The 57,284-nt window shown below is 68.1% G+C and carries 51 protein-coding genes and 3 rRNA genes (2 of these 54 running past the window's edge); 44 read left to right on the top strand and 10 right to left on the bottom strand.

Features of this window, described 5'->3' with window-relative positions; translation table 11 throughout:
• From HMPREF9058_RS06515 to HMPREF9058_RS06500, 4 genes are all read left to right on the top strand, one after another.
• On the top strand, positions 1–1,211 hold the 3' portion of the coding sequence (locus tag HMPREF9058_RS06515; protein WP_009747546.1) for a sodium:proton antiporter. Its footprint begins 724 nt before the window's first position; only the last 1,211 of its 1,935 coding nucleotides appear in the window; its start codon lies beyond the left edge, outside the window; the stop codon is at positions 1,209–1,211.
• A 101-nt stretch (positions 1,212–1,312) separates the two neighbouring features.
• Positions 1,313–2,455 carry a histidinol-phosphate transaminase gene (locus HMPREF9058_RS06510; RefSeq protein WP_009406242.1) on the top strand — a complete coding sequence of 381 codons (1,143 nt, stop codon included), beginning with the start codon at positions 1,313–1,315 and terminating at the stop codon, positions 2,453–2,455.
• A 111-nt stretch (positions 2,456–2,566) separates the two neighbouring features.
• Positions 2,567–3,166: an imidazoleglycerol-phosphate dehydratase HisB gene (gene hisB, locus HMPREF9058_RS06505; RefSeq protein WP_009747399.1), complete on the top strand. Its 600-nt coding sequence runs from the start codon at positions 2,567–2,569 to the stop codon at positions 3,164–3,166.
• Positions 3,166–4,077, top strand: coding sequence for a hypothetical protein (locus HMPREF9058_RS06500; RefSeq protein WP_175284676.1), 912 nt, complete (start codon positions 3,166–3,168; stop codon positions 4,075–4,077). Before hisB ends, HMPREF9058_RS06500 begins: the two co-directional genes overlap by 1 nt.
• Before the next feature lie 46 nt (positions 4,078–4,123).
• Here the strand turns inward: HMPREF9058_RS06500 and HMPREF9058_RS06495 are convergent, their stop codons facing one another.
• Positions 4,124–5,707, bottom strand: coding sequence for a serine/threonine-protein kinase (locus tag HMPREF9058_RS06495; protein WP_043537677.1), 1,584 nt, complete (start codon positions 5,705–5,707; stop codon positions 4,124–4,126).
• Between the two features lie 425 nt (positions 5,708–6,132).
• Between HMPREF9058_RS06495 and hisH the strand changes: the two genes are divergently transcribed.
• The 3 genes from hisH (at position 6,133) to HMPREF9058_RS06475 (ending at position 8,553) form a co-directional block, all read left to right on the top strand.
• Positions 6,133–6,771 (top strand): imidazole glycerol phosphate synthase subunit HisH, encoded by a 639-nt coding sequence (gene hisH / locus HMPREF9058_RS06485; RefSeq protein WP_009406271.1) that lies wholly within the window; start codon positions 6,133–6,135, stop codon positions 6,769–6,771.
• Between the two features lie 41 nt (positions 6,772–6,812).
• Positions 6,813–7,565, top strand: coding sequence for a bifunctional 1-(5-phosphoribosyl)-5-((5-phosphoribosylamino)methylideneamino)imidazole-4-carboxamide isomerase/phosphoribosylanthranilate isomerase PriA (gene priA, locus HMPREF9058_RS06480; protein WP_009406038.1), 753 nt, complete (start codon positions 6,813–6,815; stop codon positions 7,563–7,565).
• 85 nt (positions 7,566–7,650) lie between these two features.
• Complete coding sequence (locus tag HMPREF9058_RS06475) at positions 7,651–8,553, top strand: SseB family protein (protein ID WP_009747523.1); 903 nt, start codon at positions 7,651–7,653, stop codon at positions 8,551–8,553.
• Between the two features lie 22 nt (positions 8,554–8,575).
• On the opposite strand, the gene HMPREF9058_RS06470 is transcribed toward HMPREF9058_RS06475, so the two are convergent.
• Positions 8,576–8,878, bottom strand: a complete 303-nt coding sequence (locus HMPREF9058_RS06470) for a hypothetical protein (RefSeq protein WP_254654073.1) — start codon at positions 8,876–8,878, stop codon at positions 8,576–8,578.
• Positions 8,879–9,077: 199 nt separating this feature from the next.
• On the opposite strand from HMPREF9058_RS06470, the gene HMPREF9058_RS06465 reads away from it, so the two are divergent.
• From HMPREF9058_RS06465 to HMPREF9058_RS06440, 6 genes are all read left to right on the top strand, one after another.
• Entirely contained in the window at positions 9,078–9,749 is a 672-nt protein-coding gene (locus HMPREF9058_RS06465; protein WP_043537674.1) for an ABC transporter ATP-binding protein, read from the top strand.
• Complete coding sequence (locus tag HMPREF9058_RS06460; protein WP_009406335.1) at positions 9,746–11,356, top strand: DUF6297 family protein; 1,611 nt, start codon at positions 9,746–9,748, stop codon at positions 11,354–11,356. Before HMPREF9058_RS06465 ends, HMPREF9058_RS06460 begins: the two co-directional genes overlap by 4 nt.
• A 322-nt stretch (positions 11,357–11,678) precedes the next feature.
• The gene (gene infC / locus HMPREF9058_RS06455; protein WP_075378297.1) at positions 11,679–12,320 is read left to right on the top strand and encodes a translation initiation factor IF-3; all 642 of its coding nucleotides are present in this window, start codon (positions 11,679–11,681) and stop codon (positions 12,318–12,320) included.
• Positions 12,321–12,443: 123 nt separating this feature from the next.
• Entirely contained in the window at positions 12,444–12,638 is a 195-nt protein-coding gene (gene rpmI, locus HMPREF9058_RS06450; protein WP_003780493.1) for a 50S ribosomal protein L35, read from the top strand.
• A gap of 27 nt (positions 12,639–12,665) precedes the next feature.
• Positions 12,666–13,046, top strand: a complete 381-nt coding sequence (gene rplT, locus HMPREF9058_RS06445) for a 50S ribosomal protein L20 (RefSeq protein ID WP_003786223.1) — start codon at positions 12,666–12,668, stop codon at positions 13,044–13,046.
• A 123-nt stretch (positions 13,047–13,169) separates the two neighbouring features.
• Complete coding sequence (locus HMPREF9058_RS06440) at positions 13,170–14,102, top strand: RNA methyltransferase (RefSeq protein WP_009747342.1); 933 nt, start codon at positions 13,170–13,172, stop codon at positions 14,100–14,102.
• A 1-nt stretch (position 14,103) separates the two neighbouring features.
• Here HMPREF9058_RS06440 and HMPREF9058_RS06435 read toward each other — a convergent pair whose 3' ends face one another.
• Positions 14,104–15,384: a nucleotide disphospho-sugar-binding domain-containing protein gene (locus HMPREF9058_RS06435; protein ID WP_009406076.1), complete on the bottom strand. Its 1,281-nt coding sequence runs from the start codon at positions 15,382–15,384 to the stop codon at positions 14,104–14,106.
• 217 nt (positions 15,385–15,601) lie between these two features.
• Entirely contained in the window at positions 15,602–16,252 is a 651-nt protein-coding gene (locus HMPREF9058_RS06430; protein WP_009747587.1) for a TetR/AcrR family transcriptional regulator, read from the bottom strand.
• A 265-nt stretch (positions 16,253–16,517) separates the two neighbouring features.
• On the opposite strand from HMPREF9058_RS06430, the gene HMPREF9058_RS06425 reads away from it, so the two are divergent.
• From HMPREF9058_RS06425 to HMPREF9058_RS06410, 4 genes are all read left to right on the top strand, one after another.
• Entirely contained in the window at positions 16,518–17,303 is a 786-nt protein-coding gene (locus tag HMPREF9058_RS06425) for an amino acid ABC transporter ATP-binding protein (protein ID WP_009405826.1), read from the top strand.
• A gap of 89 nt (positions 17,304–17,392) precedes the next feature.
• The gene (locus tag HMPREF9058_RS06420) at positions 17,393–18,373 is read left to right on the top strand and encodes a glutamate ABC transporter substrate-binding protein (RefSeq protein ID WP_009747392.1); all 981 of its coding nucleotides are present in this window, start codon (positions 17,393–17,395) and stop codon (positions 18,371–18,373) included.
• A gap of 125 nt (positions 18,374–18,498) precedes the next feature.
• A complete protein-coding gene (locus HMPREF9058_RS06415; protein ID WP_003786217.1) occupies positions 18,499–19,155 on the top strand; it encodes an amino acid ABC transporter permease in 657 nt (218 codons plus the stop codon).
• On the top strand, positions 19,152–20,027 hold the full coding sequence (locus HMPREF9058_RS06410; protein WP_009747473.1) for an amino acid ABC transporter permease: 876 nt from the start codon (positions 19,152–19,154) through the stop codon (positions 20,025–20,027). Before HMPREF9058_RS06415 ends, HMPREF9058_RS06410 begins: the two co-directional genes overlap by 4 nt.
• A 275-nt stretch (positions 20,028–20,302) precedes the next feature.
• Here HMPREF9058_RS06410 and HMPREF9058_RS06405 read toward each other — a convergent pair whose 3' ends face one another.
• A complete protein-coding gene (locus HMPREF9058_RS06405; RefSeq protein ID WP_009747632.1) occupies positions 20,303–20,761 on the bottom strand; it encodes a MarR family winged helix-turn-helix transcriptional regulator in 459 nt (152 codons plus the stop codon).
• A 49-nt stretch (positions 20,762–20,810) separates the two neighbouring features.
• Here HMPREF9058_RS06405 and HMPREF9058_RS06400 point away from each other — a divergent pair, with 49 nt between their 5' ends.
• Positions 20,811–21,170 (top strand): hypothetical protein, encoded by a 360-nt coding sequence (locus HMPREF9058_RS06400; protein ID WP_009405650.1) that lies wholly within the window; start codon positions 20,811–20,813, stop codon positions 21,168–21,170.
• Between the two features lie 42 nt (positions 21,171–21,212).
• Here HMPREF9058_RS06400 and HMPREF9058_RS06395 read toward each other — a convergent pair whose 3' ends face one another.
• The 3 genes from HMPREF9058_RS06395 to HMPREF9058_RS06385 are packed head-to-tail and all read right to left on the bottom strand — an operon-like array spanning position 21,213 to position 24,759.
• The gene (locus HMPREF9058_RS06395; RefSeq protein WP_009406324.1) at positions 21,213–22,883 is read right to left on the bottom strand and encodes an ABC transporter permease; all 1,671 of its coding nucleotides are present in this window, start codon (positions 22,881–22,883) and stop codon (positions 21,213–21,215) included.
• Positions 22,883–23,899 (bottom strand): ABC transporter ATP-binding protein, encoded by a 1,017-nt coding sequence (locus HMPREF9058_RS06390; RefSeq protein ID WP_009406461.1) that lies wholly within the window; start codon positions 23,897–23,899, stop codon positions 22,883–22,885. Before HMPREF9058_RS06390 ends, HMPREF9058_RS06395 begins: the two co-directional genes overlap by 1 nt.
• On the bottom strand, positions 23,896–24,759 hold the full coding sequence (locus HMPREF9058_RS06385) for a MerR family transcriptional regulator (RefSeq protein WP_009405552.1): 864 nt from the start codon (positions 24,757–24,759) through the stop codon (positions 23,896–23,898). Before HMPREF9058_RS06385 ends, HMPREF9058_RS06390 begins: the two co-directional genes overlap by 4 nt.
• Positions 24,760–24,972: 213 nt before the next feature.
• On the opposite strand from HMPREF9058_RS06385, the gene pheS reads away from it, so the two are divergent.
• From pheS to HMPREF9058_RS06340, 9 genes are all read left to right on the top strand, one after another.
• A complete protein-coding gene (pheS, locus tag HMPREF9058_RS06380; RefSeq protein WP_003786208.1) occupies positions 24,973–26,058 on the top strand; it encodes a phenylalanine--tRNA ligase subunit alpha in 1,086 nt (361 codons plus the stop codon).
• A 1-nt stretch (position 26,059) separates the two neighbouring features.
• On the top strand, positions 26,060–28,717 hold the full coding sequence (gene pheT, locus HMPREF9058_RS06375; protein ID WP_009747569.1) for a phenylalanine--tRNA ligase subunit beta: 2,658 nt from the start codon (positions 26,060–26,062) through the stop codon (positions 28,715–28,717).
• A gap of 140 nt (positions 28,718–28,857) precedes the next feature.
• The gene (locus HMPREF9058_RS06370; protein WP_009747432.1) at positions 28,858–29,376 is read left to right on the top strand and encodes a flavodoxin domain-containing protein; all 519 of its coding nucleotides are present in this window, start codon (positions 28,858–28,860) and stop codon (positions 29,374–29,376) included.
• 94 nt (positions 29,377–29,470) lie between these two features.
• Positions 29,471–30,580: an N-acetyl-gamma-glutamyl-phosphate reductase gene (gene argC, locus HMPREF9058_RS06365; protein WP_009405983.1), complete on the top strand. Its 1,110-nt coding sequence runs from the start codon at positions 29,471–29,473 to the stop codon at positions 30,578–30,580.
• Positions 30,577–31,773 (top strand): bifunctional glutamate N-acetyltransferase/amino-acid acetyltransferase ArgJ, encoded by a 1,197-nt coding sequence (gene argJ / locus HMPREF9058_RS06360; protein ID WP_009747229.1) that lies wholly within the window; start codon positions 30,577–30,579, stop codon positions 31,771–31,773. Before argC ends, argJ begins: the two co-directional genes overlap by 4 nt.
• Positions 31,770–32,696, top strand: coding sequence for an acetylglutamate kinase (argB, locus tag HMPREF9058_RS06355; protein WP_009747525.1), 927 nt, complete (start codon positions 31,770–31,772; stop codon positions 32,694–32,696). The genes argJ and argB overlap by 4 nt, the downstream gene beginning before the upstream one ends.
• Complete coding sequence (locus HMPREF9058_RS06350) at positions 32,693–33,967, top strand: acetylornithine transaminase (protein ID WP_009406220.1); 1,275 nt, start codon at positions 32,693–32,695, stop codon at positions 33,965–33,967. The genes argB and HMPREF9058_RS06350 overlap by 4 nt, the downstream gene beginning before the upstream one ends.
• A complete protein-coding gene (locus HMPREF9058_RS06345; protein WP_009405975.1) occupies positions 33,964–34,551 on the top strand; it encodes an arginine repressor in 588 nt (195 codons plus the stop codon). Before HMPREF9058_RS06350 ends, HMPREF9058_RS06345 begins: the two co-directional genes overlap by 4 nt.
• Before the next feature lie 80 nt (positions 34,552–34,631).
• On the top strand, positions 34,632–35,855 hold the full coding sequence (locus tag HMPREF9058_RS06340; RefSeq protein ID WP_009747269.1) for an argininosuccinate synthase: 1,224 nt from the start codon (positions 34,632–34,634) through the stop codon (positions 35,853–35,855).
• 40 nt (positions 35,856–35,895) lie between these two features.
• Here the strand turns inward: HMPREF9058_RS06340 and HMPREF9058_RS06335 are convergent, their stop codons facing one another.
• Positions 35,896–36,768, bottom strand: coding sequence for a formate/nitrite transporter family protein (locus HMPREF9058_RS06335; RefSeq protein ID WP_009405652.1), 873 nt, complete (start codon positions 36,766–36,768; stop codon positions 35,896–35,898).
• Between the two features lie 176 nt (positions 36,769–36,944).
• Between HMPREF9058_RS06335 and argH the strand changes: the two genes are divergently transcribed.
• The 9 genes from argH to rrf all read left to right on the top strand — a co-directional run bounded on the left by argH (position 36,945) and on the right by rrf (position 48,397).
• The gene (gene argH / locus HMPREF9058_RS06330) at positions 36,945–38,531 is read left to right on the top strand and encodes an argininosuccinate lyase (RefSeq protein ID WP_009406408.1); all 1,587 of its coding nucleotides are present in this window, start codon (positions 36,945–36,947) and stop codon (positions 38,529–38,531) included.
• Positions 38,532–38,548: 17 nt separating this feature from the next.
• Positions 38,549–39,220, top strand: coding sequence for a DNA-3-methyladenine glycosylase (locus HMPREF9058_RS06325; RefSeq protein ID WP_009405451.1), 672 nt, complete (start codon positions 38,549–38,551; stop codon positions 39,218–39,220).
• Positions 39,221–39,360: 140 nt separating this feature from the next.
• Positions 39,361–39,786 carry a hypothetical protein gene (locus HMPREF9058_RS06320; RefSeq protein WP_009406199.1) on the top strand — a complete coding sequence of 142 codons (426 nt, stop codon included), beginning with the start codon at positions 39,361–39,363 and terminating at the stop codon, positions 39,784–39,786.
• Positions 39,783–40,343: a MarR family winged helix-turn-helix transcriptional regulator gene (locus tag HMPREF9058_RS06315; RefSeq protein ID WP_009747492.1), complete on the top strand. Its 561-nt coding sequence runs from the start codon at positions 39,783–39,785 to the stop codon at positions 40,341–40,343. Before HMPREF9058_RS06320 ends, HMPREF9058_RS06315 begins: the two co-directional genes overlap by 4 nt.
• The gene (locus HMPREF9058_RS06310; RefSeq protein ID WP_009406009.1) at positions 40,333–40,947 is read left to right on the top strand and encodes a bifunctional 2-polyprenyl-6-hydroxyphenol methylase/3-demethylubiquinol 3-O-methyltransferase UbiG; all 615 of its coding nucleotides are present in this window, start codon (positions 40,333–40,335) and stop codon (positions 40,945–40,947) included. The genes HMPREF9058_RS06315 and HMPREF9058_RS06310 overlap by 11 nt, the downstream gene beginning before the upstream one ends.
• A 164-nt stretch (positions 40,948–41,111) precedes the next feature.
• Complete coding sequence (gene tyrS, locus HMPREF9058_RS06305) at positions 41,112–42,374, top strand: tyrosine--tRNA ligase (RefSeq protein WP_009406377.1); 1,263 nt, start codon at positions 41,112–41,114, stop codon at positions 42,372–42,374.
• Between the two features lie 542 nt (positions 42,375–42,916).
• Positions 42,917–44,460, top strand: a 16S ribosomal RNA gene (locus HMPREF9058_RS06300).
• A 450-nt stretch (positions 44,461–44,910) separates the two neighbouring features.
• Positions 44,911–48,091 (top strand): 23S ribosomal RNA (locus tag HMPREF9058_RS06295).
• Positions 48,092–48,279: 188 nt separating this feature from the next.
• A 5S ribosomal RNA gene (rrf, locus tag HMPREF9058_RS06290) occupies positions 48,280–48,397 on the top strand.
• The 16S, 23S and 5S rRNA genes sit together here, the layout of an rRNA operon.
• A gap of 207 nt (positions 48,398–48,604) precedes the next feature.
• Here the strand turns inward: rrf and HMPREF9058_RS06285 are convergent.
• Positions 48,605–49,198 carry a hypothetical protein gene (locus HMPREF9058_RS06285; protein WP_139018947.1) on the bottom strand — a complete coding sequence of 198 codons (594 nt, stop codon included), beginning with the start codon at positions 49,196–49,198 and terminating at the stop codon, positions 48,605–48,607.
• Between HMPREF9058_RS06285 and HMPREF9058_RS06280 the strand changes: the two genes are divergently transcribed.
• From HMPREF9058_RS06280 to HMPREF9058_RS06245, 8 genes are all read left to right on the top strand, one after another.
• Complete coding sequence (locus tag HMPREF9058_RS06280; protein WP_043537672.1) at positions 49,166–50,014, top strand: hypothetical protein; 849 nt, start codon at positions 49,166–49,168, stop codon at positions 50,012–50,014. The two genes, HMPREF9058_RS06285 and HMPREF9058_RS06280, sit on opposite strands and share 33 nt — an antisense overlap.
• Positions 50,011–51,111: an HAD-IIA family hydrolase gene (locus tag HMPREF9058_RS06275; protein ID WP_009406129.1), complete on the top strand. Its 1,101-nt coding sequence runs from the start codon at positions 50,011–50,013 to the stop codon at positions 51,109–51,111. The genes HMPREF9058_RS06280 and HMPREF9058_RS06275 overlap by 4 nt, the downstream gene beginning before the upstream one ends.
• 85 nt (positions 51,112–51,196) lie before the next feature.
• Entirely contained in the window at positions 51,197–51,451 is a 255-nt protein-coding gene (locus HMPREF9058_RS06270) for a hypothetical protein (RefSeq protein ID WP_009405667.1), read from the top strand.
• A gap of 1 nt (position 51,452) precedes the next feature.
• The gene (locus HMPREF9058_RS06265) at positions 51,453–52,325 is read left to right on the top strand and encodes a TlyA family RNA methyltransferase (protein WP_009406349.1); all 873 of its coding nucleotides are present in this window, start codon (positions 51,453–51,455) and stop codon (positions 52,323–52,325) included.
• Between the two features lie 116 nt (positions 52,326–52,441).
• Positions 52,442–53,401 (top strand): NAD kinase, encoded by a 960-nt coding sequence (locus HMPREF9058_RS06260; RefSeq protein WP_009405984.1) that lies wholly within the window; start codon positions 52,442–52,444, stop codon positions 53,399–53,401.
• The gene (gene recN, locus HMPREF9058_RS06255) at positions 53,398–55,206 is read left to right on the top strand and encodes a DNA repair protein RecN (protein ID WP_009747463.1); all 1,809 of its coding nucleotides are present in this window, start codon (positions 53,398–53,400) and stop codon (positions 55,204–55,206) included. The genes HMPREF9058_RS06260 and recN overlap by 4 nt, the downstream gene beginning before the upstream one ends.
• Positions 55,203–56,408: a putative cytokinetic ring protein SteA gene (gene steA / locus HMPREF9058_RS06250; protein WP_043537671.1), complete on the top strand. Its 1,206-nt coding sequence runs from the start codon at positions 55,203–55,205 to the stop codon at positions 56,406–56,408. The genes recN and steA overlap by 4 nt, the downstream gene beginning before the upstream one ends.
• A 58-nt stretch (positions 56,409–56,466) precedes the next feature.
• Positions 56,467–57,284, top strand: partial view of a copper transporter gene (locus HMPREF9058_RS06245; protein WP_004564682.1) — the 5' portion only. 118 nt of this gene lie beyond the right edge of the window; the window shows 818 of its 936 coding nt (coding positions 1–818); its start codon is at positions 56,467–56,469; the stop codon falls past the right edge of the window.

Here is a 57,284-nt window from a genome sequence, read left to right as displayed (position 1 = left end):
GGCTCATCACCGGCCACCGCGGTCCCCGGATGCTGCCGCCGGCCCACCGGGTGGCCTCACGCACCAACTGGCACACCGTCGAGCTCACCTTGGAAGGACTCATCTTCCTGGTCATGGGGCTGGAGTTCTTCGGCGTCGTGGAGAAGGTCGGCGCCTCAGCTCTCGGTATCGTCCGGGCCATCGCGGTCGCTGTCGTCGCCGGCGCGCTGACGGTCGTCATCCGGGCGCTCGTGGTAGCACCCATGCTCAAGCTCCTCAGCCACCGGACCGCGCGCTGGGCGATTCACTGGCAGGAGAACGAGGAGGCCATCCACCAGTTCCAGAACCGCTGCTCGGCCATCGTGCGCGGAGAGTCCGAGATGCCCCCGGTCCCCTGGGACCGGCGCCCCTTCGCACAGGTCCAGCGCAAGCTCCGCCAGGCGACCAACCACGAGAGCATCGCTCGGCGCGCACGCAGCCTCTCCAGTCGAGTCAGACGCCGGGGCGCCGACCTGGACTACTTCGCAGCCGAGCCCCTGGGTAGACGCGAAGGCGCCGTCATCGTCTGGGCGGGCATGCGCGGCGCCATCACCCTGGCAGCCGCCCAGACCCTGCCAGTCACAACGCCGCACTACTCCTTCCTCCTCCTGGTGGCCATGCTCGTGGCCGCCGGCTCACTGACGATCCAAGGACTCACGCTGCCGGCCCTGGTCCGCGTCGCCAGACCCGCCATGGCCGGGCCCGCCGACGAGGAGGAGAAGGCCGCGGTCATCTCGCTGCTGGTCAACGCCGCCCGCGACGTCGCCTCCGTCGACACTCACGGCGCCTCCCAACAGGCCGCCCCCACAGTGCTCACCGGTGCCGTAGACCCCGACGCCTCGGACGCACATACGACGACGAGCGCTCCCGGCCTGGACAAGGTCTCGCAGAGTGCCCCCGACCCAGAGAACAACGAGAGCCTCAGCCCCACCACTGAGCAGCACGGCCTCGTACGCAGGCAGGGCAAAGACGTCGTCGTCTCGCCGGCAGCCGTTGCCAAGGCATGGGCCGACCCCACCTGGCGCCACGACGAGCTCGCCCCCATGCGAGAACGCGCCCTGGACATGATCCGAGCCCAGCGCGAGGCCCTTCTCGACGCCGGCGACGAGGGCCTCTACTCGGCCGACTCCCTGGAGCACGCCCTGAACCGCCTCGACTACCAGGAGATCATGCTCACCAGCGATCCGCACTGACAACGCCGCCAGCAGGACACTGCGACCGTCGCCCTCGGCGCCGCAGTACCACCGGATGGGCGGCCCAACCGCTGGAGCGGACCGAGCCGTAGACTCCAGGCGTGAACGCGAACCTGCCCCTGAGACCGGACCTGGAGGGCGAGGCCCCCTACGGGGCCCCCGAGATCGACGTCCCCGTGAGACTGAACGTCAACGAGAATCCCTACCCGCCGTCGGCCGCGGTCATCGAGTCGATCGCCACCGCCGTGGCTCAGGCCGCCCAGGGACTCAACCGCTACCCGGAGCGGGACTTCCCCCGGCTGCGGGCTGCGCTCGCGGACTATCTCGAGGCCGAGTCCGGCGCGCACCTGACGCCTGAGCAGATCTGGGCGGCCAACGGCTCCAACGAAGTCATGCTCCACGTGCTCCAGGCCTTCGGCGGCCCCGGGCGCACCTGCCTGAGCTTCACCCCCACCTACTCGATGTACCCCGAGTACGCCCGCGACACACTGACCGACTACGCCACCCGACCGCGCCGCAAGGACTTCACTCTCGATACGGATGCCGCGGTGGCCGCGATCAAGGAGCTGCGGCCGGCCGTCGTCATCCTGGCCAGCCCCAACAACCCGACCGGAACCGCCCTGCCGCTGGAGGACATCAAGCGGATCCTTGAGGCCGCCCGCGGCCACGGCCCCATGCTCGGAGCCGAGATCGGCTCGCCCGCCCGGGCCAGCGACTGCGTCGTCGTCATCGATGAGGCCTACGCCGAGTTCCGCCGCCCGGGCGTGCCCAGCGCCCTGGAGCTGGTGGGGCCGGACAACCCGCACCTGGCCGTCACCCGCACCATGTCCAAGGCCTTCGGAGCGGCGGGCCTGCGCCTGGGCTACCTGGCCGCCGACCGCGCGCTGGTAGACGCCCTGCGCGTGGTGCGCCTGCCCTACCACCTCTCCGCCGTCACCCAGGCCGCCGCCCTGGCCGCCCTGTCCCACCGCGATGAGCTCATGGCTCAGGTGGCCTCCCTGCGCGATGAGCGCGATGCCTTCGTGGACTGGCTGCGCACCCAGGGCCTGAGCGCGCACGAATCGGACGCCAACTTCGTTCTGTTCGGTCCCTTCCCCGACCGGGAGGCCGTCTGGCAGGCCCTGCTCGACGCCGGGGTCCTCATCCGTGTCGTCGGGCCCGAGGGCTTCCTGCGGGCCAGCGTCGGAACGCCGGAGGAGATGGCACGCCTGCGCGCCGCCCTGACCTCAGCCATCGGCAGGTGAGAGGGATGCCGGCAGCGATCGGCGCCTGGGACCGGTAGGGTTGCTATCGATTGAGATACCTATCAACCACTGTGCTCAAGAAGCACGACACCCGATGCTGAGGAAGCACCTATGAGCCGTACCGCGCGCATTGAGCGAGCCACGAGCGAGTCGAGCGTCGTCGTCGAGATCAACCTCGATGGCACGGGCCAGACCGACATCTCCACCACCGTTCCCTTCTACGACCACATGCTCACCGCGCTGGGGCGCCACTCACTCATCGATCTGACGGTGCGCGCCACCGGTGACACCGAGATCGACGTGCACCACACCGTGGAGGACACCGCCATCTGCATCGGTGAGGCCCTGCGCGTCGCCCTGGGGGACAAGCGCGGCATCCGCCGTTTCGGCGAGGCCAGCGTTCCCCTGGATGAGGCTCTGGCTCATGCCGTCGTCGACATCTCCGGACGCCCCTACCTGGTGCACGAGGGGGAGTCGGAGGTCTTCGTCCACCACCTCATCGGGGGTCACTTCACCGGTTCCATGGTGCGCCACGTGCTGGAGGCCATCGCCTACCACGCCGGCATCTGCCTGCATGTGCGGGTCCTGTCCGGGCGCGACCCCCACCACATCGCCGAGGCCGAGTTCAAGGCCCTGGCCCGTGCCCTGCGCGCAGCCGTGGAGGATGATCCCCGTGTCGAGACCATCCCATCGACGAAGGGAAGCCTGTGATGGACCAGACCCCCCGACCCGACGAGAGCCGCGACGGCCACCAGGACCACCAGCGCGATCTGGACGCCGAGTTCGCCGCCCTCATGGGCGACGTGGACATCCCCGACGACCTCTCAGCCGAGGACCTGGGGGCTGTGCAGGAGGCCGGCAGTGAGCCGGGCCGGCAGACCCCGGTGGAGGACGGCTCCGTATCGACCGGCTCCGCGGGGGAGAGCGGACCGGCAGATGTCAGGCCCGACGACGTCCCCCACAACACCTACCGTCCCCTGAACGGGGGAGATGAGACAACGGAGGACTCCGACCGCTCCCGGCTCACCGATGCCCAGGAGGCGCAGATCGCCGCCGCGGCCGAATCCCTGAACTCCTACGTGCCCGATCAGTCCGAGGACCAGGCTCCTCGGGCGGTCAAGGTCGCCGTCGTCATGACTCCGCTGAACCGGGCCGACGGCCTGGCCGGAATGTGCTCCCTGCTGGACCTTGACTGCACCGTGGTGCCCTCCTCCAGCGGGGCCTTCGCGGTCAAGCAGTTCGTCTCCGCCCACTCGGACTGGGACGTGGCCGAGCTGCTCGGCGGCTCCGACTCCGAGCCGGCCGAGGCCGCGGAGCTGGCCGCCCAGCTCTCCCGCCTGTCCCGGGCCGGCGCCGTCCTCATGACCGCTGACCTGGCCACCGACGTCGGTATCGAGTCCGGCCTGTCCGGGACGATCACCGCCCGCCACTTCACCAACGGCCAGCCCGGCGAGGAGGCCTCGGCGGGGCTCCTGCTGGCCTCCATGGACCAGGTCGTCGAGGACGTCCTCCTGGGAGTCATCGACGCCGACGACGTCCCCGGAGCGGTGAAGTCCTCCGAGATCCAGGCGCCCCGGGCGATGCGCTGGTTCGGACGCGGCCTGCGCCGTCCCCCGCAGTGACCACACCGACACGCGCCGCCCGCCGCCGACCAGGGGCGGGCGGCTCCTAGCCGGCGTAGGAGCTCGTCCGCTGCCCGTCCTTGTCGGAGGCGATGCAGGAGAAGCCCCGCTTCCCGGCGTTCCAGCCGGCCTCCCCCGGTCCCAGTACCGATGTGCTCGGATCGGCGGCCCCGTACTGCTGGGCGGCCTGCGCGGTACAGGTGGCCTGCACGTTGGGATCGGCCGCCAGGTCGTCATCACTGGAACCCGAGGTGCTTTCCGCCAGGGTCCCCACCTGGTAGACCTCCCAGGAGTGGGGCTCGTTGCAGCTGACCTTTCTGGCCGTGGTCTGGCCCGAGATCGAGGTGGTGCCCGCCAGGCAGGTACCCACCGGGTGCGGTGGGGTCGAGGCGTTGTCCTGACCCGACGATGAGGGCTGGGACACGGCTCCTGACGGGCCGGTGGCACTGGCCGCAGGAGCCAGACGGGCACCCGCCACCCATCCTGCGCCCAGACCGACGACCAGGCCGGCGACCGCGCCGACCGCTGCGGAGCGCAGAGTGATCCGCCGACGTTCTCGGCCGGAGAGTCGCAGCGACTGACTCCGCTGTGCTGACACGGGCGCGTTCAGCAGCGCCTTGTCGGAGTGCTCCAGCCCGCCTGAGACGATGGAGGGCGCCGAGGTGGCGGACCCCGAGGAGCCGGTCGGGCGGACCGGGAAGACTGAGTCCGATGCCGCCCACTGCGATGCACTGCTGGGAGCGTAGGAGCCGGGTGAGCCCGCCTCTTCACTGCGCGGAGGCGGTGCCAGCCCGGCCTCAACCAGCCGCAACGAGGTCACCGGCCCGCGGACGGCCAGGTTTCCCGTCCCCAGAGCCTCACGGATCTGCCCCAGGGCCTCCGTGAGCTCCGTGCCGTTGCGGTAGCGGTGCGTAGGATCCGGAGCCATCGCCTTGCTCAGGATCGGCAGCAGGACCTCGGGGACGTTCGGGTCGGTGAGGTTGAGGGGGTCGTCGAGGGAACGGACGATCTCCGGCAGGCTGCGCTGCACGCCGTCGGGACCACGCCGGGGGCCTCGGCCCGTCAGCAGGGCGAAGAGCACCGCGCCCATGGACCACACGTCCCCCTCGGGGCCGGGGCTGGCCAGCATGAAGGCCTCCGGCGCGGCGAAGTCGGGGGTGAGGCACTCCAGGGTCACGGTGGGGTCCTGACCCTCGCGCTGGACAGCGGCGATACCGAAGTCCGACAGCCGGGGAGAGCCGTAGGAGTCCAGAAGGATGTTGGCGGGCTTGACGTCCCGGTGCATGACGCCGGCCGCATGGGCGGCCCCCAGGGCCGAGGCAGCGGCCTCCACGAGGGCCACGGCGTCGGAGGCGGGGGTCGGCCCGCGCGAGACGAGGTCATAGAGGCTGCCGCCCGCGCACAGCTCCATGACCAGGTAGGGGCGCAGATCGGGCAGCTTGCCGGTGTCGACCAGCGAGACCACGTGAGGATGCCCCGAGATTCTCGAGGCCGCCTGCACCTCACGCATGAACCGCCGCTCATTGCGAGGATCATCCAAGGGGCGGGAGTCCACCTTGACGGCGACCGGACGCTCCAGGGAGTCCTGCACCCCGGCATAGACCGTGGCGAAGCCACCGCGCCCCAGCACCGAGGTGATCCGCACCCCGGGAATGGAGAACGGCGCAGCGCTGCGCGCCCCGCTGGAGCCGCCCGAACCTGTTCCGGCCGCGGCGGGGGAGTGGGGCGAGGACGCCTGCGAATGCGGTGGGGACGGGGGTGCCGGCCAAGACGGCGCAGAGGCCTGGCCGGAGGGGAACTGCATGCTCACGGATGAATACTCGCCCATCTTGGGTGATTCGTGAAAGGAAGCCGACGACCCGGATTCGGGATCGCACATGTGCCCCGGCCGTCTCACTGTCCCCGCGCGAGGCCACGATCAGCGCGACGTGCCCGGAACCGCTGCTCCAAGGTTGTTGCGGCGGCGCTGCCGGTGCCGGTTCTGTGCACGTCACAGGGCGTTTCAGAGTGTGGAGGATACTCAGAACGATCTACCGGGACGGTAGGGTGTGTCACATGCAAGCGCCGCGCGTCACCCTCCTGTCCTACGGATCCGGCAATGTCCGCTCAGCGATGCGTGCTCTGGAACGCGTCGGAGCGCAGGTGACCTTCTCCTGCGAACCGGACGATGTCACCGAGGCCGATGGGCTCGTGGTCCCCGGGGTGGGTGCCTTCGGCGCGGTCATGAGGCAGCTGCGGAAGGTTGACGCCCCCCGTCTCATTGAGCGGCGCCTGGCCGGTGGGCGGCCGGTCCTGGGAATCTGCGTGGGCATGCAGGTCATGTTCGAGCGCTCCGACGAGCACGGGACCGCGGAGGAGGGGCTGGGGCAGTGGCCCGGCACTGTGTCGCACTTGAGAGCCGACGTCGTTCCGCACATGGGGTGGAGTCTGGTCCGCCCTCCCTCGGGCTCCGTCCTGTTCGACGGCATCGCCGAGGAGCGCTTCTACTTCGTCCACTCCTATGCGGCCACCCAGGACCCCGCCGAGCTGCTCGGCCCCGGTCCCACCCGCCTGCCGCAGGTCACGTGGGCCACTCACGGCCACGACTTCATCGCCGCCGTCGAGAACGGCTCCCTGAGCGCCACGCAGTTCCACCCCGAGAAGTCCGGTGACGCAGGGGCCCAGCTGCTGCGCAACTGGTTGACGACCCTCTGAGCCCCACCCGAGCCATCCCACGACCACTGCAGGAGAAACACATGCTCACTCTACTTCCCGCCGTCGACGTCGCCGATGGCAAGGCCGTCCGTCTCCTTCAGGGAGAGGTCGGCTCAGAGACGGACTACGGCAGCCCCGTCGACGCCGCCCGGGACTGGGTGCGCGCCGGGGCCGAATGGATCCACCTGGTGGACCTCGACGCCGCCTTCGGGCGCGGCTCCAACCATGAGCTGCTCGCGCGCATCGTCGGCGAGGTCGGCATCAAGGTGGAGCTGTCCGGGGGCATCCGTGATGACGCCTCACTGGCCCGGGCCCTGGCAGCCGGCGCCGCCCGGGTCAACCTGGGCACGGCGGCGCTGGAGGACCCTGAGTGGACCGAACGGGTCATCGCCGAGCACGGGGAGAAGATCGCGGTCGGCCTCGACGTGCGCGGCTCCACCCTGGCGGCCCGCGGCTGGACCAAGGAGGGCGGAGACCTGTGGGAGACCCTCGAGCGTCTCAACGCCGCAGGATGCGCGCGCTACGTCGTCACTGACGTCACGCGCGACGGCACGCTGAGCGGCCCCAACACGGAGCTCCTCACCGAGGTCTGCCAGCGCAGCCCCGCCCCGGTGGTCGCCTCCGGAGGTATCGCCCACCTCGACGACCTGGTCGCGCTGCGTCGTCTGGTGCCGCTGGGACTGGAGGGCGCGATCGTCGGCAAGGCGCTCTACAACGGCAACTTCACCCTCCAGGAGGCCCTGGCCGTGGCCGGAGACGAGGACAAGAGACAGCCCTCAAAGGCTCGTTCCTGACTACTCCGGGCCTCTGGCGCCCCGGTTCCCGCATCGCCGGCATGCTCACCGGCGTCAGGGACAGGGGGACGTCAAAGGCGCTACCGTGAGGGCCGTGAGCCAGTCAGCTAAGAATCATCAAGCAGTTCCCGCACCAGCGCCTGCGCCGGTCGGCGACTCGACGGCCGAGCCCCCGCAGGACCCCCAGGTGGCGGCGGCCGTGGCCGCACGGGCCAAGCTGGAGCGTCTTCTGGCTGCACCGGCCCCCTTCGCCGACGACGACGGCTCCATCAGTCCAGAGGTGCGCAAGGCGCTGGAGGCCGTGGACCTGTCGCGTCATCAGTACCTCGATGAGCTGTGGGCGGCCCTCGTCGGCGGCCGGCTGATCGTTCCCGTGGCCGCTCACGCCCTTCCCGGACGCCTGAAGGGGAGCCTGGCGCAGTCCGCGGGCCTGCCGCATGGCCCGTCGGGCGATGGTGCGCAGCAGGTTCCGGCTCATGAGGTACACACTGCTGACGCCTGTCAGGATGCGGCGACCCTGGCGGTGAACCTGCCCGACGGGCACATCGCCCTACCGGTGTTCACCAGCGCCGAGGCCATGAACCAGTGGCGCAGTGACGTGCGCCCCGTGCCCGTCTCGCCCCAGCGGGCGGCCCAGGTCGCCTGCCTGTCCACCGACCAGCTGTGGGTGCTCGACCCCGGGAGCCGGGACCTGCGTCTGCCGCGGCCCGCCGTCGTGGCACTGGCCGGGGGAGAGGCGTGGGTGCCCTCATGGCGCAATGAGCCGGTTCAGGCCGAGGTGCGCGCCCAGCTCCAGGAGGTCGACGGAGTCACCGGTGTGGCCTTCGGACCCGGTGAGAGCGCCGAGCTGCGGGTCTTCATCCGCATCGACGCCGCAGGCGGTCGCGCCGGCGTGGCCCGCAGCCTGGAGGGCTGCCAGCACGTCATGGTCAACCCAGCCTGGGGCGACCTCATCGACACCGTGGAGCTGTGCCCGCTTCCCGCCTGATCCGAGCGGCTCGAACCCGATTTCAGGAGCGGCCCAGGATGAGGGCCTCCCACTGCTCGACCTGTCCGTAGTGGTCCTCCAGCGGCCCGGCCACCTGGTCGAAGCGCGCAACGACATCGCGCAGAGCCTGGCGGTCCTGGGGACGTTCGTCTCTCTGAGCGATCCTGGCGCAGGCCTCAGCGATCCCACGGATCTGGGCGAGATCCCGGGTCGAGACCATCACCCGACCGGGGCCCGGGTCCCTCGTGGTGCTCCAGTCGGTCCCTGCCTCACGGGAGAGGGCGGAATCGTCGTCGGACGCGCCATTCGGGTCCGTGGTCCTCACGCTGTTCCAATCCATGACTGCGGAGCGTAAGGCATCCGATTCGACCAGGCCACCGAAAATAACGTGTGTTGGAATAGTACCGATGAGCACGAAGTCGACCGCCTCAGTCCCATCTCGTCCAGACTCGGCGTCAACACCCGGTTTCCGGCATGATGTCAATGGCGGTACCCAGCCCCCGGCGGGGAGTCGTGAGCCGCTGGTGAGCGCCCGCGACCTCAGTGTCGGATACGGTGACCAGCCGGTCTGCGCCCCGGCGACCTTCGACCTGCTTCCCGGCCAGGTGCTGGCCCTTGTCGGGGTCAACGGGGCCGGCAAGTCGACGATCCTGCGTACCTGCTGCGGGCTACTGCGCCCGTTGTCGGGGCAGGTTCACGTACTCGGACACCTTCCGGATCCCCGTTCAGGCGCCCAGCGCACCGCCCTCGCCACGGATCTGGGGCAGGAGTCCTTCTTCCCCACCCTGACCGTCGCCGAGCACCTGCGGATGGTCTGCTTCGGGCACGGCGTCGTCGAGGCCGATGAGCGGGTCAGTGACCTGCTGGAGGACCTGGAGCTGCGACGACTCGCGGGACACCTGCCCGAGGAGCTCTCCTCGGGGCAACGGCGCCGACTGGCACTGGCGTCAGTCCTGGTCCGGCCCCGCAGGCTGCTGGTCCTCGACGAGCCCGAGCAGCGCCTGGACCGGGTGACCCGTCTGCTCCTGGCCGACATGCTCGTTGAGGAGCGTGAGGCCGGCGGGGGAGTGCTCATGGTCTCCCACGACCCGGAGATCGTGGAGGAGGCGGCCACCGACGTGCTTCTCGTTGGACGCGACACCCGGATGCTCAGTGTGGACGACGGCGTGCGCGCCATTGAGGAGGGGCTGCGGTGACGCCGCTGGGTGACCGGACGGCGCCGGTTCTCTCCACCGGGCTGGAAACGATGACCTTTCCCGATGGGGCCGCGTTGCGCAGGTGGGTGCGGCGCCGTACTCGGCGGCACCTCCACGGTGTCTGGGCGCTCGTGGGGGACGTCTACTCCGTACTCCTGACACTCATCGTCGTCGTGACGATCCTGGCCCCGTATTTGCGCCGGATGGTTGTGACCCCGCCTGGTTCAGCGGTCGGGGCCGGTGCGCTCGGCGACTTCGCCACGGTGGGCCTCGACCCCGGGTGGGGGTTCCTGGCGCTGATCGTGCTGCTGGCGGCGGTCGGTGTCGGTTCACTCGGCCGGCTCGGCCCACTTTTCCTGCGCCCCCACGAGGCGGCCTGGTGGCTGCCCATGCCCGGGGGCCGGGGCAGTCTCCTGGTGCCGGTGGCCCGCGTCGAGTACCTCATTGCGGCCACCGTGGGAGCCACGGCGGGCGTGCTCCCGGCGGTGGCGGCCGGAGGCGGCTGGCTCGCCGCCATCGCGTGGCCTGCCCTGATGTCGGCCGGGACTTGCCTGGTCCTCACCGAACTCATCAAGGCCCAGATTCTTGACCGCGATGTCGAGCCGCTGCGGCGTCGTCTCATCGCGGCGGGGGCCGCAGCATGCCTGGCGGGTGTGGTGCTGCCCTTCCCGCGCTCCCTGCTCGGCAACACGGCGGTCGCCCTGCTGGCCGGCGTGCTGGCCTTCCTGGCTGTGCTGGGATGGCGGCGAGCCAGAGGCAACCTGGGACAGGTGCATGATGCTGCCCTCCTGGCCGTCGTCGCGCGGTCCTTCGGCGCGCACGTCTCGCTGCTGTCTTTGGACACCAGGGCCCTGGGGCGGCTGCTCTCCCCGGATCCCACCCGGCCCGCAGTTCCTTCACCGCTGCGGGCGGCGCGGATCGGGAGTCGACTGCCCCGACCTCTGGGGGTGCTGATAGCAGTGGCTCAGGCGGACTGGATCCTGCTGCGCCGCCAGCGCCGGCGCCTGCTTCAGATGGGGGTCGGGCTGGCCATTGCGATGTTGCCGCTCCTGTCCGGGGCGGTCGGCGCCCCGCTGCGCGCCGTCGCCTATCTCATCGGAGGCTGGATCGCGACCCTGGCCGTTGCTGAGCCGGCGCGTCAGGCCTGGTTCGATGGCGGTCCTGACGCCTCCTGGCCGGTGGCGCCGTGGGTGGTGCGAGTAGGCCACCTGCTCGTGCCGGCCGTCCTCATGAGCGCCTGGTCCCTGCTGAGCCTGGCTCCGGCCATGGCGGCCCTTGGGGCTGCGGCCGCCTGGAAGGGGCTGGCCATCGTGGTCGCCCTGGCCCTGGTGAGCGGCTGGGCCTGGGCAGGGGTGGCGCTGCGCTCCGGGTACCGGGAGATGCCCGACTTCGCCGCCGGACTCATCGCCTCTCCCATGGGCTCCCTGCCGCCGGGAGTGTTGCAGATGCTGACTCAAGGGCCCGACGCCGTCGTCGTCGGAGCACTGACCGTCGTGCTCGTCGCCAGTGGAATCGCGGTGCCGACGACGACGCTTCTCGGGATCCAGGCCGTAGCCGGTGCCATCGTCGTCATATGGGGAGTCCGCACGAACCGCTGGGCCTCCTGACGACCTGCCTCGCCTCGACGCACGCCTCATACGTGGGAGGACTCACGTCAATAGGGGCGAGGGGACGGTGGGAGAGCGAGTCCGTGTCCTGGTAGTATCCCTCACTGACCACCCGGGGTTCGCCCCGGTGCGCAAGCGGAGCGATCCCACCTGGGTTCCTTTCGGGAATCGGGTTCATGCGAGGGCGACCAGCCCTTCGCGGTCCATGCTCGGCCACGGCCGTGCGGTGATCGCGCTCATCACGAGGCCTCCGACCTGCGCGGCAGGAACGGGGGCCTCTCCTCGTTCCGCAACCATCCGTGACTCAGAGTGAGGAACCGACATCAGCGAGCCCCGTATCAACGAACGGATCCGCGTTCCCGAAGTGCGTCTCGTCGGCCCCAGCGGCGAGCAGGTCGGCGTTGTCCGCGTGGAGGACGCCCTGCGTCTGGCTGAGGAGGCCGATCTCGACCTGGTCGAGGTGGCACCCGACGCCCGCCCTCCGGTGTGCAAGCTCATGGACTACGGCAAGTTCAAGTACGAGTCGGCCATGAAGGCGCGCGACGCGCGACGCAACCAGGCAAACACCCAGCTCAAGGAGATCCAGTTCCGCCCCAAGATCGATGAGCACGACTACGCCACCAAGCGCGGCCACGTCGAGCGATTCCTCAAGGGCGGGGACAAGGTCAAGTGCATCGTCCGCTTCCGCGGCCGTGAGCAGTCCCGGCCCGAGCTCGGTATCAGGCTCCTGCAGGGCCTGGCCGAGGAGATGGCCGAGCTGGGCACCATCGAGTCCCACCCCCGTCAGGACGGCCGCAACATGGTCATGGTCCTGGCCCCGGTCCGCAAGAAGGCCGAGGTCAAGTCCGACCAGCGCCGCCGCCGCGAGGAGGCCCGCGCCGCCCGCCGTGCCGAGAAGCACGCGGGCCGGGCACCCAAGGGCGCCAAGGCCTCGGACGGAGAGTCTGCCGGCGAGAACGCCTGAGAGCGCCCGAGGGTGCACTCGACACTCACCTGACACCACCGACCCACCCCCTCGCCACCGTGAGCGGGGTCCGCAGTCCCGGCGACCACTGGTCTCCCAGGGACCGAGAAGAGGAAATTACCCATGCCGAAGAACAAGACGCACTCCGGTGCCAAGAAGCGCTTCCGGGTCACCGGCAGCGGCAAGCTCATGCGCGAGCAGGCCAACAAGCGCCACCTGCTGGAGGTCAAGTCCTCCCGCCGCAAGCGCAAGCTGTCCCAGGACCAGCCGGTCGCCCCGGCCGACGTCCGCCAGGTCAAGAAGCTGCTCGGTCGCTGACCGCCCAACCCACCAAGGAGTCTCACCATGGCACGTGTGAAGCGGGCTGTTAACGCCCAGAAGAAGCGTCGTTCCGTTCTCGAGAAGGCCTCGGGCTACCGCGGCCAGCGCTCGCGCCTCTACCGCAAGGCCAAGGAGCAGGTCACCCACTCCGGCGTCTACGCGTTCCGCGACCGTCGCGCCCGCAAGGGCGACTTCCGTCGCCTGTGGATCCAGCGCATCAACGCTGCCGCCCGCGCCGAGGGCCTGACCTACAACCGCTTCATCCAGGGGCTTGGCCTGGCCGGCGTGGAGATCGACCGTCGCATGCTCGCCGAGCTGGCCGTCAACGAGCCCGCGGGCTTCAAGGCCCTCGTCGAGGTGGCCCGTAAGGCCCTCCCCGAGGACGTCAACGCCCCCAAGGCCTGAGTCACCAGTGCAGCCGGGCGCCAGCCCCGCTGACACAACATCGTCGAATCCTCGCCACACACCCTGAACCGGTTGGTGGCGAGGATTCGGCGCTCTGGGAGGCCGCTCGCGTAGGCTGACGGCATGAGCCCTACCGCCTCCGCCGTCCCCGATGAGTTCCTCGACGACTCTGCCGAGCGTCCTCAGGCCCGCGGGCCGCGGCGGCGTACCGTCAGCGAGGGGCCGGCCGCCGGCCGCGAGGTGCTGAGCAATCCCGCCTCGGCCCGCATCTCCCGGGTGGCGGGCCTGTCCCGCCGCAACGCGCGGGCCAAGCACCGTCGCTTCCTCGTCGAAGGCCCCCAGGGTGTGCGCGAGGCCGTCCGGCACGCCCCCGGCCGCGTGCTCGATGTCTACCTCACCGAAGCGGCCCTCGAGCGCCACAGCGAGATCTGGGACGAGGCCGTCGCGGCCGGGCTCTACGTGCACGTCACCACCCAGCAGGTCATGGACGCCATGAGCCCCGACGCCCAGGGCCTCCTCGCCGTCGTGGCCACCGAGGAGGTCACCGGCTCCGAGGCGCTGGCCGCCGCCCTGGAGGGGGCCAGGCTCGTCGCCGTCCTCACCCAGGCCCAGGACCCCGGGAACGCCGGCACCATCATCCGGGCCGCCGACGCTGCCGGAGCCGACGCCGTCGTCCTCGTGCGCGGCAGCGTGGACCCCACCGCACCGAAGGTCGTGCGCTCCACCGCTGGAAGCCTCTTCCACCTGCCCGTGGTCACCGGCGTGGCCCTCGACGACGCCGTCACCGCACTCCACAACGCCGGACTCACCGTCCTGGCCGCCGACGGACGCGGGGACTTCGACCTCTTCGAGGCCGAGTCCCTCTTGGAGGCCCCCAGCGCCTGGCTGCTCGGCAATGAGGCCCACGGACTGCCCCCAGAGGCGCTGAGCCGAGCCGACGCCGTCGTCTCCATCCCCATCTACGGCAAGGCGGAGTCTCTCAATGTCGCCGCGGCCGCGGCCGTCTGCCTCTACGCCAGCGCCAGGGCACAGGCCCAGAACTCTGGCCGCAGCTGACTCACAGAAGCTCGCAGATCGCCTCAGCGGCCCGGCCCGGTCCGTCCAGTCCCTCCATGAGCCCGGCCATCCGCCGGGCGCGTGAACGCATGCCGTCGTCGGCCAGGGCCTGGCGCACCAGCTCCGCCCAGTCGATCCTGCGAGCCTCCCGCTGCGACACGAGCCTGGCCGAGCCGAAGGCCACACAACGCTGCACGTTGAAACGCTGCTCGAGCTGCAACGGAATCCCGATGAAGGGCCACCCCTGGACGCAGCTGGTCTGCACCGTTCCCTCCCCGCCGTGAGTGATGGCCAGGTCGACGGCGTCGCCCAGCTGGTGGGCCGGAAGCCAGTCAGTGACGTGGACATTGCGTGGAAGAGTCTCCAGGTCCTCTTGGCGAAGGTGGGAACGCACCGGAGCCAGCACCTGGCAGTCCGCCCGGCCCAGGCCTGCCAGCACATGAAGGACGAGGTCACGGTTCCCCGATGAGCCCATGGCGAAGTACACCAGGGGCTGGGGGCCGGCGGCCAGGTCGGCCAGGAACTCGGGGAGCTCCCCGGGCAGCTGGGCGTAGACCGGCCCCACCACCCGGTGCCCCTGAGGCATCCTCAGCCACCCGGGAAGCAGGTGCGGGGCAGTGGCGATGAGATTGAGATCGGCAGTGAGCCCGGCGAGCACTCCCCGGGGCAGTGAGACGCCATTGGCCCTGGCCACAGAATGGAAGGAACGAGGCAGGGGGAGCCGCGTCCCGAGCGCATGGAGCGCGTGAGCGGCCACGTTGTCGACCAGGCACTCCTCCGGGGAGGTACGGGGCAGGAAGCCGGTGGCCCCGGCGGCGCGCGCTGCTTCCAGATGCGCCAGGGAGTAGGCGAAGGGCCGTACGAAAACCAGCGGTACGCACTCCGCCCGCGCAGAAATAAACTGGCTGGGAGTTACGCCGATGACAACGGCGTCCGGACGCAAGGAACGCAGCAGGACGCGCTCACTCGTCACCCGCTGGGCGAGCATCTTCTCCGTGAACGGGTGACGCAGGCTGCGGCCCTGGTCGAAGTCCAGCGCCAGCCTTCCCTCCTCCTCACTGAGGTAGGGGGTCAGCAGACGGAACTCGAAGCCCGCGGCCCTGATGTACTCAGTGTTACGTGGCGAGAAACCGGCGAAGACGCACTCAACGTGCGAAGGCATCCGGTGGGCCACCTCGATCGCACGGGTCACCTCGGCGAAGTTGAATGTCTCCGGAGCGAAGAGGACACGCGACGTCCTGCGGCGTACAGCCACCACATCTCCAGTGGTGCCTTGAGGCATGATCGGCTCTCCTTCTGAGAGCGAGGGGTGCCATAGTGCGGGTGAGCCCTCATCGTTGTTCTATTGTACGTCTTGTACAACCGGGGGAGAGGGTAGCACGTTCGCGCCTACGTGAACGCCTTTTTTACGACAGGTTCGAAATACTGGAAGAAAGTGGGAGCGGCACCGGGGGAGGTCTGAGTCTCGATGCGGCTCGGTTCGCCCTCAGTGCTCGCCCTCAGCGGTTGCTCACCGGCTCGTGGGCGGTGACCGGTGTCGCGGCCGGCTCGGAGGTGTGCTCGGCGCCCTGGCTGACCTGGGACACCAGGCTCCGCAGTGTCTGGGCGGACATGTTCGTGATGGTCTCCTGGCTGATCTCGGGGTGATCCAGCCAGGCCAGGCAAAGGGAGATCATGGTGCTGATCCACACCTGGGCGGCGAACATGGCGCGCGCGTCAGGCTCGGGGATGCCCATGAGCATGAGGACGAGGCGTTCGTAACGCTCGAAGCTGGTGGCCAGCGCGGCCGCGATCTCAGGGTCCTGGTCCAGACCTCCGGTGTGAAGCGCTCGAAGGCTGTCTGGCCTGGCCTTCACGTAGCCCGCGAACGTGGAGATCGCCCCTTCCAGGGTCAGTGCCGTCTGCTGCTCGACCAGGCCGTGAAGGTGAAGGATCTCGTACTCCACGATGGCTCGGGCGAAGGCCATCTTGGAGGGGAAGTAGTGATAGAAGAGCGTGCGTGAGACACCGGCCCGCTTGATGATCTCGTTGACGTGAGTGCGGTCGAGCGTCCCCTCCGCGAACAGCTCGACGCCGACTCTCACCAGCTCCTCCCGACGCTGCTCGGGCTGGAGTCGGCGGCGCGGATCGGTGGTATTCGCGGGGCTCATGCAGATGAGACTACGACCGCGTGGTCCGCGTACGCGGTTAGGCGCTCTGTATGGCGTGTGAGCATCGTCCCAGGTTCGGGGGAGTTGTGAGACGATTGACGCTCCGGTTGGAGACGGTGCTACTCTTCCTGACGAGAGGTTGGAACTCTCTGATATGTGTAGGCCGACACAAGCCAAGGAGGAATGCAGTGCGCATGCGGATGTGTTGCTGTTGCTGTCGATGAGACAGATGACGCTCCCATACCCATGTTGAGACGAGGTACTCGTGACCGCATCCGCACCCTCTCCTGACCAGACCGCCGCAGACCGGGACGATGACGTCCTGGTCCGGATCAGCAACGTCACCAAGTACTACGGCCGTTTCAAGGCTCTCGACGACGTCTCCCTCGACATCCACCGTGGTGAGGTTGTCGCCGTCATCGGCGCCTCCGGATCGGGCAAGTCGACCCTGTGCCGTACCGTCAACCGCCTCGAGCCGATCCAGGAAGGGCAGATCGAGATCGACGGAATCCCGCTGCCTCAGGAGGGCCGGGCCCTGGCCCAGCTGCGCGCCGAGGTGGGAATGGTCTTCCAGTCCTTCAACCTCTTCCCGCACCGCACGGTCCTGGACAACATCACCCTGGCGCCCATCAAGGTGCGCGGCATCCCCCGGGGGCGGGCTGAGGAACGTGCCCGTGAGCTGCTGGCCCGAGTCGGCCTGGAGGACCAGGCCGACAAGCGTCCCTCTCAGCTCTCCGGAGGTCAGCAGCAGCGCGTCGCCATCGCCCGAGCGCTGGCCATGGACCCCAAGCTCATGCTCTTCGATGAGCCCACCAGCGCCCTGGACCCGGAGATGATTAACGAGGTCCTCGACGTCATCAAGGACCTGGCGGCCTCGGGCATGACCATGCTCGTCGTCACCCACGAGATGGGCTTCGCCCGCTCGGTCGCCGACCAGGTCGTCTTCATGGACGGCGGCCAGATCGTTGAGTCCGGCCGGCCCGCCGAGTTCTTCTCCTCCCCGCGCACCGAGCGCGCCCGCGACTTCCTCTCCAAGGTGCTCAGCCACTGAGCCCCGAACCGCATCCTCTCCCGAGTGCGGCGACCACCGCAGGCCCAGCGCCTGGGACGGCCCCTCCCCGTCCGAACGAAAGGAACACCATGACCACCCTCTCCCGCCGCGGACTCCTGGCCACGACCGGCGCCCTCTCCCTGGCAGGCGTCCTTGCCGCCTGCGCTGACACGGGCGCCGACGGTAAGGCCGTCGCCTCGTCGTCGGCCTCCGATGCCGACTACGACAAGGCCATCAACTCCGGTCCGGTGGCCGCCGCCGACGTCGTGGCCGCCTCCCCCTGGGCCGCCTCCGTGAAGCAGGCGAAAAAGCTCGTCACCGGCGGGACCAAAACCTCCGAGGTCTTCTCCTGGGAGGACTCCAAGACGAAGAAGATCTCCGGCTTCGATGCGGCCATCGCCCAGGCGCTGGCCCGCTACATTATCGGCGGAGACGACGCCCGCTCCCTCCTCGAGGTCCAGCAGGTCACCTCCGAGACGCGCGAGACCGTCCTGACCAACGGCACGGTCAAGGCCGTCATCGCCACCTACACGATCACCCCGGAGCGGGCCAAGAAGATCGACTTCGCAGGCCCCTACTACGCCTCCAGCCAGGCCATCCTGGTCAAGGCCGATAACAAGGACATCACCGGCGTCGACACCCTCACCGGGGACGTCGCGGTCCAGTCCAACTCCTCGTCGGCCGCCGCCCTGAAGAAGTACGCCCCCAAGGCCACCGCCAAGCCCTTCGACACCCAGGCCAAGTGCGTCGCCGCCGTCGAGAGCGGGCAGGTCAATGCCTACGTCGTGGACCAGTCCCTGCTCAAGAGCGAGGTCCTGTCCAATGACAAGGTCAAGATCGTCGGTGAGACCTTCGCCGAGGACCCCTACGGCATCGGACTTCCCAAGGACTCCGGGGCACAGGCCTTCGTCAACACCTTCCTCAAGACGATCGAGGATGACGGCACCTGGAAGAGGATCTGGGAGGCGACGATCGGCAAGTCCCTCGGTGGCACCGCCCCTCAGCCCCCGTCCCTCGGCTCGGTGCCCGGGTCCTCGGCCGGCGGCGACGCGACCGCGCAGAGCTCCTGAACGACCTCACCGCCTGTCAGGCTCGCTGCGTCGTCGACTCGAGCGGACCCGCCGCAGGGCCGACGGCGCAGCAGCCGACAGCATTCCCGTCATGGTGACGACCCGCATCGTTCAAGGAGGCGACTGTGAGTGCCATTACCGACAATCTCCCCGCTATCGGTTGGGGGCTGCTGGTCACGCTGGTGATCTCCGTCCTGTCCTACCTGGGTGGGCTGCTCCTGGGGTCGCTTATGGCCATCTTTCGGGTCGGTCCCATCCCCCCGCTGCGTGCGCTGGGTGCGGCGTGGGTGACAGTGGCCTGCAATATCCCCAATCTGTGCCTCATGGTGCTTGTCGGGCTGGCGCTGCCTCATGTTGGTATCACCATCCCACTGTTCTGGTCGGTGATCGTGGCGCTGGTCTTCTCCTCATCGGGATTCGTGTGTGAGACGGTCCGCAGCGGGATCAACTCGGTGCCCAAGGGGCAGATCGAGGCCGCCCGTGCACTGGGCATGCCCTTCGGGCTCATCATTCGCGGCATCGTCCTGCCCCAGGCTCTGGCCCGCACGATCCAGCCACTGGTCAACATCTTCATCGCCTGCCTCATCGGCTCCTCGCTCGCCGCGGCGATCGGCGTCGTCGAGCTGACGGCCGTGACGCAGAGAATCAACCAGGAACGAGCCGCGGGAGTCATCACCTTCCTCACCTCCGGCCTTACCTACCTGGCCATCGCCTTCGCCGCCACGAAGGTCGGCGGGCTCCTTGAGAGGCGCCTCGAGTTCATGGGAAGGGGGCGAGCATGAGCTCAGACATCATGCCGATGACAGAGCCTCGTTCACGCCGTCAGCGGAGTCAGGGCTCTGGGGCGACGGATGCGGCACTGCTCTTCGATGAGCCCGGGCCGCGGGGGCGCATCCTGATCGCCATCGGATCAGTCGTCGCCGTCATTGGAATCGCGGCGCTGGCGGCCGCGGTCCTCTACCGGCTGGACCTCGCGGGACAGCTCGACTATCCCAAGTGGCGCTACTTCCTGGGGCAGTCGGTGGTCAGCCAGCTCCTGGAGGCGGCCGGGACCACGTTGACCCTGGGGGGTGTTGCCGCGGTGCTCACCTTCCCTCTGGGAATCGCCTTGGGCTGGCTCCGCTTGCTGGACAACCGCCCCATCAAGTGGCTGGTAGGCCTGTGGATCGATGCCATGCGGGCGGTGCCGATGCTGCTGCTCGTCTACTTCTTCCTCTTGGTGGTTCCCCGCTTCGCCACGATCTCGGACTTCTGGAAGCTGGCACTACCCATCGTCATGTGCACCTCAGCGACGACGGCGGAGGTCTTCCGCTCCGGTGTCCGGGCGCTGGACCGTGGCCAGACGGAGGCCGCTTGGGCACTGGGGATGAGTCCATCGCTCACGATGCGCCTCATCCTGGCGCCGCAGGCCCTGCGCCTCATGCTCCCAACCCTTATCACGCAGATGGTGACCATCATTAAGGGGACGACGCTGGCATACGTGCTCGCCTACCCCGAGCTCATGTATCGCGGTTCCACCATGATCGGCCAGGCGAAGATCGATGCCCATTTGTCGGTCTTCTTCCAGACCTACGTCATCATCGCCGTGCTCTACATCATCGTGAACTGGTCCCTGGGGGCACTGGCCCGCTACATCGAGTCGCGTACCCGCTGAGGTGTGCGTCACCGGGAAGAGATCGCAGCGACGCAGTGAAGCTGCAGTGCTGAACTCGGTGGAGGATCTTCGGCGCTGTTGTTGCACAGTTTCCGGTGCGTGATCGTCTGCACGGATATCACCCCGTAGCAGCTGTAGCGCTGCACTGCGTCGTCAGGCGGGCAGGTCGCGGCGGGTGTAGGCGACCAGGCCGATCATGATGTCGGTGAGGTCCAGCCAGAACTTGGGTGGATCACGGCTCCGACCTTGCGTCGAGGTCGGTGAGTGGACCTGGGCTACGCCTCTTCTTGACCTGTTGCCATGGCGGCGTGAAGGAGGGAAGGCAGGAACCTATCCAAGGCTTGTTGATCGTCTGGGGTGAGGTGTGTGCGCAGGTCGGCGTCGAGTCTGCTGGCGACGTCGGTGGCAGCCTTCAATAGTCTGCGCCCTTCGTCGGTGATCTCGATGGTCTGCACTCGACGATCGCTCCGACTGCGTGTCCTGCGCACGGCGCCGGCGCTGGTGAGCTGGTCGACCAGTGTGACCACCAGGCTTGGGGCGACATGAAGTTGCGTGGCGATCTCGCGTTGAGAGGTCGCCACTCCGGCGTCGACGACGGCAAGCAGCCCCACTTGCTTGTGGGACAGGCCGATGCGCTCGATATGTCTCGAGAAGGACTGGGTGATCTGGCTGCCCGTGACGCCGAGCTGGAAGCATGTTGAGGACAGGATTGCGTGGCCATCTTCTCTCGACATGAGGATAACGGTACAGTACAGAATGATTCAGTTGTGAATGATAGAGAGGGTGGTCCTCATGCCGTGGTGGCTTGCGTTGCTGAACTCGGCGCTGGGAATCGTCTGTGCAGGGTTCGGTGTCGGTGCGGTGATCCGTCCGCAGGCACTTGCGCCGTCTGGCTATGGCGGGCGAGAGGGGCGTTTCTATCCGGCCATGTACGCGGCTCGAGGCATCCCGTTCGGATTGCTGGTCGCTGTTGTTGTCTGGCTGGATCCTGCCCGGCCGCTGACCTTGTTTGTCCTGGTCGCAGCGGCGGTCGCCCAGTTAGGAGACGCCGCTATCGGTGTCGTGCACCGCGTGCCGGGAATGGTTGTGTTCCCTCTTGTCGTGGCCCTTCTTCACCTGGGTGCTGCTGCCTGTGTGCTCTGAGAGCAAGGCGAGATGACGAGGTGAGAGAGGGCGGGCTCGTCGTCAGGCGGGCAGGTTGCGTCGGGTGTAGGCGACCAGCCCGATCATGATGCCGATGAGGCCAACCAGGGCCTGGACGGATAAGGGCTTCCAGTCCGGGGTTCCGACGACGTCGAGATGGTGGCCGAGCACGCTGAGATCCTTGGCCCAGTCCTTGAGCTCGACGAGTCCGCCGAAGAACTGGGCGAAAGCGCTCCAGGTGACGGCCGCCCAGGACAGGCCGGCCAGATTTGGCGCCAGACCCACCAGGGCCGTCGCGATCCCGATGGCTGCCACCATGCCGGGCAGCTGGCTCACGGTGAACATGAAGGATCGCGCCACGGCGTGGTCGTCGGTGAGCTGAGTCGCCGTCGTCGCCGCCAGAACCGTCGCCGAGACCAGCAGCAGGACGATTGACTCGATCAGTGCGCACAGAACCTGGGAGAGGAGCACTCGGCCACGACTCACCCCGACGGCCAGCTCGACCTCCACCAGTCCCGCGCGCTCCAGGCCCGCCAACCCGTTCACCCGTCGCACTGCCGCCACGGCCACAAGCAGCGTCGTGACCACCGTCATGAGGGACATGAACTGCTCCACCGGGGACCCCACGGCCATCTTGCCGACCCAGGAAGCTGTCGGAGAACCGGGGGCCAGCAGATCCTTGATGCTGCCGGACACCGAGCCGTACAGGAGTGCCAGAGCCGTCGAGGCCAGGGCCCAGCCGACGAGGCTCCGCCATGACAGGCGCCCGAGCAGATCCATGTGCCCCCGCACCCGCCACCGGCGCCGAGACGAGCTGCGGTCGGGCAGGTAGCCGTCCAGGTACTCACGGCGCGCGGCGAGCACTGCGGCGCTGAGCATCACAGCGATGGCGATGGCGCAGCAAGCCAGGAGCACCGCGAACCGGTCATCGGTGTAAGGGCGCACGAGGTCGCGCCACCCCAGGGGAGTCAGCCACCGGAGCCAGTCCGAGTCGGTGCCGTCGGAGATCTGGTCGGCGCTCACCCGCATCGCGAAGGCGAGTGCGAGCACCAGCATGGACAAGCCCCTGGCCTGGCCCACCTGACGACCCAGCTGGCAGGCCACTGCCGCGATAGCCGAGAACGCCCAGCCCGTCACGCAGATCGTCCCGGCCAGTGCCCAGGCCCCGCTCACCGTCAGCTCCTCGATGCTCCCGGTCTGCCAGGTCAGAAGGCCACCAACCCCCGCAGACAGGGCGCCGACCACCACCCACACCAGGGCCACCGGTACGAGAAAAGGAACCGACCTGCCCGCGCCCGTGGCGCGCAGAACCTCGACGAACCCCTCATCCTCATCGGCCCGCAGGACCCGGCAGGTCAGCAGAATCGCCATGAGTGCGGTGCACACGAGCAGGAAGGTCCCCGTCTCCCACTGCAGGAGCTGACCGAGCCGGCCGGGCAATGGGACATAGCCGTAGAGGAGGCGCGTTCCCGGAGACTTGCGCATCTGCTCGATGAGCACCGTCCGGGTCGCCAATGAGGGGTAGACGCTCTCGTAGCTCGGCGCGGTGACACCGACCAACAGCCACAGGGGCGCCAGCCAGGCCACGATCTGAATCCGGAATCGTCTGAGCAGAATCCACAGGTAGGCGTCCCAGCCGGCCAGGGTGCCGTGCGCGCCGGAGCTGATGTTCGGTGCCGTCTTGCCTGCTGCTGTGCTCAATGCGGCGCTCATCATGCCTCCTCGTAGTGACGCAGGAAGAGATCCTCCAGGCTGGCTGGCTCGCAGGTGACGTCCTGGATCCGATGCTCACCGGCAAGGCTCAGCACCGTCGGCACCTGCTCCGCCGCCACCTCAAGGCTCAGGCGGCCACCGTCCTCGACGACGTCGAGCCCCAGGGCCTCCACCGCCTGCCTGACGGTGCCGAGCTTGTCGCTTGCGGCCCCCAGCTCGATGCGGGTGCGCGACAACCGCCGCAGGGTCCCGAGGTCGCCCTGCTCGACGACCCGGCCGTCCTTGATGATCGTCACCGCACTGCACAGGTGTTGGACCTCGGCCAGGATGTGACTGGAGAGCAGAACCGTGCGGCCCTCGGCAGCGGCTCTGGCAACCTCCTCGGTGAAGACCCGCTCCATGAGCGGATCCAGGCCGCTGGTGGGCTCATCGAGCACCAGCAGGCTCGTGGGCGCGGCCAGGGCGGCCACCAGCGCCACCTTCTGCCGGTTCCCCTTGGAATAGGTCCGTACCCGTTTGCTCGGATCCAAGTCGAAGCGCTCAATGAGCTCGGCCTCCAGCTCGGCGTCGCGAGAGCCGCGCAGCCCGGCCAGGGCGTCGAGCACCTGGCCACCGGTCAGGGCCGGCCACAGCGCCACGTCACCGGGAACATAGGAGACCTGCCGGTTGATGAGCGCGGCCTGCCGCCACGGCTCGCTGCCCAGCACGCTCACGCTTCCACCATCGGGCCGGTAGAGCCCCAGCAGGACGCGGATCGTGGTGGATTTCCCCGCCCCGTTGGGGCCGAGGAAGCCGTGGACGCTGCCCGCCTCCACCGTCAGGTTCAGGCCGTCGAGCGCCCTGAAGCGCCCGAAGCGCTTGACCAAGCCGCACACACGCACCGGCGGCTCGCCGCCGGCGCCCAGGTCGCGGACGGCGGCCGGAGCGGAGTCCGTGGTGGGCTCATCCGTACCCGAGCGGGACATCGCTGCTGACATACTCGTTGCCTTCTGCGCCCTGGCGCTCTTGACTCTCACAGCACTGGCTCCTCTCCCGCCGAGCGGCGGATCGTTGCGGCGAAGTCCGGATCGGTGAGCATGAGCTCGATGAGCTCAGCCACGAAGGCCTGCTGAGCAGGATGGGGGTAGCTGGAAGTGGTCAGCACATGGGTCAGTCGCCACATGGCGCGCCCCAGAGCGCCCGAGGGAAGGTCGTTCAGGACGGCCAGGGCGTGCTCCTTGTGGCGGCACGCCAGCCTCCAGCTGTTCTGTGCGAGCCGGTGCGCCTCAGCGCGCCCCTCGGCCTCGCTGAGCGTGGCCAGACGGGCGAAGTCCGCGACCTGCTGGGCGGACAGCTCGCGATCAGCCTCATCGAGCACCTCGATGAAGGGGATTGCACTGTCGGGCACCATGCCCAGAGAGGCGAGCACCACCATCATCTGGCGCTCAGCCCGCAGGCCGCGCACATTGCCGCCCAGCCGGGTGATCCGGGCCTCGATGTCGTCATAGAAACGGGTCAGGGCGCTGGGAGCGGGGGACAGGCCCTCACCGCGCTCCACCCGGGCGATGAGCTCATCGACCCGGGAGGCCTGCTCGGCCAGGCTGCGCTGATGCGCCTCGATCGTGCCCCGCGTGGCCCGCAGATCGCGCAGCACCGCCTCACGACGGGAGTCCTGATCGGTGCCGATCGTGTCCGAGGCGAGCATCTCCGCCACCTGGGTCAGCGACAGCCCGCCGTCGGCCAACCACCGGATACGCAACAGGCGCGCCACGTGCTCGACGCCGTACTCGCGTCGCCCGCGCACCGTGGGCGGAATCTCCAACAGGCCCAGGTGGTGGTAGTAGCGCACCGCCCTCGGCGTGGTTCCGGCGATCCGGGCAAGCTCCTTGACGTGCATGAATCCATGACAGCAGGTGACGTCACGTCACCGTCAAGTCCCACGTAGCGGCAACCTCGTCGAAGCCCAGAACCAACCCATGCCCAACCCACGACCGAGTTGGGCAGCGGTCACCGCGCCACCCCGGTGACGGGACGATTCACACCCACGCGACGGCGCGGACTACCCTTAAGGGCGGACAACTCCGGAGACACCTGGTGGAAGGCACCGCATATGACTGACGCTCCCGGCGCGCTCTCGCCCCTGGACGAGGACGGCATCAACGCCGCCGTCGAGGAGGCCCTGGCGGCCTTCGCCGCAGCCGGCACCCTCGCCGAGCTCAAGGAGGCCCGCCTAGCCCACACCGGCGACGCCTCGCCCCTGACCCTGGCCAACCGGCTCATCGGCACCCTGGACAAGGCGGACAAGCCCACCGCCGGCAAGCTCCTGGGCGGCGCTCGCGGGCGCATCGCCAAGGCTCTGACCGCCAGGCAGGAGACCCTCGAGGCCGCCGCCGAGGAGGAGATGCTGCGCACTGAGGCGGTCGACGTCACCATCCCCACCTCGCGCACGCAGGCCGGTGCCCGTCACCCCCTCGACGTCCTCATCGACGAGGTCTGCGACTTCTTCACCTCCATGGGCTGGTCCATCGCCGAGGGTCCGGAGGTCGAGCACGAGTGGTTCGACTTCGACGCCCTCAACTTCGACGCCGACCACCCCGCCCGCCAGATGCAGGACACCTTCTACATCGACGGTGCCAGCGTCGGGGCGGCCGAGGGGCAGGCTGCCAACCTCGTGCTGCGCACCCACACCTCCCCGGTCCAGGCCCGCGTCATGCTCGAGCAGCAGCCCCCGCTCTACGTGGCCTGCCCCGGCAAGGTCTTCCGCTCCGACGAGCTCGACGCCACCCACACCCCCGTCTTCCACCAGGTCGAGGGCCTGGCCGTGGACAAGGGCCTGACAATGGCGCACCTCAAGGGCGTCCTGGACCACTTCGCCAAGGCCATGTTCGGCCCCGAGGCACGCACCCGCCTGCGCCCCTCCTTCTTCCCCTTCACCGAGCCCAGCGCCGAGATGGACCTGTGGTTCCCCCAGAAGAAGGGCGGCGCAGGCTGGATCGAGTGGGGAGGCTGCGGCATGGTCAACCCCAACGTGCTCACCGCCTGCGGCATCGACCCCGAGGTCTACACGGGCTTCGCCTTCGGCATGGGCCTGGAGCGCACCCTCATGCTGCGCCACGGAATCGCCGACATGCATGACATCGTCGAGGGCGACATCCGCTTCTCCCAGCAGTTCGGCACCACCGGAAAGGGAAACTGACATGCCCTACGTCCCCATTGAATGGCTGCGCGAGCACGTCGACGTCCCCACCGGCCTGAGCGCCGAGCAGCTCGCCGCCGACCTCGTGCGCGTGGGCCTGGAGGAGGAGCGCATCGTTCCTCCGGCCGTCACCGGCCCCCTCGTCGTCGGCAAGGTCCTCACCCGCGAGGCCAAGGAGCAGTCCAACGGCAAGGTCATCAACTACTGCCGTGTCGACGTCGGCCCCGAGCACAACGACGCCCCCGGCACCGGCAAGGAGCCCTCCGACCTACCCAGCCGCGGCATCGTCTGCGGCGCCCACAACTTCGACGTCGGTGACTACGTCGTCGTCTGCCTGCCCGGCGCCGTCCTGCCCGGCGACTTCCGCATCGCCGCGCGTAAGACCTACGGGCACGTCTCCGACGGCATGATCTGCTCGGCCCGCGAGCTCGGCATCGGGGAGGACCACTCCGGCATCATCGTGCTCCAGCAGTGGCTGGCCGAGCACGGCCACGAGGGCGAGGAGCCGCCCGCACCCGGGACCGACGCCATCAGCATCCTCGGCCTGGGGGAGGAGGTCCTGGAGATCAACGTGACCCCGGACCGCGGCTACTGCTTCGCCATGCGCGGCGTGGCCCGCGAGTACTCCCACTCCACCGGCGCCCGCTTCACCGACCCTGCCGACGCCACCAACACGGGGCTGTACCCCAACGGCGTGGCCGGCGCCGGGCAGGGCGGCTACGACGTCGTCGTCCCCGAGGACCCCCAACCCATCCACGGGCGCCCCGGATGCGACCGCTACGTCGCCCGCCTCGTGCGCGGCATCGACCCGAGCGCACCGTCGCCGACCTGGATGCAGGACCGCCTCACCGCCGCAGGCATGCGCCCCATCTCCCTGGCCGTGGACGTCACCAACTACGTCATGCTCGACCTGGGCCAGCCGCTGCACGCCTTCGACGCCGACAAGCTCACCGCCCCCATCGTCGTTCGTCGGGCGAAGGACGGCGAGCGCCTCACGTTCCTCGACGAGGTCACCCGCAGCCTCGACCCCGAGGACCTGGTCATCGCCGACTCCCCGGACGGTGAGGGCTCACGGGCCCTGGTCCTGGCCGGTGTCTTCGGCGGGGCCCTCAGCGAGGTCGACGCCGATACCCGTGACGTCCTCATCGAGGCCGCCCACTTCGACCCGGTCAGCGTGGCCCGTTCCTCGCGACGCCACAAGCTGCCCACCGAGTCCTCCAAGCGCAACGAGCGCGGCGTGGACACCGAGCTGGCCCCCATTGCCGCCCAGCGCGCCGTTGACCTGCTCGTGGAGTACGGCGGCGGAACCGCCGAGCCCGTGGCCACTGACATCAACCGCACCCGGGCCCCCGAGCCCATCACCATGCGCGCCGACGCCGCCGAGCGCCTCACCGGCGTCGCCTACGGAACCGAGCGCGTCACCGAGCTGCTCACCACCATCGGCTGCACCGTGGAGCGCGGTGGCTCCGCCGACGACGGAACCGCGCTGCTGACCGTCACCCCGCCGACCTGGCGCCCGGACCTGGTGGGGCCTGCCCACCTGGCCGAGGAGATAGCCCGCCTCGACGGATACGACGCCATCCCGGTCATCGTGCCCACGGCCCCCGCCGGCACGGGGCTGAGCGCCGACCAGAGGGCCCGCCGCGACATCGTGCGCGCCCTGGCCGACGCCGGACTCACCCAGGTCCTGTCCTACCCCTTCATCGGGGACATCCACGACCTGCTTGAGATTCCCGCCGACGATGCTCGCCGACAGACGGTCCGTCTGGCCAACCCCCTGGCCGAGGACGCCCCCTACCTGCGCACCAGCGTGCTCGACTCCCTGGTCGACGTCGCCCGGCGCAACGTCTCACGCGGCCTGACTGACGTCGCCGTCTTCGAGGTCGGCTCCGTCACCCACCCGGCCGGTACCGTTCCCGCCCCGATCCCCGGAGTCTCCGGGTGCCCCAGCCAGTCCGAGGAGGCAGCCCTCGAGGCGGGCATTCCCTCCCAGCCCACTCACGTCGGCGCCGTCATGACCGGTGAGCACGAGCGCTCCGGGGTTCTCGGGGCCGGCCGGCCCTGGGACTGGGCCGACGCCGTCGAGGTGGTCCGCACCGTGGCCGCCGCGCTCGGGGTGAAGGTCGAGGTCTGCGCTCCGCAGCACCCCTACGCCCCCTGGCACCCCGGCCGCACCGCGGAGATCCGCCTGCCTGGCCGACGTCGGGGCAAGGAGGTCGAGCCCGGCAGGCTCGTCGCCCACGCCGGCGAGCTCCACCCGCGGGTCGTCCGCGCGCTCGGACTCCCCGAGCGGGCCTGCGCGGTCGAGATCGACCTCGGCCCGCTGCTGGAGACCGCCCGCGACGCCGGGGCGCTCCAGGTCAAGGCCGTCTCCACCTTCCCTGCCGCCAAGGAGGACATCGCCCTCGTTGTCGACGAGACCACCACCGCCGCCGAGGTCGAGGCCCTGGTCAGACAGGCCGCCGGGGACCTGGCCGAAGAGGTTCGCCTCTTCGACGTCTTCCGCGGCCCCCAGCTCGGCGAGGGCAAGAAGTCGCTGGCGTTCTCCCTGGTGCTGCGGGCCCCTGACCGCACGCTGACCGCCGAGGAGACCGCCGGCGTGCGCAAGCGCGTGGTCAAGCGCGCTGCCAAGCTCCTGGGAGCCGAGCTGCGCAGCTGAACCACGCAGGTCACGCCAGCTGTTCTAGCAGCACTGACGGCCATGATGTGATGCACATCATGGCCGTCAGTGCTGCTTCAGGGCTTTTGTCGAGCAGAGGATCTCGGACAGCGGGTGTGGTCTCGGTAATACTAGGCGGCATGAAGATCCTGCTGACCTCTTCCTCCAAGCACGGGTCCACCGATGAGGTGGCCGCGGTGATTGCTGAGCGGCTCCGCGCCGCCCACATCGATGTGGAGACCAAGCGTCCCGAGGATGTCGACAGCGTCGAGGAGTACGACGCCTTCGTCCTGGGCAGTGCGGTCTACATGACCACGTGGATGCCGGAGGCCGTCGACTTCACCGAGCGCTTCCGTGACGTCCTCAGGGCCAGACCCGTGTGGGCCTTCTCTGTGGGACTCGCCGGCCTGCCCAAGGGCAAGGTCTCCGACCCCATGCGCATCGGACCGGTGCTGCTGGCTATCGACCCGGAGGATCACATGACCTTCGCGGGCCGCTTCGACCCCTCCAGGCTCAGCCTGCGGGAACGCTCCATCGCCAAGCTCGGGGGAGCAACCGAGGGCGACTACCGCGACTGGGACGAGGTGCGCCAGTGGGCCGACGCCATCGCCACCTCCCTCTATGACGACACACTCACCAGTCGCCGCGATCGCTCCTAGCTCCCGGCGTCCCCGGCCCTGAGGGCGGAGGGGAGATGAGTCACAGCAACAGACGATGAATGCATTTCTATGCATGCGGATGTATGGTTGCTGCATGACTTGGTCAGTTGCTGTTGCTGGAGCCACCGGGTACGCCGGTGGTGAGGTTCTGCGCCTGCTCACGGCCCACCCGGAGGTGGAGGTCGGCGCACTCACCGCGGCCTCGTCCGCCGGCAGTCGGCTCGGTGAGCACCATCCGCACCTGCTTTCCCTGGCGGACCGCATCGTCGAGCCCACCGAGGCGGAGATCCTCGCCGGGCACGACGTCGTCGTCCTGGCCCTGCCGCACGGGGCCTCCGGAGCCATCACGGCGGCCCTCGAGGAGCTCGCCTCGGACGGCAGCAACGCGCCGCTACTCATCGACTGCGGCGCGGACCACCGCCTGACCAGTCAGCAGGCGTGGGAGGCCTTCTACGGCTCGGACTACGCCGGCGCCTGGACCTACGGCATGCCCGAGCTCCTGCACCACGGCGAGACGCGGGCCCGTGCCCAGCGCGAGGAGCTGGCGGCCTCCAGGCGCATCGCCGTCCCCGGCTGCAACGTCACCGCCGTCACCCTGGCGGTCCAGCCCGGCATCGCCGCCGGACTCCTCGACCCCTCACGGCTGACCGCGGTGCTGGCCGTCGGATACTCCGGCGCAGGCAAGGCCCTCAAGCCCCACCTCACCGCTGCCGAGGCGCTGGGATCGGCTCAGCCCTACGCCGTCGGAGGCACCCACCGGCACATTCCCGAGATCGTCCAGAACCTGGAGGTGGCCGGAGCCGCCGCCGGAGCAGCACGCCTGTCCTTCACCCCGGTCCTGGTCCCCATGAGCCGCGGCATCCTGGCCACCGTCACCGCCCCCATGACTGCGGCTCTGCGCGAGGCCCCCGACCCCGAAGCCGCCCTGCGAGCCGCCTGGGATGACGCCTACGGAGCCACCGGTAGTGGCGAGAGCCTCATCCAGCTCCTGCCCGAGGGGAGCTGGCCCACCACCGGCACCGTCCTGGGGAGCGGAACCGCCACCGTTCAGGTCGCCATCGACCGTGGTGCGGACGCTGTCGTGGCCATGTGCGCCATCGACAACCTCGGCAAGGGCACCGCCAGTGCCGCCGTTCAGTCCCTCAACCTCGCCCTCGGGCTGGAGGAGACCACCGCCATCACCACCCAAGGAGTCGCACCGTGAGCGTGACCGCAGCACAGGGATTCCGCGCCGCTGGCGTGCGCGCCGGCCTCAAGGCCTCCGGCAAGCCCGACCTCGCCCTCGTCGTCAATGACGGGCCGCTGGACACCGCGGCCGGGGTGTTCACCACCAACCGCGTCGTTGCAGCCCCCGTGGTCTGGTCACGCCGGCTCCTGGCCGGCCAGGAAGACGGGCAGGCGGGTCACGCCCGCGCCGTCGTCCTCAACTCCGGCAGCGCCAACGCCTGCACCGGAGCGCAGGGCATGTGCGACACCGAGGCCACCGCTGCCCGTGCCGCCGGCCTGCTGGGCGCCGAACCGGACCAGGTCCTGGTCTGCTCCACGGGCGTCATCGGGGAGCGCATCGACATGCCCGTCCTCCTGGAAGGCGTCGACGTCGCGGCCCTGGCCCTGGCCGATACGCCTCAGGCCGGTACCGACGCCGCCACCGCCATCATGACCACCGACACCGTCTCCAAGGAGGACGCCCTCACGGTCGGTGCCGGTGAGCAGAGCTGGACCATCGGCGGCATGATTAAGGGCGTGGGCATGCTGGCCCCAGGGTTGGCCACCATGCTCGCCGTCATCACCACCGACGCCGTCCTCACCCCTCAGCAGGCCCAGGACGCCCTGGCCTCCGCCACGATGCGAACCGTCAACCGGATCAACTCCGACGGGTGCATGTCCACCAACGACACGGTTGTCCTGCTGGCCTCCGGAGCCTCGGGCACCACGCCCTCCCAGGACGAGCTCGACGAGGCGCTCACCGAGGTGATGAGCCGGCTCGGCCGGCGCCTGGTGGCCGACGCCGAGGGGGCCACCCACGACATCGCCATCACCGTCTCCGGCGCCGTCAGCGAGGAGGCCGCCGAGGCCGCGGCCCGCACCGTCAGCTCCTCCAACCTCCTCAAGTGCGCCGTCGCGGGGGCCGACCCCAACTGGGGGCGCATCCTCTCCCAGCTGGGGACCGTGCCCGAGGACGTCTGCCCCTTCAACCCCGACGAGGTTGACGTCGCCATCAACGGCATTACGATCTTCAGCCACGGCGCCCCCCAACCCAATCGGGACGCGGTGGACATGAGCCCACGCGAGACCCGCATCGACATCGAGCTGTCGGCGGGCCCGGCCCAGGCCACCGTGTGGACCAATGACCTCACTCACGGATACGTCACCATCAACGCGGACTACACGACATGAAACGTACCCCTCTTGACCCACAGACCAAGGCATCCGTCCTACTGGAGGCCGTGCCGTGGCTGCGCACCTACAAGGGCGCCACCATGGTCATCAAGTACGGCGGCAACGCCATGGTCAACGATGAGCTCAAGCGCGCCTTCGCCCAGGACATCCTCTTCCTGCACCAGGTCGGGGTGCGCCCCGTCGTCGTTCACGGTGGCGGGCCCCAGATCAACGCGATGCTCAAGCGGCTGGGCATCACCTCGGAGTTCCGCGGAGGACTGCGCGTCACCACCCCCGAGGTCATGGACGTGGTCCGCATGGTACTCACCGGTTCCGTGCAGCGCGAGCTCGTCTCTCTGCTCAACACCGACGGCTCCGCCGCCGTCGGCATCAGCGGTGAGGACGGCGGGCTCCTGCGAGCCCGGCAGCGCCTGGCCACGGTGGACGGGAACAAGGTCGACGTCGGCCTGGTCGGCGACGTCGTCGACGTCAGTCCTCAGCCCATCATCGACCTGCTCGACCAGGGCCGCATCCCGGTCATCTCCTCGGTCGCCCCGCTGACGACGGACTCCGAGACCGTCCTCAACGTCAACGCCGACACGGCCGCCGCCGCGATCGCCGTGGCCCTCAAGGCCCGTACCCTGCTCATGCTCACCGACGTCGAGGGGCTCTACTCCGCATGGCCAGACCGCAGCACACTGGTGCCCTTCATCAGTACCGCCGCGCTGGAGGAGCTCCTGCCCACGCTCGAGGCCGGGATGATCCCCAAGATGGAGGCCTGCCTGCGGGCCGTCTACGGGGGAGTCGCGCAGGCGCACGTCGTCGACGGACGCCAGGCCCACAGCATGCTGCTCGAGATCGTCACCGACCAGGGAGTCGGTACCGTCATCCACCCTGGAGACGCTCCGGTCCCGCCGCTGAACGGAGGCAAGAGCCTATGACCCACTCCTCGCAAGCACCGGCACCCACCGCGGAGGCGAAGGGACCCGGCACCGGCAACGCCGGCTGGCTGGCGCGCTACACCGACGCCGTCATGAACACCTTCGGCACCCCCGGCCGGGTCCTGGTCCGGGGGAGGGGCGCCCACGTCTGGGACGCCGACGGTCAGGAGTACATCGACCTGCTGGCAGGCATCGCCGTCAACTGCCTGGGCCATGCGCACCCCGCGATCATCCGGGCCGTCACCGAGCAGCTCTCCGAGCTGGGGCACGTGTCGAACTTCTTCACCACCCCCGCCCAGGTCGGCCTTGCCGAGGAGCTCGTCCGGCTCACCTTCCCCAACCGTCCCGCTCACGACTCCCGCGTCTTCCTGGCCAACTCCGGCACCGAGGCCAATGAGGCCGCCTTCAAGATCGCCCGCCGCCACGGCGGGAGCCGGCGCCCCCGCGTCCTGGCCCTCCAGGACGCCTTCCACGGCAGGACCATGGGCGCGCTGGCCCTGACCCACAAGGCCGCCTACCGCGAGCCCTTCGAGCCGCTGCCCGGAGGAGTCGAGTTCATCCCCGCCGGCGACATCGAGGCCCTGCGCACCGCGCTGGGGCCGGATGTGGCGGCACTCATCGTCGAACCCATTCAGGGCGAGGCCGGGGTGCGTGAGCTGCCCGCCGGATACCTGGAGGCGGCCCGCGAGCTGACCGAGGCCGCCGGCGCGTTGCTCATCATCGATGAGGTCCAGACCGGAATGGGACGCACCGGCGCCTGGATGGCCCACCACCTGCTGGCCCCGGGCGTCGTCCCCGACGTCGTCACCCTGGCCAAGGGACTGGGCGGAGGAATCCCCATCGGCGCAGTCGTCGCCACTGGGCAGGCCGCCGCTCTTCTCGAGCCGGGGCAGCACGGCACCACCTTCGGCGGCAACCCGGTGGCCTGTGCAGCAGCCCTCGCCGTCATCGGTACCATCCGCAGCCAGGCCCTGCTGGAACGGGTTCAGCAGCTCGGCTCGGCCTGGTCCAGGCAGCTGGCAGCCGTTGACGGAGTCGATCAGGTGCGCGGCCGCGGCCTGCTGCTCGGCGTCGGGCTGGAGGACGGGCTCCCACCCGCTGCTGAGATCGCCGCTGCCCTGGCGGCCGGCGGCTTCATCGTCAACGCGCCGCGCCCCGATACGATCCGCCTGGCTCCCCCCTTCATCCTCTCCGACGATGACGCCAGGGCGTTCACCACCACGTTGTCCGAGGTTCTTGCTCGGGCACAGTCAGAGAAAGCCGGTTCATGAGCGCCGCCATCGAGGCCTCTCAGCGTGATCTGGAGGCAACGGCCCCCCTGGTGCCCGGGACCAAGACCGCCAGGCACGCCAGCATCGTCCAGATCCTGTCGCGCGAACGCATCCGCTCGCAGGCCGAGTTGCGCAAGGCCCTGGCACAGCGCGGCATCAGCACCACTCAGGCCACGCTCTCGCGGGATCTGGTGGAGCTGCGGGCCACGAAGATCCGCGCCCCGGGCGGAGAGCTCATCTACTCCATGCCCGAAGCCGGTGCCCCCGGCCAGGTTCCTACCGGTGCCCTCTTAGAGACGGAGGAGACCGAGGACTCCCTGCGCGCCCACACCACCGCCCGCCTGTCCCGGTGGTGCGCCGAGCTGCTGGTCACCGCCGAGTGGGCCGGCCCCCAGGTGGTCCTGCGAACTCCCGCCGGCGGTGCCCAGCTGCTCGCCGGGGCCGTCGACGACGCCATGATGCCCGGCGTCATGGGGTGCATCGCCGGCGACGACACCGTCCTGGTCATCACCCGCGGCGCCCAGGTCGCGGCCGACGTGGCCAGACACCTGCTCGCCCTGGCCGACCCCTCGGCCCGAGCCTGACCTCTCCCCACCACCCTTGACATCCCCCGTCACCTCGGCGCCGCTGCGGCGGCGTCATCACGAAGAGAAGAGTGATCCCATTGAGCATCCACAAGGACCGTGTCGTCCTGGCCTACTCCGGAGGCCTGGACACGTCCGTTGCCATCGGCTGGATCGGCGAGGCCACCGGTCGTGAGGTTGTGGCCGTCGCCGTCGACGTCGGCCAGGGCGGCGAGGACCTTGAGGTGATCCGTCAGCGAGCCCTCGACTGCGGCGCCGTCGAGGCCTATGTCGCCGACGCCCGCGACGAGTTCGCCAACGACTACTGCATGCCGGCGCTCAAGGCCAACGCCCTCTATGAGGGGACCTACCCGCTCGTCTCGGCCCTGTCCCGCCCCGTCATCGCCCGTCACCTGGTCAAGGCCGCCCGCGAGTTCGGCGCGCACACCGTGGCGCACGGCTGCACCGGCAAGGGCAACGACCAGGTCCGCTTCGAGGTCTCCATCACCTCCATGGCCCCCGACATGGACTGCATCTCCCCGGTACGCGACCTGGCGCTGACCCGTGACGTAGCCATCGACTACGCCGAGAAGCACAACCTGCCGATCGAGACCACCAAGCACAACCCCTTCTCCATTGACCAGAACGTCTGGGGCCGCGCCATTGAGACCGGGTACCTCGAGGACCTGTGGAACGCCCCCACCAAGGACGTCTACGTCTACACCGACGACCCCGCCTACCCGCCCCTGCCCGACGAGGTGATCCTCACCTTCAAGGAGGGCATCCCCGTAGCGATCGACGGTCGTGACGTCAGCCCCCTGGAGGCGATTCAGGAGCTCAACCGCAGGGCCGGCGCCCAGGGCGTGGGACGTATCGACATGGTCGAGGACCGGCTCGTGGGGATCAAATCCCGCGAGATCTACGAGGCCCCCGGCGCCGTGGCCCTGATCGAGGCGCACCGGGCGCTCGAGGCCGTCACCCTGGAGCGCATGCAGCACCGCTACAAGCGGAGCATGGAGCAGACCTGGGCCGATCTCGTCTACGAGGCCCAGTGGTACTCCCCGCTCAAGCGCTCCATGGACGCCTTCATCGAGGACACGCAGCGCTACGTCAACGGTGATATTCGCATGGTCCTGCACGGCGGTCGGGCGACCGTCAACGGCCGCCGCTCCGAGACGGGCCTGTACGACTTCAACCTGGCCACCTACGAGAGCGGAGACACCTTCGACCAGTCCTCCTCGCGGGGATTCATCGAGATCTACGGGATGCAGTCCAAGCTCGCCGCCGCCCGCGACGTGCGCGCCGGCAACGGTCGGGGATTCTGACTGAGCCGCACCGCCGGTCCCACCACCTCGAAGCACTCGGCTACGTGGCCGCTTGCACCTCGTTGTGGTGGGGCTGGCGGCGCAGCCAGCGGGAGTCGTCATTGGCGTAGGCGTAGTAGCCGCCGATCAGCAGCCCTCCGCCCACGAAGTTGCCCAGCAGGGCCACAGCCACGTTCCCCAGCGCCGGCAGGACATCGATCCCGTGCGTCAGGCCGACGACGGTGAACAGGACCGTGTTGGCCACGGAGTGCTCCAGGCCGAGGAAGGCGAAGACGAACACGGAGATGAGCATCGCGAAGATCTTGGACCAGTCCTCGCGGATGAAGCCGTTGTAGATGAGGAGCATCGCCAGGTTAATCATGAAGTTGCACAGGACCGCCCGCACGAACAGGTCCCCGATCCCCGAGGCCGACGACAGGTAGTGGAGCTTGGCGGCCACGGAGTGCACGGCCTGCTCGCCGGTTGCCGCCCCCACGAGGGTGGAGAAGCGGTACATGGCCGCGAAGACCAGCCCTCCGGCGAAGTTGCCGGCCAGGCACATGACCAGCACCCTCAGGGCCCGCCACGTCGAGATCCGCTTGTAGTAGTGGCCGATGGCCACCACCATCATGTTGCTGGTGAGCAGCTCGGACTTCGTGTAGTAGATGAAGACGAGAGCGGGGCCGAAGGACAGAGCCCCGAGCATCTTTCCGAGCCCCGCCAGCGAGGTGTTTCCGACGCGCAGGCCGTCGAAGACGCCGACGATGGCGTAGTTCACGATATAGAAGACCGCCACGATCATGCCGGCCATGGCCGCGCGCATGAGATAGCGGTGGGCGATCACCCCGGTCATCCGGGTCTTGGTCTCGAGGGCCTCGAGCACGGTGGAGATGAACTGCTTGCCTGGGAAAAGTGCGTCTTGTTCGGCGGGCATTGGCTCATCATGGCATTGCGTGCCAACCGAGATACAGGCCTTTCTTCCTTCCCGTTGGTCGGGGTCGCTGGTCCTGGTCCCGCTTCCGTATCTTCCTCAAGATTGCGTGGGTCGTTTTGTCTACGAGCCACGACAGGGCCTGTCCAGACTGATCGTTGAGGAACCTGTGCGGGCAGATGGGCCATGATGGAGCCATGAGTCAGTTCTCCAGCCAGTCCGCTCAGCCATCCGCTGCCCGACCCGTCGCCTCAGAAGCTCAGCAGGAGGCGGCCCCCGCCGGCGTCAGCCTGTGGGGCGGACGCTTCTCAGGAGGACCCGCCGACGCGCTGGCGGCCCTGTCGGTGAGCACCCACTTCGACTGGCGCCTGGCCCGCTACGACATCGCCGGCTCCCGGGCCCACGCCCGCGCCCTGGCACAGGCCGGTCTGCTGGATACGGGCCAGCTGTCCGGCATGCTGGAGGCCCTGGAGCGTCTCGAGGCCGACGTCGTCGCCGGCATCTTCGTCCCGGAGGCCACCGATGAGGACGTCCACACCGCCCTGGAGCGCGGCCTCATCGAGCGCGCCGGCGACGATCTGGGGGGCCGTCTGCGTGCCGGGCGCAGCCGCAACGACCAGATCGCCACCCTCATCCGCATGTACCTGCGCGACCAGGCCCGCCACGTCGCCGGACTCGTCCTCGACGTCGTCGATGCCCTCATCGACCAGGCCGCCCAGGCCTCCGACGCCATCATGCCCGGACGCACCCACATGCAGCACGCCCAGCCGGTGCTCGTTGCCCACCAGCTGCTGGCTCACGCCTGGCCGCTCATGCGTGACGTCGAGCGCCTGGAGGACTGGGACTCCCGTGCCGCCGTGAGCCCCTACGGCTCCGGCGCGCTGGCGGGCAACACGCTCGGCATGGACCCCGATGCCGTGGCCGCCGACCTCGGCTTCGAGGCCGCCGTGGAGAACTCCATCGACGGCACCGCCGCCCGCGACGTCGTCGCCGAGCTGAGCTTCGTCCTCGCGATGGTCGCGGTGGACGTCTCGCGCCTGAGCGAGGAGATCATCATCTGGAACACCAAGGAGTTCGACTTCGTCACCTTGGACGACTCCTACTCCACGGGCTCGTCCATCATGCCGCAGAAGAAGAACCCGGACGTGGCTGAGCTCGCCCGCGGCAAGGCCGGGCGCCTCATCGGCGACTTGACTGGGCTGCTCGCCACCCTCAAGGCCCTGCCCCTGGCCTACAATCGGGACCTGCAGGAGGACAAGGAGCCGGTCTTCGATGCCGTCGACACCCTGGCGGTCCTCCTGCCGGCCGTCAGCGGCATGGTGAGCACGATGACTCTCCACTACGAGCGCATGGCGGAGCTCGCCCCTCAGGGGTTCTCCCTGGCTACTGATATCGCGGAGTGGCTGGTTAAGAACGGTGTGCCCTTCCGCAGCGCCCACGAGATCTCCGGTGCCTGCGTGCGCGAGTGCGAGAAGCGCGGCATTGAGCTGTGGGACCTGACCGACGCCGACTTCGCCGCCATTGATGAGCGGCTCACCCCGGGGGTGCGGGAGGTCCTCTCAGCCGAGGGGTCGGTGGCGGCCCGCACTGGGCACGGCGGCACCGCCCCGGTGCGTGTGGTGGAGCAGCTCGCCCGCGCCATCGCCCGCAGCGCCGAGCTGCGAGTCTTCGCCTGGGAGGGATCCTTGCTGGACGGCCCCGCCGGTCCCCAGTGGCCCGAGCCCAGTGAGACCGATGAGGAGTGGGGCGAGGAGGACCAGGACTGAGCCGGGGCAGCAGGTCGATGTCAGACGCTTCCCTGAGGAAGACGGCGACCGAGCTGAGCGCCGAGGTCGCCTCACTGCTCAGATGCGACAGCCTGGAGGCGGCCCCGGCGCTGCTGGGCGCCGTCATCACCGTTGCCGACTCGGCCGGGCGCGTTGCGATCCGCCTGACCGAGGTGGAGGCCTACCGCGGCGAGAAGGACCCGGGCTCCCACGCCTTCCGGGGACGCACGGCACGCAACTCCTCCATGTTCGAGGCCGGCGGGTGCATCTACGTCTACTTCACCTACGGCATGCACCATTGCCTCAACATCGTCACCGGACCTGCCGGGGTCTCACGCGCGGTGCTGCTGCGCGGGGGAGAGGTCGTCGAAGGGCTCGAGCAGGCCAGGGGACGCCGCCCCGCAGCCCGCACTGACCGCGACCTGGCCCGTGGCCCGGCCAGACTGTGCGCCGCACTGGGACTGGACCGCTCCGACGACGGCGCGCTGCTGGGCGGGCCGGGATCACGCATCAGCCTGACGCTGCCGCAGCAGGCACCAGATGCCGGACGCATCCGCCGTGGGCCACGCACCGGGGTGGCCGGCCCCGGGGGAGACGGAGAAGCCTTCCCGTGGCGCTTCTGGCTGGACGGAGAGCCCACCGTCTCGCCATACCGGCCGGCCGTCACCAGGCGACGCTCACAGGGCTGAACCTCGCCGAGCCCGACTCCGCTGGGTCTCCACTTGCCCGCGCCACTCCTGTCCGCTAATAATGGGTACACAGATTATCGCTGCAAAGACTATTTGTGGTGCGGAACCGCCGAGCGCGGAGGACGAGGAAGGGAACGGCCATGTGGTCGACTGAGTGCCAACGGACAGTGGATCTCCCGGCGGAGGTCCTGTGGGAGACCTGGATCAAGGTTCTCTCCGGTGACATCGAGCTCCCCCAGGGAGATCGCTACGAGCCGCGCGAGCCCGTGGGACCCGGCGCCTCGATCACGATGACTCCGGAGGGGCAGGACAGTATCGAGATCACGGTGATCCGCTGGGAACCCCCTCATGTCCAGGCGGACCGGGTCTCCTACGGGGGAGTGGAGCTGACCTTCACCCACTCCTTCATGCCCGCGCAGACACAAGGGAAGAGCGTTGTGACCACCCGCCTCGACATCGACGGCCCCGGTGCCGACGATGTGGGCCCGACGATCGGTCCGGGAATCGCCGAGGACTTTCCGCAGGCCATCGACTCGCTCGTTGAGGCTGCTAGGGTCGGTATGTGAAGACAAGGTTCCAGGGTCCTGAGGCGAGCCCCGGCTTCCTCATGTGGAGGGCCGCGCTGGCCTGGCAGCGAGACATCGCTGCCGCCCTGGAGCCAGTTGGACTGACACACTCCCAGTTCGTCCTCCTGGCCTGCACGCAGTGGCTCGAGGAGCACGGGGACGGGGCCAGTCAGGTGGTGGTCGCGACCCAGGCTGGAATGGACGTGAAGACCACCAGCCAGGTGCTGCGCCGGCTGGAGCGGGCCGGTCTGGTGTCGCGGCAGCCGGATCCCAAGGACGCCCGTGCCCGGATCGTGACCATGACAGCGGCAGGGAGAGATGTCGGGGCCCGGGCAACGCGTTTGGTGGAGGACGCCGATGAGGTGTACTTCGCAGCAGTGCCCCACCTGCGCGAGGCACTGCTGCGTGAAGCCGGCGTCGTAGCGCGCGGATCAGCGACGCAGCCCAACGAGGAGACCGCTGCGTCTACCGACCGGGCTGAGAGCCCCAAGACCTCGAGCGACACAGCCAGTCCGACCACGGCGGCTGCTCCACCAGGCTCCCGCAGTGGCCGGTGACTACTGGAACCACAACGTCGCCTTTCACCGGCGCATCGTGCGGGACGCGGCGCTGCGCGGTGGAAGCGCGCTCGATGTCGGATGCGGTGACGGGCTCCTGCTCGCACGCCTGGCGGCGGTGTGTCGGTGCGCCGTCGGACTTGAAACCGACGGGCAGGCAGTTGCTCGAGCGCGCAGACGTCTCGAGCGGACTCCGCAGGCCGAGGTGCTGCTCGACGACGTCATGGATCTGGACCTTTCTCAGCGCATCGGCACCTTTGAGACGGTCACCTGCGTGGCCACGCTGCACCACCTCCCACTGGAACCCGCCCTGGTGAGGCTGAGTCAGCTGGTGGCACCCGGCGGGCGTCTGATCGTCGTCGGCTTGGCCGCCAACAAGAGCCTGTGGGACTGGACGCTGTCCGCACTGGCCGTCCTGCCTCTGCACGTGGTCGGCGCCCTGCGACGGGAGAGCTCAGACATCGGTGTGGTCACTCGTGTTCCACGAGAGTCCCTGGCCGAGATTCGTCGGGCGGCAGTCCGGCTGCTTCCCGGGGCCAGGACTCGACGGCGCTTCTACTACCGATACACCCTCATATGGGATCGCCCGACTGAGGGCTCGTGAAGGCTCCCCGTATCCGGCTCACGGCTCCGTGGCCTGGCCTCTTCGTGGAAGCCGAGCCGGAGCATGGCAGACTATCTGCGCCGGAGGTATCAGCCGGACCCGAGCGTGACGCGCCGGGATCATGCGTGCGGCAAGCACGACAACCCACGGAAGGCGACTGGACAGTGACGGACATCCTGGACGAACTGCAGTGGCGCGGGCTCATCGCCCAGCACACCGACATTGACGCGCTGCGAGCGGCGCTCAGCGACGGGGCCGTCACCTTCTATTGCGGGTTCGACCCCACGGCGCCGAGCCTTCACCACGGGCACCTCGTAGCCGTCAAGGTCATGCGCCATCTTCAGCTGGCCGGGCACCGTCCGCTGGCGCTGGTGGGTGGGGCGACCGGCCTCATCGGCGACCCGCGCGCCAAGGGGGAGCGCAGCCTCAACACCAAGGACGTCGTTGCCGACTGGGCGGCCAGCCTGCAGGAACAGCTCGAGAACCTTCTCGACTTCAGCGGGGACAACCCGGCGCAGATCGTCAACAACCTGGACTGGACCCAGGCGATGAGCGCCATTGACTTCCTGCGGGACCTGGGCAAGCACTTCCGCATGGGCACCATGCTCTCCAAGGACATCGTCGCCCGGCGCCTGGCCAGCGAGGAGGGCATCTCCTACACCGAGTTCAGCTACCAGGTCCTCCAGGCCAACGACTACCTCGAGCTCTACCGACGCTACGGCTGCACCCTGGAGGTCGGCGGCAACGACCAGTGGGGCAACCTCGTGGGCGGGATGGACCTCATCCACAAGGTCGAGGGCGCCTCGGTCCACGTCATGACCAACCCCCTCATCACCAAGGCCGACGGCACCAAGTTCGGTAAGTCCGAGGGCGGGGCGATCTGGCTCAACCCCGAGATGCTCAGCCCCTACGCCTTCTACCAGTTCTGGCTCCAGGTCGACGACGCCGACGTCGTGCGCTTCCTCAAGGTCTTCACCTTCCTGGAACGCGAGGAGATTGAGCGCCTGGAGGCGGTGACGGCCGAGAACCCGAAGGCACGTGAGGCGCAGCGGGTTCTGGCGCACGAAGTCTGCACGTGGGTCCACGGAGCCGACGCGACTGCCCAGGCCGAAGCGGCGACCTCCGCACTGTGGGGCCGCGGCGACCTCGCCGACATCGATGAGGCGACGATCCTGGCGGCCACGGCTGATCTCGCCTCCGGTGACGTGGCAGTCGGACAGACCACGATCGTGGACCTGCTCGTGGGTACGGGGCTGGAGCGCGGGCGCAATGCGGCCCGCAAGACCATTGCCGGAGGCGGAGCCTACATCAACAACGTCAAGGTGGCCGACGAGACCGCGGTCATCGGTCCCGAGCACCTGCTCGCCGGGGGAGTGGTGCTGGTGCGCAAGGGACGGCGGAACCTGGCCGTCGGACGTGCGGTTTAGGCTCCACCGTCAAGGGAAAGCCTTACCTTGCGAACACGGTTGTTGAGCGGTGACGATGCCTTGTGGGCACCGTCACCGCTCAACAGTTTGACGGGTTGGTGGTCGGTGCGTAATGTTCTCTCCGGCCCGAAACGGGGAGGATGAATTTCCTCAGACCGGCCGGGGACTGAGAACTGAAGAGAGCCGAAGAGAGACGAGGGTCACCGCCCATTCGTTTGACTCAGAAAATCCGGCTCGCTAAAGTTTCTCAGGCGCTTCTGAGAGCGAAGCGAAAGGCGAAATGCCTTACGATAAGTTCTCGGTGGGTGTGTTGTTTGAGAACTCGATAGTGTGTCATGTTTTTTATGCCATGGCCCTGGGGGCTGCGCATGATTTTGGTTGTGTGTGGTTGTTGGGGTCTTGTTTTGTTTTGGTTTGCCTGGCCCTCATTTCTTTTGTTGTGGGGGTTGGGTTGGGCCTGGTCTGGTTTTCTGGACTGTTGTACTGACTTTGGGTTCTGGCTGGCTGTTTGTGGTTGGTTGGGGCTTGAATTTTGTTGGTTTTGTTTGGAGAGTTTGATCCTGGCTCAGGACGAACGCTGGCGGCGTGCTTAACACATGCAAGTCGAACGGTGAAGGGACCGGTTTTTGCTGGTTCTGGATGAGTGGCGAACGGGTGAGTAACACGTGAGTAACCTGCCCCCTTCTTCTGGATAACCGCATGAAAGTGTGGCTAATACGGGATATTCTGCGCCTGCTGCATGGTGGGTGTGGGAAAGATATTGCTTCGGTGGGGGATGGGCTCGCGGCCTATCAGCTTGTTGGTGGGGTGATGGCCTACCAAGGCGGTGACGGGTAGCCGGCCTGAGAGGGTGGACGGTCACACTGGGACTGAGACACGGCCCAGACTCCTACGGGAGGCAGCAGTGGGGAATATTGCACAATGGGCGCAAGCCTGATGCAGCGACGCCGCGTGAGGGATGGAGGCCTTCGGGTTGTAAACCTCTTTCGCCAGTGAAGCAGGCCTGTCCCTTGTGGGTGGGTTGACGGTAGCTGGATAAGAAGCGCCGGCTAACTACGTGCCAGCAGCCGCGGTAATACGTAGGGCGCGAGCGTTGTCCGGAATTATTGGGCGTAAAGAGCTCGTAGGCGGCTGGTCGCGTCTGTCGTGAAATCCTCTGGCTTAACTGGGGGCTTGCGGTGGGTACGGGCCGGCTTGAGTGCGGTAGGGGAGACTGGAACTCCTGGTGTAGCGGTGGAATGCGCAGATATCAGGAAGAACACCGGTGGCGAAGGCGGGTCTCTGGGCCGTTACTGACGCTGAGGAGCGAAAGCGTGGGGAGCGAACAGGATTAGATACCCTGGTAGTCCACGCCGTAAACGTTGGGCACTAGGTGTGGGGGGCCTTTTCCGGGTCTTCCGCGCCGTAGCTAACGCATTAAGTGCCCCGCCTGGGGAGTACGGCCGCAAGGCTAAAACTCAAAGGAATTGACGGGGGCCCGCACAAGCGGCGGAGCATGCGGATTAATTCGATGCAACGCGAAGAACCTTACCAAGGCTTGACATGTGCCGGTCGGCTCCGGAGACGGGGTTTCCTCCTTGTGGGGCCGGTTCACAGGTGGTGCATGGTTGTCGTCAGCTCGTGTCGTGAGATGTTGGGTTAAGTCCCGCAACGAGCGCAACCCTTGTCCCGTGTTGCCAGCACGTTGTGGTGGGGACTCGCGGGAGACTGCCGGGGTCAACTCGGAGGAAGGTGGGGATGACGTCAAATCATCATGCCCCTTATGTCTTGGGCTTCACGCATGCTACAATGGCCGGTACAGAGGGCTGCGATACCGTGAGGTGGAGCGAATCCCTTAAAGCCGGTCTCAGTTCGGATCGGTGTCTGCAACTCGACACCGTGAAGTTGGAGTCGCTAGTAATCGCAGATCAGCAACGCTGCGGTGAATACGTTCTCGGGCCTTGTACACACCGCCCGTCACGTCATGAAAGTCGGCAACACCCGAAGCCCGTGGCCCTACGGGGAGCGGTCGAAGGTGGGGCTGGTGATTGGGACGAAGTCGTAACAAGGTAGCCGTACCGGAAGGTGCGGCTGGATCACCTCCTTTCTAAGGATTGATTGTGGGGGTGGCTTCCTGGCCGTTTGATCTTGTCTGGGCCGTGTGGGTCTGGGCCGGCTGGGGGTCTGCCCTTGCGGAAGGGCTGGGCGGCCGACTGTCGTGCACTGGTGTGCGGGGTGGTTGGCTTGTCTGGTGATTGGTGTAGGAGACACGCCTGTCATGCTTCTGCTTCCTGCTTGTGTGGGGAGTGGGGCGTGGTGGGTGCCCTCGCGTGTGTGGGGGTGGCATGCTGTCGGGGTTCTGGGGCAGTGCGCCCTGGTTGCCTGACCCGTGTTCTGCTGCCTTGTTTGTGGGTGGTGGGGTGTGGGTGTGGGTGGGTTGGTTGTGAACTGTATAGTGGACGCGAGCATCTTACTGTAATGATTTCTGCGAATTGATTGCTCAGAGCAGGCGCCTGTTGGTGTGTGTTCTGTTCTTGATTGTGTTCGTGTATCTTTTGTTGTTTGTTTTTTTGTAGCGTTCGGTGGATGCCTTGGCAGTCAGGGGCCGATGAAGGACGTGGTGGCCTGCGATATTCCTCGGGGAGCCGGCTGGCGGGCTGTGATCCGAGGGTTTCCGAATGGGGGGACCCGGCACGAGTTATGTCGTGTCACCTGCATCTGAATTGTATAGGGTGTGGGGGGTGACGCGGGGAAGTGAAACATCTCAGTACCCGTAGGAGAAGATATTCCGTGAGTAGTGGCGAGCGAAAGCGGATGATGGTTAAACCGTGTGCGTGTGATACTCGGCAGGGGTTGCGTGTGCGGGGTTGTGGGGCTGTCCTGTTTCTCTTCTGCCGGAGAGGGGGCGCGTGTGCTGGCCGGTAGCTGAATCGTCTGGGAAGGCGTGGCGTAGTGGGTGATACCCCCGTAGGCGGAACTGGTTGGTGCGTGTCTGGGATGGTGCCCGAGTAGCACGGGGCTCGTGGAATCCTGTGTGAATCTGCCAAGACCACTTGGCTGCCTGAATACCTCCTGATGACCGATAGTGGATAGTACCGTGAGGGAATGGTGAAAAGTACCCCGGGAGGGGAGTGAAATAGTACCTGAAACCGGGCGCTTACAAGCCGTCAGAGCCTCCGCACGTCTTGTGTGGGGGTGGTGGCGTGCCTTTTGAAGAATGAGCCTGCGAGTCAGTGGCGTGTCGCGAGGTTAACCCGTGTGGGGTAGCCGTAGCGAGAGCGAGTCCGAATAGGGCGATGTGTAGTGGCGCGTTCTGGACCCGAAGCGGGGTGATCTACCCATGGCCAGGTTGAAGCACGTGTAAGAGCGTGTGGAGGACCGAACCCACCTAGGTTGAAAACTGGGGGGATGAGCTGTGGGTAGGGGTGAAAGGCCAATCAAACTCCGTGATAGCTGGTTCTCCCCGAAATGCATTTAGGTGCAGCGTCGCGTGTTGCCCGGCGGAGGTAGAGCTACTGGGTGGCTGATGGGCCCCCACAGGGTTACTGACGTCAACCAAACTCCGAATGCCGTCGGGTTGTAGCGTGGCAGTGAGACCGCGGGGGATAAGCTCCGTGGTCGAGAGGGAAACAGCCCAGATCGCCGGCTAAGGCCCCTAAGCGTGTGCTAAGTGGGAAAGGATGTGCGGTCGCGCAGACAACCAGGAGGTTGGCTTAGAAGCAGCCATCCTTGAAAGAGTGCGTAATAGCTCACTGGTCAAGTGATCGTGCGCCGACAATGTAGCGGGGCTCAAGCACACCGCCGAAGCCGCGGACCCATGACATCATTCCCTTCATCATCCCGTTTTGTCGGGGTGGTGGCAGGGGTTGTGGGTGGTAGGGGAGCGTCCTGCACCGGGGGAAGCCTGTGGGTGACTGCTGGTGGACGGTGCGGGAGTGAGAATGCAGGCATGAGTAGCGATACTAGGGTGAGAAGCCCTAGCGCCGAATGACCAAGGGTTCCAGGGCCAGGCTAGTCCGCCCTGGGTGAGTCGGGACCTAAGGCGAGGCCGACAGGCGTAGTCGATGGATGACGGGTTGATATTCCCGTACCGGCGAAGCACCGCCCATGCTGACGCGCGGGTGCTAACCCACGCCCAACCACCATGTATGCCGCATGTGTCAGGTTCGCCTGACGGTGTGGTTGTGGTGGTGGGGTCTGGGGATCCTCCGTGCAGGTAGGCAAGCGTGTTAACAGGGGTGACGCACAGTGGTAGCCCGGCGGACCTGATGGCTTGGTCCGTTCAAGCGCGCAGCCCGTTTCCCAGGTAAATCCGGGGGACTGTCTTTGATGACGGGGGTGAGGCGTGATGGTGACCTCACACTGGTGGGGGATAACAGGGTGATCCTGGGGTGCCGAGAAAAGCCTCGACGCGATGGTGCCAGCCGCCCGTACCCTAAACCGACACAGGTGGTCGGGCAGAGTATGCCTAGGCGCACGAGTGAATCATGGTTAAGGAACTCGGCAAAATGCCCCCGTAACTTCGGGAGAAGGGGGGCCTGATCCCTGAAGCCCCGTTTGCGGGCTAGGGGGGAGGGTCGCAGAGGCCAGGGGGAAGCGACTGTTTACTAAAAACACAGGTCCGTGCGAAGCCGTAAGGCGATGTATACGGACTGACGCCTGCCCGGTGCTGGAAGGTTAAGAGGAACCATCAACCCTCGGGTGAAGTGGTGAATTTAAGCCCCAGTAAACGGCGGTGGTAACTATAACCATCCTAAGGTAGCGAAATTCCTTGTCGGGTAAGTTCCGACCTGCACGAATGGCGTAACGACTTCCCCGCTGTCTCAACCATGAGCTCGGCGAAATTGCAGTACGAGTAAAGATGCTCGTTTCGCGCAGAAGGACGGAAAGACCCCGGGACCTTTACTACAGCTTGGTATTGGCGCCCGCTATAGCTTGTGCAGGATAGGTGGGAGACTGTGAAGCCGTTACGCCAGTGGCGGTGGAGTCGTCCTTGAAATACCACTCTGGTTATGGCGTGCGCCTGAACCTGGGCCCGTGATCCGGGTTAGGGACAGTGCCTGGTGGGTAGTTTAACTGGGGCGGTTGCCTCCTAAAGTGTAACGGAGGCGCTCAAAGGTTCCCTCAGCCTGGTCGGCAACCAGGTGTTGAGTGCAAGTGCACAAGGGAGCTTGACTGTGAGACCGACGGGTCGAGCAGGTACGAAAGTAGGAACTAGTGATCCGGCGATCCCGTGTGGGTGGGTCGTCGCTCAACGGATAAAAGGTACCCCGGGGATAACAGGCTGATCCTGCCCAAGAGTCCATATCGACGGCATGGTTTGGCACCTCGATGTCGGCTCGTCGCATCCTGGGGCTGGAGCAGGTCCCAAGGGTTGGGCTGTTCGCCCATTAAAGCGGTACGCGAGCTGGGTTTAGAACGTCGTGAGACAGTTCGGTCCCTATCCTCTGCGCGCGCAGGAGACTTGAGAAGGCCTGTCCCTAGTACGAGAGGACCGGGACGGACGAACCTCTGGTGTGCCAGTTGTCCCGCCCGGGGCACGGCTGGTTGGCTACGTTCGGGAAGGGTAACCGCTGAAAGCATCTAAGCGGGAAACCATCTTCAAGATAAGGTCTCCACAAGAAGGACTTGTCCTTTTTGGTAGGCCCCCAGCAGACTACTGGGTTGATAGGCCAGAAGTGGAAGACCGGCAACGGTCTGTGAGCTGACTGGTACTAATAGGCCAACACAAACAACAACACCCCCCAACACACACCACACGCACGCTAGTGTGCGTGGGAGTACCGGGGGTGAGCAACCACAGTAGAGCGAAGCGTCCACTATACGGTCCACACCCAACCCAACCACCAACCACACACAGTGTGCGTTGACAGGCGGCCCGATAACAGAATCAAGGAACACACTGACGCACTGCCCATGTAGTCGTCTCGGTGGTCACAGCGACAGGGAAACGCCCGGCATCCATCCCGAACCCGGAAGCTAAGCCTGACAGCGCCGATGGTACTGCACCCGCCAGGGTGCGGGAGAGTAGGACACCACCGAGCACACACTTGAACAAGGTTCAGCCCCTGGGGACTCCACAAAGGAGCACCCCCGGGGGCTGAACCGTTTTCCGCCGGAGCGCTCATCTTCGCCTCGAATCTCTACAATGCTACGGCCCGCCCCTCCGAAGCCCTCGGCTCGGACACGCACCACACCACGTGTTGCCGAGTCCCGTTACGCCTGAGCACCGCGGCCCAGGTAGGCTCCTCTCAGGTAAACGACAGCACCAGGGCAACTGGCGGCAGTGCCAGAGTGAAAGAAGGACCATGGCGTATCAGGACCGTCAGCACGGCTCGGACCACAGCGAGGCAGGCCGGCGTCGCCGCAACGATGAGCGTCACGGCTTCGGGGCACGTCGCCGTTTTACAGGGGAGGACGGTCGCCCTCATCGCAGTGATCGGGCGGGACAAGACGACGATTCCTCCGGCTCTCGGGTGCACTCCCAGCGGTCGAACCGCGGGGGGCACTCTGCTCGCGGCGATCGACGGCACCGTGACGACTGGCGCGACGAACGGCGTCGAGGCGGTGAGCGCGGTAGCAGGCGTGGCGACCGCAATGGTCGCAGGCCAGGTCGTTTCAACGACCGCTCCGGGAGGAATGACTCGCGCGACAGGCGAGACGATCGCCGCGGTCGTCCGCCGCAGCGTCAGCGCGTCCCCGAACCCAAGGTCCCGGACAACGTCGAGCCGGCTGATCTTGAACGGGGCGCCAGGGCAGAGCTGCGCGCCCTGGGGCGTGCTAACGCTGAGAACGTTGCCCGGCACCTGGTCATGGTTCAGCGCCTCCTCAACGACGATCCTCAAGCCGCCTACGAGCACGCGCGCTACGCCGCCTCCCACGCGGGCCGGGTGGCCGTCGTCCGGGAGACGGCCGGAATCGCGGCATATCTCGCCGGCCACTACAGCGAGGCGCTCCGAGAGATTCGGGCCGCCAGGCGCCTGTCCGGGCTCGACCTGCACCGGGCCATCGAGGTCGACTGCGAGCGAGCGCTGGGTAACCTCGACAAGGCCCTCCAAGCCGCTCAAGCGGCAGACCCTCGCCAGCTCGACGACATTGAACGGGCCGAGCTGGCCATGGTCGTCTCCAGTCTTCGCCACGACATGGGCCAGACTGATCTTGGCCTGCTCATCATCGAGGACGCCATCAGGGCGCGTCCCTCCGACAGCGACACCCTCAGACGCCTGCACTCTGTGCGTGCCGACAGGCTCGCAGAGCTCGGACGCAACCGGGAGGCTGAGGCCATCCGTGACCGGATCGGTCCAGAGCCGGTTGAGGAGGACGAGGTCGAGGTCTTCGACATCGAGGACGACTATGACTCCGAGGCCCACGAGGAGAGCACCCCGGACAGTTCCGGCACTCAGCCCGCCACGGATTCCGACGGGAACACGATCGGTGATGCAGTGAGCGAGACGACCGAGACCTCACAGGCTCCTGGAGAGCCGGCTCAGGACGAGGCCTCACTGGACCTCGAGGAGCACGACGAGCCTGTGGACCAGGATGAGGACGCTCAGTGGTCGCAGTCCTTCGCCGAGCGCGTCGAGGCCGAGATGGCCGAGTTGCTCCAGGATGCGCAGGACGCGCCGACGCCTTCCACCAACGCTTCTGAGGAGCCCCGATGACCATGCCCCAGGCCTCTGATACCGCCGCCCCTGCGACCCTGCTCGGCAGCGAACAGCCCCTGTGCACCGCCTACGATGTCGCCCTGCTGGACCTCGACGGCGTCTGCTTCGCCGGTCAGGCCCGGGTTCCCCACGCGGCGGACAACGTCAACGCCGCCCGCAAGGCCGGAATGCATCTGTCATTCGTCACCAACAACGCCTCACGGGCGCCCCAGACGGTCGTGGACAAGCTGGCGGACAACGACATCATTGCCGAGGCGTCGGAGGTCTTCAGCGCCGCCATGGACGCGGCCGCCATGCTCACCGAGCATGTCGAACCGGGCTCCATGGTGCTCGTCGTCGGCGGCGACGGCGTCCGCCAGGCCCTCCTCGACGAGGGCTTCCAGGTGACCAGCAGTGCGCAGGACGGGCCCGTGGCCGTCGTCCAGGGCTGGGACCCGGCGGTCGACTGGGCGCTGCTGTCCGAGGGCGTCTACGCCATCAATGCCGGGGCCCTGCACGTGGCCACCAACCTTGATGCGACCCTGCCCACCGAGAGGGGCTTCGCCCTGGGTAACGGGAGCCTCGTGGCCGCCATCGTCCATGCCTCCGGCAAGGAGCCCCTGGCCGGGGGCAAGCCCTTCCCAGGCATCTACACGCGTGCCCTCAAGCGGGCTGGTGGTACCAGGCCCTTGGCGGTCGGCGACCGGCTCAACACTGACCATGTCGGGGCCCGGGCCGCCGGGATCCCGGGGCTTCACGTCCTCACCGGCGTCTCCGACGCGCGAGACGTCATTTGCGCGCCGGCCACCGAGCGTCCCAGCTTCCTCCACACCGACCTGCGTGGCCTGACCGCGCCTCACCCCGAGCCCGTGCGAGTCGAGGTCGACGGCCAGGTGTGGTGGAGGGTCGGCAACCGCAGTGCCCGAGTCCTCGGCTCCCGGCTTGAGCTCCAGGACTCCGGCGCCGTGACCTCCCCGGACGACAGTGCGGTGCGTATCGACCTGGACTCCTACCGGGCGCTGGCCGTGGCCGCCTGGGACTGGGCAGACGCTCAGGGCCGCCAGGGTGAGGCCGCGACGCTGGAGGTGCCCGAGATCGAGGTGATTGAGCCCTGAAATCCCGGCCGGGGCCGGTGAGGCTCCTACCGGAGGAGATGAGGAACCACAGCGTCAACGCGAGCAAAGTCGATGGGAGTCAGGAATGAGCGGCAACGAGTCGAGAACCGACGTCGGGGAGGAGACGCCGGCGACGGCGGACTCCGCATACCGGCCGGCTCATCGGCCGCCGGTGCCTGCACCCCCGCGGGCCGACGTCGCCCTGACGGCGGCCCAAGGCCTCCACGACCACACCGATGAGCTCGCCCAGATCGCTCAGATGCCCCTGGAGGAGCGCGCAGCCGCCCTGGCCGCCATTCACGAGGACCTCGCCTCCGTCCTTCACAAGGCGGAAGGCTGATATGGCCCGGCTCATCCGCATCGACTCAGAGCTCGTGCGCCGCGGGCTGGCCCGCTCCCGCACCCATGCCGCCACGCTCATCGCCGACGGTCACGTCACCCTCGACGGCGAGGTCGTCACCAAACCCGCCCGTCAGGTCAACCCGGCCCAGGCCATCGAGATCCTGGTGCCCTCCGGAGACGACTACGTCTCCCGCGGTGCCCACAAGCTCGCCGGCGCGCTGGACGCGCTGGGCCGCCGCGGCCTGGCACCCCGCGTCGAGGGACGCCGCTGCCTGGACGCCGGCGCCTCGACCGGCGGCTTCACCGACGTCCTCCTGCGCCGCGGTGCTGAGCACGTCGTGGCCGTCGACGTCGGCTACGGCCAGCTGGCCTGGTCGCTGCGCTCCGACCCCCGCGTCACCGCCCTGGACCGCACGAACATCCGCACACTGGATCCCGAGGCCGTCGCCCCCGCCCCGGAGCTCGTCGTGGGCGACCTGTCCTTTATCTCCCTGACCCTGGTCCTCGAACCGCTGCTGCGCGCCGCGGCCGACGATGCCGACCTCCTGCTCATGGTCAAGCCCCAGTTCGAGGTGGGCAAGGACCGGATCGGGCACGGGGGAGTGGTGCGCGACCCAGAGCTCCATGTGGCCACCGTCATGACGGTGGCCGAGCGGGCCCACTCCCTGGGCGTGGGAGTCGAGGCCGTGACCGCCTCCCCTCTGCCAGGACCGGCCGGTAACGTTGAGTACTTCCTGAGCATGCACGCCTCCCGCGCCGGTTGCCCCGGGGACCTGAACGGGGACGAGCTGCGCTCCAACATCGAGGACGCTGTCGCTGCCGGCCCCGCGGCGGGCGGTGCGCGACGACGCAGAACAAGGAACCACTCATGAGCAAGCTGAGCCCCTCAGACACCAGTGCTGCGGCGCGGCCGGCCGACTCCGCCGCTCTCCACGGGTCCTCGCAGCAGCCGGGTAGGGAGCAGCACGGCCGGAGGATCTCTCGCGTCATGCTGCTGCAGCGCGAGCTCAACGACAAGCCCGTCCCCGTCCCCAGGCCCAGTGCTCCCACGGCCAGCGCCGTGGCCCGGGCCTCGGAGGCACTGCGCGCCCGAGGAGTCGAGCCGGTCGGCCCGGACTGCACCGACCACGTCGACCTCGTCCTGGTGCTCGGCGGCGACGGCACGATCCTGCGCGCCTTCGAGATCGCCCGCGAACGGGACATCCCCCTGGTGGGCATCAACACCGGCCACGTCGGCTTCCTGGCTGAGGCCGACCCCGACGGCATCGAGCAGGTCGTCGCGGATCTGGTCGCCGGCCACTACACGGTCGAGACCCGCACCACCCTGGACGTGGAAGTCATCTGTCCTGACGGGACGGTCACACGCGACTGGGCACTCAACGAGGCTGCCCTGGAGAAGCGCGACCGCGCCCGCATGATCGAGGTCGCCATCGGCGTCGACGGCCAGGCCGTCTCCTCTTTCGGCTGCGACGGCCTCATCATGTCCACCCCCACCGGCTCGACCGCCTACGCCTTCTCCTGCGGGGGCCCCGTCATCTGGCCCGAGGTCGAGGCGCTCCTCCTGGTGCCGGTGGCCGCGCACGCCCTGTTCACCCGCCCCCTGGTCCTGGGCCCCAACTCCTGCATGGAGGTCGTCGTCCAGCGGGTCGGCTTCGGAGGCGCCGAGATCTGGTGCGACGGCAGACGCAGCCTGGACGTGCCGGTCGGCGCCAGGATCCGGGTCACCCGGGCGGAGCGTCCGGTACGCCTGGCACGTTTTAACCAGGCCCCCTTCGCCAGCCGCCTGGTGCGCAAGTTCGACCTGCCCGTGGAGGGGTGGCGGGCCTCCAGCAGCGCCGATGAGGCCTACTCACCCGAGGAGGACGCGCTGCACCAGCCGATTGTCTCCTCCGCCGACACGAGCACCGACGGCGGAAGCCGGCCGGACTCCTCGGGAGGGACAGCGTGATCGAGTCTTTGCACATCGAGGACCTCGGTGTCATCGAGGAGGCCGATCTTCCCCTCAGCCGCGGCCTGACCGCCCTGACCGGTGAGACCGGCGCCGGTAAGACGATGGTGCTCACCTCGCTCGGGCTGCTGCTGGGGCAGCGGGCCGAGACCACCATCGTGCGCACCGGTGCTGAGCGCAGCCTGGTCGAGGGCGCGTTCCTGGTTGACCCGGACTCGCGTGTCGCCGCCCGTGTCGTCGAGGCCGGGGGTGATCTTGACGACGACCTCCTCCTGGCCTCTCGTACGGTCCCCGCCTCCGGACGCTCCCGCGCCTACCTGGGAGGGCGCTCCGTGCCGGCCTCGGTCCTCAGCGAGGTCGGCGGCCGGCTGGTCTCCGTCCACGGCCAGGCCGACCAGCTGCGACTGCGCTCGACCGCGGCCCAACGCGCTGCCCTGGACTCACTGGGTGGTCAGGACCACGCCGCCCTGTGCCGCCGCTACGCCCGGGCCTACCAGGCGCGCCGACAGGCCGACCAGGAGCTCCAGGAGTGGCAGGCATCCGCTCAGGCCCGAGCCGTCGAGGTCGCCCAGCTGCGCACCTGGCTCGAGGCCCTGGAGGAGGTTGACCCCCGCAGCGGTGAGGACCGGGAGCTGACGGCGGAGGCCGAGAGACTCGACCACGCCGAGGACCTGCGCCGGGCCGCCACCGGGGCCCGCACCGCACTCAGCGGGGAGGAGTCCGCCACCGGGCAGGCGCCCGATGTCGTCTCCCTCATCGCCTACGCCCACCGCAGCCTGGCCGCCGAGTCCGACCGCGACCCCGCCCTGGCTGAGCTGGCCACGCGCACCCAGCGACTGGGCATCGACGCAGCCGACATCGCCGCCGAGCTGGGCGGGTACCTGTCCTCGCTGAGCGCCGACCCGGCTCGCCTCGCCCAGGTACAGGACCGCCGCGGAGAGCTCGCCCGCGCGTGCCGGGAGATCGGCGGGCCTCAGGAGCAGCTCGACGACGTCGACGCCCTCCTGGCCTGGGGGCAGCGCGCCGCCGCGCGCCTGGCCGAGATCGACGGCCCCCAGGACACCGCCACCGTCCTGGCCGAGCGCCTGGCCGCCGCTGACGAGGAGCTGGCCAGTGTTGGTTCCGAGCTGAGCCGGGCGCGTCAGCAGCTCGGCGAGCGCCTTGAGCAGGCCGTCACCGCAGAGCTGGAGGGCCTGGAGATGAAGGGCGCTCGGCTCGTCGTCGAGCTGGACCGGCTTGATGAGCCCGGGCCCACCGGCCTTGAGAGCGTCGCCCTCTTACTCGTCTCACACCCCGGCGCTCCAGCCCTGCCCCTGGGGAAGGGGGCATCCGGAGGCGAGCTATCCCGCATCATGCTCGCCCTGGAGGTGGTGCTCGCCGACGCCGCGGCCCTGTCTCGTCCCTCGACCCACACCCGCACCCTCGTCTTCGACGAGATCGACGCCGGGGTGGGAGGCCGGGCCGCCCGGGAGATCGGCAGGCGCCTGGCCCGTCTGGCGCGACACCACCAGGTCATCGTCGTCACCCACCTGGCGCAGGTGGCGGCTTGGGCAGACACCCACCTCGTGGTACGCAAGGAGACCGTGACCGAGCCTGAGTCCCGTCCCGGCCCCTCAGAGGCGGCCGCAGGGAATGTGAGAAAGTCCCAGCCGGGGCGCACCCGCACACAGGTGTTCGTCGTCGAAGACCAAGAGAGACAACGAGAGCTGGCCCGAATGCTCTCCGGGCACGAGGACTCCCAGGCCGCGGTCCGGCACGCCGCTGAGCTTCTCCAGGAAGCAGTCATGGGACAATCCGAGCCGTGAGGAATCCCTTCCGCAGAAAGTCTGCGTCCGTCTCCGAGCATCCCAGCGGTGTTGTGCGCGTCGATGCGCGCACGAAGAAGCTCACCAAGCGTCTCCAGCCCGGGGAGATCGCCATCATCGACCACACGGACCTCGATCGGGTGGCCGCGGAGGCGCTGGTGGAGTGCGGCGCCTCGGCGGTCCTCAACGCCTCACCGTCCATCTCCGGGCGCTACCCCAACCTCGGCCCCGGAATCCTCCTCGACGCGGGAATCCCGCTCGTGGACGACCTGGGCCCCGACATCATGCGCCTGCACGACGGCCAACGCATCACCGTCGAGGACGGCTCGGTGCGGGTCGAGGGCAAGGAGCAGGTCATCGCCGAGGGATCGGTCCAGACCAAGCAGACCGTCGCCGAGGCCATGGAGGAGGCTCAGAAGGGCCTGTCCGTCCAGTTGGAGGCCTTCGCCGCCAACACCATGGAGTACATGCGCGGGGAATGGGACCTGCTCCTCAACGGCGTCGGCATGCCCTCGCTGACCACGCAGATGAGCGGCAAGCACGTCCTGGTGGTCGTGCGCGGTTACTCCTACAAGGAGGACCTGCAGGCGCTCAAGCCCTACATCCGCGAGTACAAGCCCGTCATCATCGGTGTCGACGGAGGCGCCGACGCCGTCCTGGACGCCGGCTTCAAACCGGCGCTGATCGTGGGCGACATGGACTCCGTATCCGACAAGGCACTGACCTGCGGCGCCGAGATCGTCGTCCACGCCTACCGCGACGGACGCGCCCCGGGCCTGGCCCATGTCGAGGAGCTCGGGGTCGAGCACCACGTCTTCGCCGCCACCGGCACCAGCGAGGACATCGCCATGCTCATGGCTGATGAGGCCGGCGCCGAGATCATTGTGGCCCTGGGGACGCACGCCACCCTGCTGGAGTTCCTCGACAAGGGGCGCGCCGGCATGTCCTCGACCTTCCTGACCCGGCTCAAGGTCGGCGGCCGTCTCATCGACGCCAAGGGTGTCTCCCAGCTCTACCGCACCCGTATCTCGGGGTGGTGGCTGCTGTTCCTGGCCCTGGCGGGCACCTTCGCCCTGGCCATCGCCCTGATGTCCACCCCCGGTGGACAGACCTTCCTGGGCCTGTCCGGCGCCGTGTGGGACGACGTCGTCAACTTCTTCCGCTCACTGCTGGGCCTGGCCCCGAACTCACCCACCGTCTAACGACCCCCGCCCATCTGAGAGGCAGCCCCTCTCACGGTCATCTTCAAGGTCTTCAACCATGATCGACTTCCGCTATCACCTGGTATCGCTCATCTCCGTGTTCCTGGCCCTCGCCGTCGGGGTCGTCCTGGGTGCCGGCCCGCTGCAGAACTCCCTGGGAACCGCGCTCAACGACCAGGTCACCGCCCTGCGTGAGAACCGCAACGCCACCCAGGCCAAGCTCGAGCAGACTGAGACGGCCGTCAACGAGCGGGACTCCTACATCACTCAGGCCGCCACCAGCCTCCTGCCCGGGACCCTGGCCTCCAAGAACGTGGCCATGGTGCTGTTGCCGGACGCCAAGGCCGAGGACGCCGACGCCATCGCCGCCCAGCTCAAGAACGCAGGCGCCACCGTCACCGGCCGGGTGAGCCTGACCAGCACTTGGGTGGACCTGTCCCGGGAGAACTACCGCTCCACCTTCTCCGGACAGGTCCAAGGACACCTGGGCAGCACCAACTCCAAGGACGCCAACGGCATCCTGGGGGAGGCGCTGGCCAAGGCCCTGACCGCCAACGACGACTCCTCCCGGGTCCTCATGGACATGCTGTCGGTGACAGTGGACAAGTCCGGCACTCCCTTCATCTCCGTGGACTCCACGCCCACCGCTGCGGCTGAGATGATCGTCGTCGTCGGGCCGCGTCCGCAGGCATCCTCCGGCAAGGGAGCAACCGTCGAGGCCTCGCCGGGCGAGGACCCCAAGGCCTGGGCCAAAGCGCTGGAGGGCACAGCCGGTAGGGCGCCCACAGTCGTCGTCGGCTCCGCCGACGGTGACGGCGGCGTCGTCGGCATCATCCGCTCCGAGAAGGCGAAGGTGACCACCATCGACTCCGTCGG

The sequence above is a fragment of the Actinomyces sp. oral taxon 175 str. F0384 genome (assembly GCF_000223355.1).
GTDB lineage: Bacteria > Actinomycetota > Actinomycetes > Actinomycetales > Actinomycetaceae > Actinomyces > Actinomyces oris.
The sequence above is the reverse complement of the archived record's forward strand: the minus strand, read 5'-3'. Positions and strand labels throughout refer to the sequence as shown.

Bases quoted from the DNA above. Each gene is read 5' to 3' on its own strand.
- HMPREF9058_RS06440 (WP_009747342.1), top strand. From the start codon at position 13,170: ATGAGCCCTACCGCCTCCGCCGTCCCCGATGAGTTCCTCGACGACTCT.
- argB (WP_009747525.1), top strand. From the start codon at position 31,770: ATGAAACGTACCCCTCTTGACCCACAGACCAAGGCATCCGTCCTACTG.
- pheT (WP_009747569.1), top strand. From the start codon at position 26,060: ATGCCCTACGTCCCCATTGAATGGCTGCGCGAGCACGTCGACGTCCCC.
- HMPREF9058_RS06265 (WP_009406349.1), top strand. From the start codon at position 51,453: ATGGCCCGGCTCATCCGCATCGACTCAGAGCTCGTGCGCCGCGGGCTG.
- HMPREF9058_RS06430 (WP_009747587.1), bottom strand. From the start codon at position 16,252: ATGAGCCCCGCGAATACCACCGATCCGCGCCGCCGACTCCAGCCCGAG.
- HMPREF9058_RS06270 (WP_009405667.1), top strand. From the start codon at position 51,197: ATGAGCGGCAACGAGTCGAGAACCGACGTCGGGGAGGAGACGCCGGCG.
- rplT (WP_003786223.1), top strand. From the start codon at position 12,666: ATGGCACGTGTGAAGCGGGCTGTTAACGCCCAGAAGAAGCGTCGTTCC.
- HMPREF9058_RS06325 (WP_009405451.1), top strand. From the start codon at position 38,549: ATGTCAGACGCTTCCCTGAGGAAGACGGCGACCGAGCTGAGCGCCGAG.
- HMPREF9058_RS06420 (WP_009747392.1), top strand. From the start codon at position 17,393: ATGACCACCCTCTCCCGCCGCGGACTCCTGGCCACGACCGGCGCCCTC.
- HMPREF9058_RS06410 (WP_009747473.1), top strand. From the start codon at position 19,152: ATGAGCTCAGACATCATGCCGATGACAGAGCCTCGTTCACGCCGTCAG.
- HMPREF9058_RS06435 (WP_009406076.1), bottom strand. From the start codon at position 15,384: ATGCCTCAAGGCACCACTGGAGATGTGGTGGCTGTACGCCGCAGGACG.
- HMPREF9058_RS06320 (WP_009406199.1), top strand. From the start codon at position 39,361: ATGTGGTCGACTGAGTGCCAACGGACAGTGGATCTCCCGGCGGAGGTC.
- pheS (WP_003786208.1), top strand. From the start codon at position 24,973: ATGACTGACGCTCCCGGCGCGCTCTCGCCCCTGGACGAGGACGGCATC.
- hisB (WP_009747399.1), top strand. From the start codon at position 2,567: ATGAGCCGTACCGCGCGCATTGAGCGAGCCACGAGCGAGTCGAGCGTC.
- HMPREF9058_RS06395 (WP_009406324.1), bottom strand. From the start codon at position 22,883: ATGAGCGCCGCATTGAGCACAGCAGCAGGCAAGACGGCACCGAACATC.
- HMPREF9058_RS06500 (WP_175284676.1), top strand. From the start codon at position 3,166: ATGGACCAGACCCCCCGACCCGACGAGAGCCGCGACGGCCACCAGGAC.
- hisH (WP_009406271.1), top strand. From the start codon at position 6,133: ATGCAAGCGCCGCGCGTCACCCTCCTGTCCTACGGATCCGGCAATGTC.
- HMPREF9058_RS06345 (WP_009405975.1), top strand. From the start codon at position 33,964: ATGAGCGCCGCCATCGAGGCCTCTCAGCGTGATCTGGAGGCAACGGCC.
- rpmI (WP_003780493.1), top strand. From the start codon at position 12,444: ATGCCGAAGAACAAGACGCACTCCGGTGCCAAGAAGCGCTTCCGGGTC.
- argH (WP_009406408.1), top strand. From the start codon at position 36,945: ATGGGCCATGATGGAGCCATGAGTCAGTTCTCCAGCCAGTCCGCTCAG.
- HMPREF9058_RS06370 (WP_009747432.1), top strand. From the start codon at position 28,858: ATGAAGATCCTGCTGACCTCTTCCTCCAAGCACGGGTCCACCGATGAG.
- HMPREF9058_RS06405 (WP_009747632.1), bottom strand. From the start codon at position 20,761: ATGTCGAGAGAAGATGGCCACGCAATCCTGTCCTCAACATGCTTCCAG.
- HMPREF9058_RS06260 (WP_009405984.1), top strand. From the start codon at position 52,442: ATGCTGCTGCAGCGCGAGCTCAACGACAAGCCCGTCCCCGTCCCCAGG.
- priA (WP_009406038.1), top strand. From the start codon at position 6,813: ATGCTCACTCTACTTCCCGCCGTCGACGTCGCCGATGGCAAGGCCGTC.
- HMPREF9058_RS06385 (WP_009405552.1), bottom strand. From the start codon at position 24,759: ATGCACGTCAAGGAGCTTGCCCGGATCGCCGGAACCACGCCGAGGGCG.
- HMPREF9058_RS06280 (WP_043537672.1), top strand. From the start codon at position 49,166: ATGGTTCAGCGCCTCCTCAACGACGATCCTCAAGCCGCCTACGAGCAC.
- HMPREF9058_RS06350 (WP_009406220.1), top strand. From the start codon at position 32,693: ATGACCCACTCCTCGCAAGCACCGGCACCCACCGCGGAGGCGAAGGGA.
- HMPREF9058_RS06275 (WP_009406129.1), top strand. From the start codon at position 50,011: ATGACCATGCCCCAGGCCTCTGATACCGCCGCCCCTGCGACCCTGCTC.
- HMPREF9058_RS06335 (WP_009405652.1), bottom strand. From the start codon at position 36,768: ATGCCCGCCGAACAAGACGCACTTTTCCCAGGCAAGCAGTTCATCTCC.
- argC (WP_009405983.1), top strand. From the start codon at position 29,471: ATGACTTGGTCAGTTGCTGTTGCTGGAGCCACCGGGTACGCCGGTGGT.